The organism is Rothia sp. HMSC071F11 (genome assembly GCF_001809115.1).
Classification (GTDB): domain Bacteria; phylum Actinomycetota; class Actinomycetes; order Actinomycetales; family Micrococcaceae; genus Rothia; species Rothia dentocariosa.
In genome coordinates, this window is sequence record NZ_KV795760.1 from 58,835 (window position 1) to 111,235 (window position 52,401).

A 52,401-nucleotide genomic window follows, 5' to 3' on the forward strand; every position below is an offset into this window, starting at 1 on the left:
GCTTCACAATATCAGGACGAGCCGTCTTCAACTCAGGATCAATAATCTTCAAAGGCTCTGTCTCTCCCGTAAGCAACAAATAATTCAGGGCAGACACCCAAAAACCTAAAGCACTCCAGACATTAGAAACGATATATTCGTTACTTGACTGATACGGGCGAGGAATTGGAACACCCCACGCACGATGCTCCCGAGTCCCAGGAATAAACTTACCAACCGCCTGAAACTCCCAATACTTTGTAACGCCTGATTGGTCTTCCTCATCCCAAAATGGCTCCTCCGTAGACGAAGGAGAAGATGAAAAAACCTCAGTTCTAGAAGGAGCTGACCTAGAAACAGCGCATGAACTCAACACCGAGCCAGCAACAACACCCAAACCACCAGTAAATATTAATCGGCGAGATAATCTGCCCATCATACTCCCCTTCATCGCAGCAAAATCAGCCAGGCAACAACCCAAACCCTATACAATAGAGTAATACACTGACCAAATGCCCAGAGAGCCAAACACCCATGAATTCCACACACCTGCCCACGCGCAGAACCATTCTCGCCCTCGGACTCAGTATTTCTGGGACGTTCACGTTAAGTTCGTGTGCCCGGCCAGAAGGTAGGACTTCTCAGTACGAGTATAGTGAGGTATATCCGACCCCTTCACAGACCTTTGAACAAAACCGTGGAGCAGACTACAGCGGCACCATACAGCTAGGAACATATGAAAAGCACGGGAAATACGTTCCTGGAACCCAAGAACACAAGGCGCAAAACGTTCCTAAACCTCTCCAACCCCATTACATCAATGAATACAGCAGCGACGGAATGTATGCTTTCCTCGCCTATTGGGTTGAGTCCGTCAACTATGCATATCTTACTGGTGATATTAAACCACTAAGCCAAGTCACCGATGCAACCGCGACTATTCCTTCAGCGGTTCTTGATCTATATCAGAAAAATACAGGATGGGTTATAGGACCACAACATATTTTTACCATCGAACTTTCAACACCAGGATCGCATGACGTTACCCTAAAATCACCCGACCGTATATGGCAAAGTGTTATCAATATTTCCTCAGAGGCTCAAGTATACGACTCCACCAATAATTCCACGCAGTCTTTCCTGAAAGTTATTGACAGGGTAGAGAAGGAGGAAGTTAACGCCAGACTCAGGTATCTTGATGGTCACTGGAACCTCGTTAAAGAAGACGGGTCAATCAACCAGAGAAAACCACTTTAATATTTTTTTAGGACACGGTATAAATGCTGTGATATGCAGTATCTGACCGCCATTTACCCTCCACATACGCAATCTGCAACTGCACCTCACCCGGTTGCAACCTTAGAACATCAGCCAAAGGACGACTCTCCTTCGTGTCCGCATAAAACACCAGGGCATCAGCATCTACATTTAAACGAGCAGACCACGTAAACACCTTCGAATCCTCCAACGTTTCTGCAGGATGCGGTTCCAACAACTCACCTTTTAACGGTGACTTATCCTGACTCATCACCCACCCAGTCTCATCCTCATACAGCTTCACAATATCAGGACGAGCCGTCTTCAACTCGGGATCAATAATCTTCAAAGGCTCTACCTCCCCTGTGAGCAACAGATAATTCAGAGCAGAAACCCAGAGACCAACTGCACTGTAAATATTTGACACATAATAGTCCTGAAAAGTTTGATGAGGGCGCGGTATAGGTGTACTGACGGCAGGGTGCTCTACAGTTCCTGCTTCGAACTTTCCCACAGTTTGATAATCACCAAACTTCACTACTCCAGAGTAGTCTTTACTATTCCAAAAAGGCTCAGGAGTACGAGACTGCGTATAAGGAGAGTTTTTATCATGTCCACGCGGAGGAGAGCATGAACTCAACAACCCACTAAAAGCTACCCCCATGCACAGCTTACATAACGAGCGTCGAGGGTAAATGGCCATAACATACCTCCATGGTTGTATGTTTCCTATTATCTCAACATTCCTTTCCGAGCTTCTGTCGCACCCCTACTAATGGAATTTTCATTCACCGTATTTGTGCCAGTATAGAGATAAGTTTCAGATTTATCATACTTTCCAGAATCTACAGCCACTTCAGGAGAGTCACTATGTTTACCAATATATTTCTGCGCACCTTCCTCATATTCGCTCATCTCATGATGAGCCATAGGGTTCAAGCTAGAAGAATCAGAATTGACTATAACCTGATTACCTATTGGATGAAAAAATGGATTTGACACCGAATATGGAGTAAGCGCAGGAACTGGATCACCCACATGGCTTACTTGAGTTAGATCGAATTGGTGCGGAAGACTTTTATCTTGGGATTCTAGATTATTAAGAGGAGCACCGTAGGTTACCACATTGCTTATATGGTATTTTTTATTAAATTCTTCATTATTCGCCAGATTGTATGCAACAGCTCCGCCTTGAGAATGCCCCACCATGACGACTTGTGCATCAGCTGGAACTTCCGCATCCTTTAGAGCTTTATCTACCATACGCGCATAAGGAGACATATTATCGATTGATACAGATGTACCGTCTCCGGGAGTACCCAGGTTAGAGCCTATACTACCTAACTCTCCCTTTTTACCTCCAAAATCTGTACCAGATATGTAAACATAAACAACTTTCTTCTGAGTAGCTTGATCTGTATATATATCCAATTGAACCCCTGAGTATCCTCGATCTTCTTTCTCTTCTAGCGCCTTCACGTAATCGGCTGACTCTACTTCACGCATACGAGAAGCAATCTCCTTAATATCTTTAGGGGGAGATTTTGGAGCTTCAGATATATGTGGAATTCCTTCTTGATTCTCTGCCTTGGTCACATTCAAATCTTCAATATCAGGGTGTTCCCGCCTATGGTACATGTTATTGGCATTCCTAATACCAGCACCAAAAGCAACCATATAATCGCTTAAAGAGGGTACAGAATTTTTATCTCTGAAAATTAAAGAAATAATATATCCATTCATAAAATCTTGACTATACTCGCTACCTTTATTATAAAGATAAATAAAAGCAATGACAGGCAAAAACTCAACTTTCAGGGCAGTTAAAGCATTTGTAAGATTCCAAGCTAGAATACGATAAGCAGCATTAGTAAAACCTTCCCACATATTTTCAAAGGATAGTTTGAATATTTTATCAGCTGATCTTATATCTATACCATATAGCTTAGACATTACATACGGCATAACAGGTGCATGCTCCTTCAGCTTCTTCAGTTCTTCAACTGAGACAGGTGAGAGTCCCCATGGGTCGATGAACCCTACGGGGTTGTTGCCGACCAGAGAATATTCGTTCCCTACCCAGCCAGTGCCGGGAATTGCCGGAAGTGGGTCACGCGAGAGGAACGAAGCCGTCGACCCATCCACCATCCGGTGTCCCAGAACGTTTACCCCTGCAATCCTGATACCACCAGCACGCGGCACAGAAATCAGAGACAGCGCATCCGGCATCATAGATGTCTGAGCTGGTGAAGGCGCGCTACTCTGAGGGCTATAGACGCTAAACGGATCGAGTGAGCCCGTTCCCGGTGCCAGCATGGGAATCGAGAACTCACGGTCTTGGGGCAACGAAACGCCCAGAGCGCTATCGGCAATACCTTCGGGAAGCTTAGCAGCGGGCGCAGACCCCACGCCCATAAGCGCGGGCACACCCAAAAGATCATCCCACACCACCGGAACCGATACACCATCTGCGCCTGTCACCCGGTAAATCTCGCCTTCATAGGAAGCTGCCACAGAAACAGTACTCTCAGCAGCCGCAGCATTCGCACGCGACACAGCTGCCAGATACCCGGAAGGGTTGAAATCTACGTCTATCTGAGAGCCATCAGAGGTACGCTCACCTGTGCGGTGACCGTTAGCATCGTAGGTAAACACACGAACCTGGGACAGTGAAAGCTCGATAGGTTCTGTTGGCGTATTGTCTAATGACAAAGCGCCCAAGGTGAAAGCCTGAGGATGTTCTGGACCGTGCTGCTTTAGGAACTCATCAGCATGCGCGATCTCATCGGAAGAAGCGTCGAGAGTATACGTACAAACGTTGTGAAGCTGAGCCGCAGCGTCATAGGTGAAAAGGCGCACACGGGCAGCGACAACCTGTAGAAGCCCAGGATTTTCTGCATTTTCTGGTTCGACGAGCGCGTATACTTCACGTTCCAGCGTGCCTGCACTCCCCCAGTTCCAGGTCATGTATTCGTTTCCACGGCGGGCACTCACCAGCTGCCCAGAACCATCATAGGAGTACATGACTAACCCAGCAGGAGAATCGACACCAATAATGCGCCCTTCACTATCCCGCATAATCTGAGCATGGCTGTAAACATCGCCTGAAGATGCAGACTCTTCGGAATGCTCCGTGATCAGACCGTCCGTGTAGTTCCAGCGGCGAACAATATCTCCCACCCGAGCACGTACTAGGTTGTTAACGGCATCATAGGCAAAGGACGCGGTTTCTCCCTGAAGGTAGTCACCCGTCGATACCAGGTTTCCGGCATTATCGTAGGTGTAACTCTGCATGCCATAGGGACTAATCAAACCCGTGCGGTAGCCATCGGCATCATAGATATACACTAGCTCGTATGTTCCTTCCGAGAGGAAGGTCTGAGAAATATCAGCAACCGAGGTTTCGGAGGACAGCACCGATTCACCGACTCCGTGACGAACGCTGACCACGCGATCCAGGCGGTCACGGTGAGTACGGGTCACCCAAGGTTTTTGACCCGAGTTTTTACCGCCAACTGCGGTCCAGTCCCGCACGGTGATGCTTCGGCCGCGTAGGTTTCGGGCAATCTGCGCCATCAACTCACCGTCAATGCGGTATGCCGTCACCTCGCCGTTTGCATCGTGCTCCCACGCATGAACCCTGCGGTCAGGGTTAGTCTTTGAAACTAGGCGCGAAGCACCGTCGTAGGAATACTCTGTCACGGCACCTACGGGATCAACTCGGCGTACCATATTGCCCAGAACATCATATTCGTAGCTGGTAATGGCACCTGCCGGGTCCATCATCGATACTACATTCCCAGCTTCGTCATAGGTGTAATGGGTACGTCCGCCTACGCCGTTAATCATGGTGATAACCTGACCTGCGGCGTCATAAACGAAGGAGCGGGTACCGTACTTACCATCACGGATACTTGTTACGCGCCCGGCGGCATCATAGGTATAGTGCGTCGGAAGCTGCGAACCACCCACCACACTGATAATACGGCTGGCACGGTCGTACGTCATGCGTTCCACAGTTCCATCCGCAAATTTACGTGCTACCGGGCGCGAATCGGCATCATACTCCAGCTCGGTGGTATTCCCGTTTCCATCGGTCATAGACGCAAGCCGCCCCGCTCGATCGTAGGCGTAGGTTTTGACTCGCCCTGCGGGAGATACTTCACGCACAAGCTGATGCGCGCGGTTATATTCGTACCGCGTCAGGCCGCCTTCGGCATCAAGGATTTCAACCGGGTTACCCACGGCATCATAGACGATGCGCTCTTCACCAGATGCCGCACGCTCTTGAACGGTTTCCGTGGGTGAGGGGATTTCCTCGCGTGCTACCGGGCGTCCCAGCTGATCCAGCTTCACCCGTATTGCTGTACCTGAACCGTCATGCTGCGTCACCGTGCGGTGGGTACGATTGGCGATATTTTTCACCTGCACACCGGTCGGGTCGATCGTGCTGGTAAGCGTACTTGCCGCGTCGTAAGTACGTTTCCAGGAACCGCCAGCGGGGTCGACGGTTTCCACCAGACGTGCCAACCCGTCATAGATATAGGTAAAGGTTCTATCGCCGGGCAGGGTTTCCGAACTCATATTTCCGTAGAGGTCGAAAGTACGTGTGGTAATGCGCTCAAGCGCATCGCGAAGCTGAACCACATCGCCGCTGGCACCGTATGTGTACTCTTGACGCGCGCCCAGGGGGTCAACGGCAGCAGTCAGGCGAGCGCCTTCAGCGTACTCAAATTTCCAGAGAGCACCCGTGGGGTCTTCATAGCAGATCAGGTTACCTGCGTTATCGTAGGTTAGAGTCGTGCGATAACCGAGTGGTGTTGTTACTGCCGTTAGCTGGCCTGAAGGAGTGTATTCCAGGCGTGTGGTCTCGCCCAGATCATTACTCATAGTAACCGGCTGCCCAAACTTGTCGTAGGTGAAGTTCACCCCTACGCCCTCAGGATTTTCGGTTCGGATCAGCATTCCCTGATTCCAGGTGAATGTGGTGGTGTTGCCCTGGGCATCAGTCACGGCAGACGGATAGCGATCCTCAGGACTGGCATAGGTGAAGGTCTGGGTTGCAAGGACCTGCGGTGCACTATCTTCCGTTCCCTCCCCGTTCAGGTGGGCGATGTACGTTTCGTAGCGTTTCCGCTGGTCCACCTCAAAAGTAGAGATGATTTGAGAGGTCACCCGGTCAAATTCATCGTAAGTAGTGAGCGTTTCTGCGCCTTCGGCGGTGATCTCGCGAATCTGCCGACCACGCTCATCGTAGTACCTGTGTATGCGGCTCCCATCGCGTTCCGTTACGAGACGGCGGTTACCGAAGGTGTCGTAGGAGAAGGTAGTACGGCCGCCTTCAGCATCATGCAGGGCAACCAGGCGACCGTATTCATCGCTAACCCACACGTTTGCATCGGTGCCGTCAGTATTGGCAATATCGGTGATGCCGTGGTTCAGATAGGAGTACCGCACGGTACGCCCGTAGTGGGTGAGCTGTTGAACTACACGGGCTCGTTCATCATAGGAGTTAGTAACCTCGACGGTACCATCTGCTGCGATAACACGGTAAATCAGATTATTCTTATCATGCTCGTATGTACGGGTACCTCGCGCAGTATTTACACCCGTGAGATGTCCAGCAGTTCGTTCTGCAAGACCTCCGTACATATATTCAGCATGCTCACCAGTAGAAGTGGTTACGTAAGAAACGCGCCCATCACGGTATTGAATCTCAATATGTCGTCCAAGTTCGTGTATAAGCTGAACTATTTGACCTTCGCTGTTACGCAAAGCAGCAATTGTAGTTCCTGGACCAGTAGTTGCACCAAGCCAGGTACCGCTCGGAGAGAAATAGGTTCGGGTTCCCTGATTATCTTGGGCACAGTAGAGCACACCGACATGTTGCTCTGTGGTATTCAGAATGAATTCAAGTGTGGAGTCAATGTCATGATGTTCTTCAAGACTTATACGCTCAAGCCATTGCGCTTCTCGCTGAGCTCGGGCAAACCCTTCACCCTGCCGTGCATAGAAGATATGCCGCCCATCAGGAAGAATACGGGTTGCGCCTTCGTCCTCAAAAAATAGTTTTACGTCCAGATTCGATGACCAACCAGGACCAAAAACACCAGTATCCATAGAGTCATCGAGCAAGGCGACGCTGTTGTACATGCGGGTTAGAGCACAGGATGATGCAAGACCGGAATACTCAAGGTCAATCTCCGGTTCGATAAAGTTACCCGTCGCCACATTAACAGGGTCGTTTGCGAAACCACTTGAAGGCGTTTTACCCGTCACCATAGGTGCTGGAATCGTTAGGTCGGCGCGGTTACTACGTATACCTTTAAGATCTAAGCTGTTTTGCAACGCCGCGTCCGAGAGGGTAATAAACTCGCCAGCAGCTCCAGCCTTTTTAAATTCGTTCGCAATAGTATTTGCCCACCGATGATCTTGGCGATTCTCTTCATTCCATGTCTCAAATGCTTTTATAAAGTCTTCGCAGTCAACGCTCCCCCACTGGCTTCCAGCAGAAAATTCCGCAGCTTTATTACGGATTTCACTAGGAAAATGACTAAGCCCAGCGACAAGGCTCTCAGTTTGCATAGCGCTTATCATCAATCTGGAAGGTCGGAGCGAAGATACCGACATACCCTGTTCTGTATTCTCTCCTATACGAGGAAACTCACGTGAAGGCTGTCTTACGACCTCAATATGAACATTGGGAGGAATAATTTCATCTACTGGCGGGGCAAATCCCCAAAACTCATCCCAGCTTTTATGAAGCCCCCACCAGTCATCCTCATACTCGCGTGCCTTCTGGCGGTTTCTTCGTTCATCATAAGCAGATCTATCAATTTGTTTAATAGACCGTTCTAGCTGCTCCAGGTAGCTGATAATAGCGTTTCCACCCTCAACAGCTATCTCCATATTCCGCCGGTAAACTTCAGCGAAATACCCTCTGAAATCTTTAAGTGCTTCATCAGCAGTTCTACGCAGATCAGGTAGCAGAAATTTAAGCTCTCGCAAGGCTCTCTGACATATATCTGCGAATGAGGAAGCTGCAGAATGATCAAATATAAGGGGATTATGGTTCGCGTATCCGATTTCGGTTCTCTGTGGTTGTTCATCGCTCATGGCATGCATCCTCAATTTTATTAAGTCACGGAAGCTCAACGGTGTTCATGTAATTGACACCTATAAGAATACCTTGAAGAACGTAAATTATCGTGAATTTCTTCAATACTCCTTGAGAAATTTTTACACTGCATATTGCTGGACTCCTCATGTCATACCCTAGACTCTTAGTACAGAATGCTACTCACAGAAAGTACGCCGCGCACAATGAAAGGGGATGGGAACCATATTAGGTTCCCATCCCCTTTCTATTGCGTCAGCGGTGCTCTAGGCTCAACCGCATAGTCCGTTTACCGCATTTGCCGAACCGGCTATTTGCCTTCGAGAATCACCACATCCAGGATGCGCGGCCCGTGCACACCCTCCACGCGAATCAGCTCAATATCACTGGTCGCAGACGGCCCGGAAATCATGGTCACCGGGCGCTCATAGGTGATGCGTTCAATCGCCTCCGGCACCAGCTCCACAACCGTGGATTCCGGCACCACGCATACATGGTGGTCGGGTACCAGGGAAATCGCGCGGCGGCCTTCCTGCGGGGTGGAGTTCAAGAAAATGGTGCCGGTCTCAGCGCACGATACGGTCGAGGAGGTGACCACCGCATCCACGGCGTCAAGCTCGTGCACCGAAAGCGCACCCGGTTCGAGAGTGCTCCCCGAATCGGTGACATGCACGCGGGTTGCAGTATCCTCAGGCAGCCATTCGGGGTTCAGCCCGGTGGGAACCACATAGCGCGAGTTCTCTCCCAGACGCTCGGCAATAACCTCGGCGATATTCGATTCGGTCGCGTTAAAGACGTTCGCCTTATAGTCGATCAGACGATCCACCAGCATCTCAATAGTCTGCTCGCGGTTCAGCTCGCTCACGCGGCGGTAGTTACGCACGGGGGTTGGTGCCTCGGGGGCGTCCGACAGGGACTCACGAATACGTGTGAGAATATCTTCCTTCGCAGAGGACATTATGCGTTCTCCTTACCTTCACGAGCCGCCTGAGCTTCGGCCGCAGCCTGTGCGTTCGCTGCGGCTTCTGCAACCTTACCCTTATTCGCTTCGATGAGAGCGGCAATATCCACGCGCTCGGCGCTGTCGCGAGCGGGAGCGCCAGATTTTTCCTTCTTCCACCAGTTGCGGAACGATTCTTTAGGAGGCTCAGGAATATCGCGGTAGTCCGTCCAACCGCCGACAATTCCGGGCACCTTCGTAATCTTATGTTTCTTGCCGCTAATCAGACGGGACATCGGCAGACCGCGTTCGGCGACCGCCATCATCTTGCCCGAGGAGAACAGCTTCTTGGCGCCGTACATCATGGCGTCCATCTGGGTGGGCGCGTGTTTCTTCGCGTGCTTCGCTTCAACATCCTTACCGCGCAGATGCACCAGCACCTCGGGGAAGTTGATCTTCACGGGACATACTTCGTAGCAGGCACCGCATAGCGAAGATGCGTATGGCAGCGAGTTATTGTGCGCCGCTTCAATACCGGAAAGCTGGGGCGAAAGGATTGCACCAATCGGACCGGGGTAGGTGGAACCGTAGGCGTGGCCACCGGCGCGCTCGTATACGGGGCACACGTTCATGCAGGCGGAGCAGCGGATGCAGCGCAGCGCCTGGCGACCCAGTTCATCGGCCAGCACGGCGGTACGGCCATTATCGATGAGGATCACGTGCAGGTTCTGCGGACCGTCACCGGGGGTTACGCCCGTCCACATGGAGGTGTAAGGGTTCATGCGCTCACCGGTGGAGGAACGCGGCAAAAGCTGCAGGAATGCCTCGTAGTCCTGGAAGGTGGGCAGCAGCTTCTCAATACCCATGAACGAGATGAGGGTATCGGGCAGGGTCAGGCACATACGACCGTTGCCTTCGGATTCCACGATGGTCATAGTGCCGGTCTCAGCGATACCGAAGTTCACGCCCGAAACGGCGACCTTGGTCGAGAGGAATTTCTCGCGCAGACGGTTACGCGAAGCCTCCGCAAGCTCTGCGGGTTCATCGGTAATATCCGGGTTAATGCCTTCAATCTTTTTAAGGAAGATATCGCGGATTTCGCGGCGGTTACGGTGAATTGCCGGAACCAGGATGTGCGAGGGGCGGTCTTCGCCGAGCTGCACAATTTCTTCCGCAAGGTCGGTCTCAATGGCGTTAATACCGTTCTCTTCCAAGAACTCGTTCAGACCGGTCTCGGCAGTTGCCATGGACTTGATCTTGATGATCTCGTCCACACCCTGTTCGCGAATCAGATCGAGGGCGATCTGGTTTGCCTCGTGAGCATCTCGTGCCCAGTGCACGTGACCGCCGCGCGCAGTAAAGTTGCGCTCGAACTGTTCCAGCATTTGAGGCAGGTTGAAGAGCACATAGTTCTTCACCATTTCGCCGGTGTTGCGCAGCTCCTGCCAGTCGGGCAGCTCACTGGTAACGCGGGCACGCTTATTGCGAATAGCGTGGGTCACGAAACGCAGGTTATTACGCAGCTGGTCATTCTTCAGCTCGCGCTTGGCGTATTCGGGGAACGGTTCGTTCTCAAAGATATTGCCTTCGCCGTAGTGCACGACCTTCGGCATACCCAGGGGGATTGCGGTGGAAGTCATCATCAACCTACTTTCTATGCGAAGGCGAGTTCTACGTTGCCGTCAATCTTCAGCGGATTCTCCTTGGTGGAGGCGAGGATTTCGGCAAAATGGACGGTCTTAACAGAGGATCCACGACGTGAGAGCGCACCGCCGATATTCATCAGGCAGGAGCAGTCGCCGCCGGTGCATACGGATGCGCCGGTCTTCTCAACGTTGGTTGCTTTGTCTTCAACCATCGCCCCGGAAACATCGGCATTCTTGAACGAGAAGGTTCCGCCGAAGCCGCAGCACTGGTCGAGGCCCTCAATTTCGGTGTACTTAATGCCTTCAACGGTGCGCACAAGATCTGACTGACGGGAGCCAAGATGCAGCAGGCGCATACCGTGGCATGAGCTGTGGTAGGTCACGTGCTCGGGGAAGTAAGAACCAAGCTGCTCGGCGGCGTTGGTGATACCCAGAACGTCAATGAGAAGCTGGGAAAGTTCAAAGGTACGTGCGGCAATCTGTTCTGCCCGCACGGCAAGATCTTCGTCACCCTGATGACGAGCGATCATGGGCTGCTGGTGCCCCAGGGATGCCACGCAGGAACCTGAGGGTGCCACGGCAACATCCCAGTCCCACGCTTCAAAAGACTCAACGTGGTTTTTTACGACGGGGTAAGCATCATCAAAGTACCCGGAATTGACATGCATTTGGGAACAGCAGGTCTGCCCGGGAGGATAAACAACCTCATGCCCCAAGCGTTCTAGAATCTCGACGGTCGCGCGTGCTACGCGGGGATACATGCCATCAACAATGCACGTGGAGAAAAGCGCAATACGCATGTTATCCGTCCTTTCTGGTTTCGAGTCTCTACAGAACCGCTGATGTGGGATGCGGTATGCGCTCCGGGACGCAAATTCCTGTGCCGAATTTACGTAACGCGGGTTTTCAACGCGCCAGGATCATGACTGACCAGGTTCTCTCAGGAACCCGCCGGTTTTTACGGGGACCGGTCATATCGGTGTAGAAACGTATTCGTAGACTTTCTTCGTTGATCTTCATTTAACACCAGGTCCGGAGCATTCCTTTAATTGAAATAACGAACATTTTTCTCACCAAATTGAGTTTTAAGGACTCCCTTAGTTTCAGGTAGTAAAGCATACTTTAGGTCATAGCAACCCCAATGTTTCGAGATACCTTAAACAGACATTCCGGCGGGTGTATATGCAGCATCCGCGAGCTGATGCGGAACTGCCCAATTTTTCTGCATAATTTCCCGCAAATATGCATATCTTACCTATGCAATCCCTTGCAATATCGGGTGGCACAACCCAGGAGCATCTCGAAAAAATACAGTGCGCAAAATCTCTATGCGCAGAGCTGAAATTTAATGCCAGAAGTTGGAACAACCCGTTTTTTGGCACCCAGAACGCAAATATCACCCTTCTCCCCCGCCATCGTGCGGGAAAAACATCTGCACTCTATAAGTTGTATCTCAAAGCACCCTTCGGGTAGGCTTCACATGAAGCTAATGGTCTGACCACATCCCAGAAGGATGCCATAGTCGCCACGAATCCGTGGAATTTTGATTGGTCTGACCACATCACATTGAACCGAACCAAAGGAGTTCCAGTGAATACATTCTTCGCTGAACCCAACGCAGTCGGCGGAAGCCTTGGGCTAAGCGCGCTCGTGGCAACCATACCGCTGCTGACCTTCTTCATCATGCTACTCGTCGTCAAGGCACGCGCACACTGGTCGGCGTTAGTGGCACTTGCCGCATCCATACTGGTGGCAAGCCTTGGCTATCATATGCCCTTCGACTTGGCAGGGCTCAGCGCGGTGCGCGGCGCTATCTACGGTTTGGTCATCTGCTGGGTGATCCTCGGCGCTATCTGGTTCTACCAGGTCACCGTGCTTGCCGGACGCTTTGAAGACTTGCGCCGCACCTTCGACCGTCTGGGCGGCGGCGATTTGCGCATCCAGGCGATTCTGATTGCCTTCTGCTTCGGTGGTCTGCTTGAAGCCCTCGCAGGGTTCGGTGCTCCCGTAGCAATTACCGCGACCATGATTCTTGCCCTCGGCGTGAAGCCGCTCAAAGCAGCTATTACCGTGCTTCTTGCTAACACCGCTCCTGTGGCCTTCGGCGCCGTCGCCGTCCCGATTGTGACCGCAGGCGATGTTGGCGGCAAAGACCCGCACGTTATTGCAACCATCGTTGGTCACCAGGCACCGTTCCTGGCAATGTTCGTGCCCGTCATTCTGCTCTTCATCCTCGACGGTATGAAGGGTGTTAAAGATGCATGGCTCCCTGCCTTCGTCATTGGTATTTCCTTCGGTGTTGCGCAGTGGATCACCGCTGCAACCCCCGCATACAACCTCACCGACGTGGTGGCATGTATCGTCTCGATGGGTGCAGCAGTGCTCTTCCTGCGCTTCTGGAAGCCGCGCGGCGTAGAAGGCGTGCGTGAGCGTTACGGCCTGCCTTCACAGGTCGAAGAGAAAGAAGCACTGCCCGCCGTGCGCGTGTGGATGGCTCTTCTGCCCTACCTGATCGTGGTTGTTATCTTCGGTCTCGTGAACCTCAGCGCAGAGTTGAAGGCATGGCTGAAAACCGTGGCTATCAAAATCGATATTCCCGCGCTTAGCTCCCGCTTGGTCACCAAAGACGGCACAAAAGTTAAGGATGCCGTTTACTCCTTCACCTGGCTTTCGAACCCCGGAACCCTGCTGATTATTTCGGGTCTGATCATGGGTGTTATCTACTTCCTCTTCAACGAGAAGGGTCGCTACGGGTTCAAGTTCCCTGCACTGTTCACCGAATTCGGTTCGGTCGTCTACCGTATGCGCTGGTCAATTCTGACCATTGCATCGGTGCTGGCACTGGCATACGTCATGAACTTCTCGGGTCAGACCGTTGCCATGGGTACCTTCCTGGCAGGGCTCGGCCCCGTATACGCTATCCTGGCGCCAGCACTGGGCTGGATCGGTACCGCCGTGACAGGCTCGGACACCAGCGCCAACGCGCTGTTCTCGAAGCTGCAGGTCTCTGCCGCCGAGAACCTGCACCAGGCCGGTATTTCTGGGGCAACCCCCGAACTGCTGCTGGCTGCTAATACCACCGGTGGCGTGGTTGGTAAGATGATCTCCCCGCAGTCCTTGGCTATTGCGGCAACCTCCGTGGATATGGAAGGTAAGGAATCCGACATTCTCAAGGCCGTGGTTCCCTGGTCGTTCGCCATGCTCGTGGTGGTTTGTATTCTGGTCTTCCTGCAGACCAACGTGCTCTCGTTCCTGATTCCCTAACCGGTACGCTGCACATACAAACGCATAAACCACGATGGGGCGGTGTACTTCACGGTACGCCGCCCCGCGCGTTTCTCTCACTATTCCATTCCTCACAGGCTCAGGCACTCTCCCACCCCACCTGAGCCGCCTCAAACGCACACACGGCGGGTTATTCTCACCCGCATCTTGAGACTTATTAGGATGGGAACACCTCATGACTCACCTGACAGACTCGACATCCCGCATACAGGAACGCAGCTACAGCATCATTCTTGAAACCTTCGAGCGGCGGCTGCGCCTGGGCGAACTGCGTGTCGGTGATAAGCTGCCTTCTGAGCGTGCACTGGCCGAAAAACACGGAATTTCCCGGCCCTCGGTACGCGAGGCCCTGCGTATTCTCAACGCGCTGGGACTGATTCGCTCCAGTAGCGGATCGGGGCCTAAATCAGGCGCGATCGTCATCTCGGAGCCCTCCGACACCCTCAGCTGGGCACTGCGCATGCACATCGCAACCCGCAACCTGCCGGTCAAAGATGTGGTTTCTACACGTTTGCTTCTGGAAGGACCGGCTGCACGTGCCGCCGCAAATGCCCCCGACTCCCCCGAACGCGATCTGGCGCTGGAAAATGCCCGCGAGCATCTGCGTGAGATGGATCTGCCGCAGGTCTCGAACGAGCGTTTCCATTTCTGCGATACCCGCTTTCACTACGAACTTTCAAAGCTGGGCGGAAACATTGTGCTCGATACCGTGATCGATTCACTGCACATGGCAACTATCAGCTACGTGCAAGAGGCGGTGCCGCTGCTGCGTGATTGGGATTCCGTCAAGCAGACGCTTCAAGACCAGCACCGGGGCATTTACGAGGCGATCTCCACCCGCGACGAGGACGCCGCCTATGAGCGGGTGTGCGAGCACATCAAATGGTTCTATTCGCTCTCAGACCGCGCCCGCGACCAACAGCGAGAACGGCAGGCCCAGGTGATGGATGCGGATGCGCTGCCGCATCAGGTGGTGCTGCACGAGGAGCATCTGGCGTAGAAAATCGCCCGCGAGCAGATAATATTTTGACGAGCAGATAGCAACCCGTTATCTGCTCGTCAAAATATTATCTGCTCGCGCATTTAGTCTATCTAGAACTTCGTGCCGGTCAGCCTCTCGTACGCTTCAACATAGCGGGCGCGGGTCTTCTCAACCACATCCTCGGGCAGATGAGGCACATTATCCGAACCGTCCCAGCCCGATTCCGGCGAGCGCAGCCAGTCGCGCACAAACTGCTTATCAAAGCTCGGTTGGGATTTTCCGGGTTCATACTCACTCGCATCCCAGAATCGTGAGGAGTCGGGGGTGAGCAATTCGTCGCCAAGGGTGATTTCGCCGCGGTAAGAGTCGGTTCCGAATTCGACTTTGGTGTCAGCCAAGATAATGCCCTGCTCGCGGGCGATTTTTTCGGCGGTGCTGTAGAGTTCGAGTGAGAGTTCTTCTAGGCGGTTACCGATTGCGTGCCCTACTTCGGCGTAGAGTTCTTCGCGGGTTACCGGTTCATCGTGCTGGCCTACTTCGGCTTTGCCAGTCGGCGTGAAAATTGGGGTTTCGAGGCGTGACCCGTCCACAAGCCCCGCAGGGAGTTCGATGCCTGCTATGCTTCCGGTGTCGCGGTAACTTGCAAGCCCTGAACCCGTCAGATAGCCGCGCACAATGCACTCGACCGGGAACATATTGAGCGATTTGCATATCATGGCGCGCCCTGCGACTGATTCGGGCACATCGGTTGAAATCACATGGTTTGGGATATGCGAAAGTTGTTGAAACCACCACAGCGACATTTGGGTGAGGATTTTGCCTTTATCGGGGATTTCGGTGGGAAGAATTTTATCGAAGGCACTAATGCGGTCAGAGGCGACGACCATGACGGAGCCTGCGCGGATTTCAGCATCATCACTGACTGTTAGCCCGGCGGCGTCGTAGCGGCTTTCTTCGGGAACGTATAGGTCGCGTACTTTACCTGAGTAGACGTGCGTCCACCCCGGAATCATGGGTGGGTTGTTGCGGGAATTCATGGGGAGTTCTCCTGTGGGGCGAATGTGCGCGGCGTGTTTACCTATTCTTTACCTTACCGGACAATGCCCGCATCCCGCGATATGTGAATCCGAATGCGGCCGCAACGCCGTGTTCTCAGGGTTCGGCTGTTAAGTTCTGTTACTTGGCGCCCAGCTGGAATACACCGCGAGCAGGTTGCTTTTGGTCGAGCCGGTAAGAAAATCCTACCTGTTCGACCAAAAACGACCTGCTCACGCGAATAGAGAATAGCGGTTAGTTGCGGAGTTCGGGCACGGTAATCGCCCCCTGCGCCGCTTTGAGAGCGATATCGGTGCGGTATTGTGCGCCTTCCCAAGTAATAGCATGTACCCCTTCGTAGGCGGCATCGCGAGCCTGGGCGAGGGTATCACCAAGTGCGACGACGGCGAGCACGCGACCGCCCGCCGTCACAATCTCTTCGCCCGCGACGGCGGTTCCGGCGTGCACCACATGCACATCGGGCATAACGGATGCGCTCTCAAGCCCCGCAATCGCATCGCCCTTACGCGGGGTTCCCGGGTAGTTTTCTGCCGCCATGACCACATCTACGGCAGTGCGGGGGTCCCATTCCAGGTGGGTGCCTTCGGCGATCTCGCCGCGGGATGCCGCAAGGAGCAGCTGCCCGAGCGGGGTGCGCAGGCGTGCCAGCACCGCCTGGGTTTCGGGGTCGCCGAAGCGAGCGTTGAATTCGATGACGCGCACGCCGCGGCTGGTAACGGCGAGCCCGCAGAAGAGTACACCTACGAACGGGGTGCCGCGTTCTGCCATGCGCGTGATGGTGGGGCGGGCGATCTTTTCGATCACTTCGTCCACAAATCCTTCGGGCAGCCAGTCAAGTGGGGTGTAGGCGCCCATCCCGCCGGTGTTTGGGCCTTCATCGTTGTCAAAGATGCGCTTGAAATCCTGCGCCGGAGACAGCGGGAGCACGTTCTTTCCGTCGCTGATGACGAAGAGCGATACTTCGGGACCGTCCAAGAATTCTTCGATCACCACGGAACCGCCAGCGGCAAAGCAGGCGTTCGCATGCTCTAAGGCAGCGTCCCGGTTCTCGGTGACAACCACGCCCTTACCCGCGGCGAGCCCGTCGTCTTTCACCACATAGGGGGCGCCGAATTCATCAAGGGCTTGCGCCGCTTCGGCCTCGGTCGTGGCGACGAAGGCGCGGGCGGTCGGTACATTCGCCTCCTCCATCACCTGCTTGGCGAATGCCTTGGAGCCCTCAAGCTGTGCCGCAGCCGCAGAGGGCCCGAAGACCGCGAAGCCCGCCTCGCGCAGGGCATCGGAAACACCGGCGACTAGAGGTGCCTCAGGGCCAATAACCACCAGGTCTGCGGCGAGCTCGCGGGCGAGCGTAACAGCCTGCTCGGGGTTATTGGCATCGATGGCGTGTACCGGAACGTCCTGAGCGATGCCCGCGTTGCCGGGTGCGCTGTGAACTTCGGTTACCTGTGGATCGCGCGCAAGCGCACGGATAATTGCGTGTTCGCGGCCGCCGGGGCCCAGTACCAAAACCTTCATGTACATAAGGGTACCGTGTCGAATGCTACCCGGGGTGGGTTTGTAACACCTCACGGCTGCTTTATCTAGTGCCCTCTGCCCCCATAACGTTTTTACCGTGTAACGTTGTGCCCGCCGAATAGTGTCTTGAACCGTTCAGCTGTTTTCCACGTTTTGTGGTTTTTCCCGCGTTCGTAGGTTAGCTGCCCCAAGAGGCGCGGTAGCGGGCCTCACCCACAAATGCCTCATATGCTTTCTGTTCTGCGGGAGGGAAAATGAAAATATAGGTTTTCTCGCGGCCTTTAACGCGTGCCTGGATTTTCAGTGCTGGTCCGCGCCGCAGATTACCAAATATCAAACCGGTACCGGGTGCCAAACGCAGCCCGATACCTACAGTTTCATGCACCACATCGTATTCGGGGAGTACTTGAATATCTGTAACCTCGCCCCAAGCAATACGCCGCCGAAACAGTGGCATGTACAGCAGAATAAAGCCTTCATGAATGACAAGTAATCGTTGGTATGCATTCGCTAGCGAAGCTGTGATAGCGGTAATCAGCAAGGCGATCATGATGAGGTCATACCGCCCAGGGTTCAGCCACGCAACCATGACCACAGGTATCAGAGCGATACCGGTGATCAGAAGCCGAAACCTTGCCGGCAAGTATATTTTGGGATATTTACCCACGGTGACGGATCGTTGAGAGTGAGGGTTATCCCCAAGGGCTGCAGGGTCTTCGGACATAGTGCCTCCGCCGCGATTTACTGTTCTACCAGTGTACCGGGAGCGTCCTTTCAGGCAGCTCACAAACGCCGTGTATTTTGCGTTATTTCAGGGAATGGAAGTAGGCTAAATTGTCTTGTGAATACGGTCTGTTCTACTGGCCGGGCGCATTTACAGGGCGTATTACACAGACGAAAGGACCCTCATGAGCGCGCAAAATTCCAGCACTCAGGCCACCGCCCAAGATACGCACAGCGAATCCGATATTCACGCCAGACTTTTTCCGGTTTTGGCGCGCGTAGCATCCGTAACCGCGGTACTCATGTACGTCTTCTACTTCCCGCAAATTATCGGCAATATCAACGGCCATAAGGGCGACTGGATCCAGCCACTCGTTGCAGGCATTAACTGCACGCTGTGGGTGGCATACGGTTTGTGGCGCGAGAAGAAAGACTGGCCCATCGTGATTGCGAATGCGCCCGGCATTATTTTTGGCGGTACGGCAGCCATCACCGCGCTCATGTGATTTTATCCGCTAGAATTTCTATTTTTAGCACTATTATTGTGGGTATATGACTTCTCCTCAGCTTTCCCTCACAGACGCCGAACTCGTATTTCAGACTCGTAACGATCTGATCGAGACGACCCACCACGGTATTGTGGTGGTGCTCTCCCCCGAAGGCACCACCGATCTTGCCCTCGGAGACATGAGCCAGCCATTCTTTGCCCGCTCGGCGCTCAAACCTCTGCAGGCTATCGGCACGCTCAAGTCGGGGGCGCCGCTGCGTGGCGCGCAGGTAGCGATCGCGTGCGGGTCGCATCAGGGAACGTTCGAGCAGATGCGCGCGGTTCAAGACGTGCTTCAGGGCGCCGGTGTTGATGCGACCGCCCTGCTCTGCCCTACCGCCTACCCCGCTGATGCGCACGCGCACGAACAGATGGTACGCGCGGATTTGGCGAAGACTCCGCTTGCGCATCCATGTTCGGGTAAGCATGCCGGGTTTCTGTGGGCGTGTGCCGCGCAGCTGGACCGCTCGGTTGTAGACCCGGATTCGCGCCAGTGGACGATGAAGGATTACTGCGACCCTGAGCATCCGCTGCAGCGCATGATTGCTGAGGAGATCGCGAGTTTTACGGGCGAGCCTGTGGGCACATCGGGCATTGACGGATGCGGTGCCCCCGTCGCAGCGGTCTCAGCTCTGGGTCTGGCGCGTGCCTATTCGACGCTCGGCACAGCGATTCGCAATATGGATGCGGATGCGCGAGCCTCGACCGTAGCGACTGCGATGGTGGATTACCCCGAGCTGATCCAGGCCCCCGGTATGCCCGATACGGTACTGAGTGAGCAGCTGGATGCGGTCGTCAAAAGCGGCGCCGCCGGGGTATTGTGTGTGGGCCTGCGTTCTGGCGCGTCTGTGGTCGTGAAGATTTCTGACGGCGCAACCCGTGCTGCTTACCCGGTTGCGCTGTGGGCGCTGGAAGCTACGGGGCATCTGCCTTCCGAGCAGGTGCAGCAGCTTCTTCCGCAGGTGACTCGCCCCGTGATTGGCGGCGTGCAGGATAATGCACCCCGCGAGGTTGGAGGCTGGGTTCCCGGCGCGGATCTGGAACCGCTGGTGGGTGAGAGCGCGTGAGTGTGCGCCGTCGAGTTTCGGAGGCTGACGGCGCGGCCGCCTTTGCGCAGGTTAGACAGGTTTTTGATACTGTGCTTTCCGGAGAAAAACCGCTTATTAGTGCGGAAAATCGAGACGATATAGAACAATCGTTCGCTCGCCTGCCGCGCGGTGTGCGCGCTACCGCTGTGCGGTACGCCCTTGAAGAGCTCGCCACGCTCGCCCCCGGCAACAGCGTGGAGGTTCGGGTTCCACCCTACGGGGTTACCCAGTGTATTGCCGGGCCCCGTCATACCCGCGGCACTCCGCCGAGTGTAGTCGAAACGAGCGGGTTCATCTGGTGCGCGCTGGCTGCCGGTGCCCTGGCTTGGGACGATGCGAGCGCATCCGGACTACTTACCGCCAGCGGCGAACGCAGCAACCTTGCCCGCTACTTCCCGTTGTTCTAGGCGCCGAGCTGCCTGACAATGGCACCTCAAGTTTTATCGCGCACGCTCTAGAGCAGGTAACACTCCTTCAGCCGCGTTTTCCATCCTCCCGCCGTCGCCAAGAATCATTAGGCAGGATTCACCCCAAAAGATAGACTTGAAGACATGAGTAGCGCACACACACCTTCTAATTCCCACTCTGATTCTTCGGAACCGGAATCCCCCACGCCCGAAGCTGAAGCATCCCCTGAAACCGAGGTTGAATACTCACAGGTGCGGGTTCGCCGTGCCCCGTCGGTGGTAGCTTTCATGATGCTGGGGCTCGTCATCGGGCTTATTGCGGCGTTTATTTCGGTGATCGTGGGTCCAGGCGACCCGTCATATTCTGAAACATCAGTGTTCGGTGTTATCGCGGTTATTTACGGTGCCGTTGGTGTGGCGTTGGGCGCCCTCGTGGCCCTGTGGCTTGACCGCCGGTCCCTCAAAAAGTCCGTAACGGCGCGGGTTGAGCCAGAATCCAAAGAAGAGGATGAGTAGGAGCGAGCGGCGCATCCTAAAACGCTTGGCGCAGCCACACGTGACATATTCATCACCCCTGCGGGCGTTAAATTTCGTAGCGTGCACCACAGGGTAGCGTGAAAGAGGGTAGACTAGAAATGTCTGTGTACTCCCCTCTGAGGGTACGGCTGCTCAGCGGCTCACACACCCGCGCGCAGACAAGACTTTCCCGCAGTCCCAACGTCGAAAAGATGTGAATTGATTCGTCCTGACGGAAAACTCACTCACGATCTCGATCCGATAGACCACGGACCCAAGGACGCCTGCGGCGTATTTGGTGTCTGGGCTCCCGGTGAGGACGTGGCAAAACTAACCTACTACGGCCTGTATGCACTGCAGCATCGCGGGCAGGAATCCGCCGGTATCGCAACGAGCAACGGCAAGCGCATCCACGTGTATAAAGACATGGGGCTGGTGTCCCAGGTTTTTGATGAGGCCACGCTCAGCTCTATGCCGGGCGAACACGCTATCGGGCATGCGCGCTACTCCACGACCGGCGCATCCCATTGGGCGAACGCTCAGCCGACTCTGGGCACCACCCCGCACGGCACGCTCTGCCTGGCGCATAACGGCAACCTGACGAACTCGGCAGATCTCTACGATAAGCTGCTGCAAAAGAACGGCGGCAAGCCCCCGGCGTTTGGTGAGCTGGCACAGGGCAATACGACCGATACCGCACTGGTAACCGCGCTTTTAGCCGAGCACGATTTTGATTCTCTAGAAGAAGCCGTTCTCGATCTGCTGCCCACCCTGCGAGGCGCATTCTGCCTCACGTTCATGGACGAGCAGACTCTCTATGCGGCGCGTGACCCGCAGGGCGTTCGCCCGCTGGTGCTGGGGCGTTTGGAGCGGGGCTGGGTGGTTGCCTCCGAGACTGCGGCACTCGATATTGTGGGTGCATCTTTTGTGCGCGAGGTTGAACCCGGCGAACTTATTACGATCGACGAAAATGGCTTGCGTTCACACCGTTTTGCTGAGGCAAAACCCGCCGGATGCGTCTTCGAATACGTCTACCTGGCTCGCCCGGATACCACGATTGCGGGGCGCTCTGTCTACGAATCTCGCGTGGAGATGGGGCGCCAGCTCGCCCGTGAACACCAGGTCGAAGCCGATTTGGTGATGCCCACGCCAGAATCCGGCGTCCCTGCGGCCATCGGCTACGCCGAGCAGTCCGGCATTCCCTACGGTAACGGTCTAGTCAAGAACGCCTATGTGGGGCGTACCTTCATTCAGCCTTCGCAGACTATTCGCCAGTTGGGTATTCGACTCAAGCTGAACCCGCTCAAATCTGTAGTTGCGGGCAAGCGTCTGATTGTCATTGACGATTCGATCGTGCGCGGCAACACTCAACGAGCCCTAGTACGCATGCTTCGTGAAGCCGGGGCGAAAGAGGTTCACGTGCGCATTTCTTCCCCGCCCGTGAAATGGCCCTGTTTCTACGGTATCGACTTCGCCTCACGCGCAGAGCTGATCGCGAACGGTCTTTCGGTGGACGAAATTTGCGCTTCTCTCGGTGCCGATTCGCTCGGTTTTATATCGGAAGACGGCATGATGGCGGCAACCGAACAGCCCGCGAAAAGCATGTGCACGGCGTGCTTCACCGGCAAATACCCGATTGAGCTCCCCTCGGAGGAGCGCCGCGGCAAGTCGCTCTTCAATGCCGAAGAAGGCAAGGGTGGACCGCTCGCCGGCAAGGCGGCGGAGGTGACCGTTGAGCGCCCGGTACCAAACAAGCCCGAGCATGCGGAGGCTGTCTCCATTGAAACCCGCACGGGTACCGATACCTTGGAGAACAAGTTCGATACCGCAGCGCTTCCGGTGGTTCAGGCGCAGGCTGGCTCTGGGGCATCCGCACCCGTTGAGTCTGCTCAGGAAGCTCAACAACCGGCACCGGGCATGTGCAACCCCGGTCCCGACGCCGATCTTGAAGCGCTTTTGACCGAGGAAGACTTGGTTCCCGCACACGTTAATTCACGCCCTATAACCCCGAAGGACTAATAAACCCATGAGCGAAAACAGCACCTCTGTAACCTATGCAAGCGCTGGCGTTGATGTTGAGGCGGGCGACCGCGCCGTCGAGCTGATGAAGGATGCGGTGAAGGCGACTCACAACGCTTCGGTGGTCGGCGGTGTGGGCGGTTTTGCCGGGCTGTATGACCTCTCGGCCTTGTCCTCATATCGCAAGCCCTATTTGGCGACTTCTACGGATGGTGTGGGCACGAAGGTCGCTATCGCGCAGGCGCTCGATATTCATGACACGATTGGCTACGACCTGGTGGGTATGGTCGTGGACGATATTGTGGTGTGCGGCGCGAAGCCTCTTTTCATGACCGATTATATTGCTACGGGCAAGGTCGTTCCCGAGCGTATCGCCGATATTGTGCGGGGTATTGCCGGGGCTTGCAAGGTTGCCGGTACTGCGTTGGTGGGCGGCGAGACGGCGGAGCATCCGGGGCTTTTGGCTGAACATGAGTACGATGTTGCCGGTGCCGCAACCGGTCTGGTGGAGGCCGATGAACTGCTCGGCCCCGATCGCGTGCGCGAGGGCGATGTGCTGATTGGTATGGCTTCTTCGGGTATTCACTCGAACGGGTACTCGCTGGTGCGTAAGGTGATCGATGTGGCAGGCTGGGGCTTGGATCGTCAGGTGGACGAGCTCGGCCGTACTTTGGGCGAAGAGCTTTTAGAGCCTACTCGCGTGTATGCGGCGGATTGTCTGGATTTGGCGGCTGCGTTCCCGGTCAATGGTGCCGAAGGGCAGACCGGTCACGGTATTCGTGGGTTCTCGCATGTGACCGGAGGCGGTCTCGCCGCTAATCTGGCGCGTGTTTTGCCGCAGGGTTTGGAGGGTCGCGTGGACCGTTCGACCTGGCAGATTCCGGCGATTTTTTCACTTGTCGGTTCGCTCGGTAAGGTTCCGCTTGCCGACCTGGAGCGCACCCTGAACCTGGGCGTGGGCATGATTGCGATTGTTGATCCTGCGGTGGCAGATGCTGCGGTGAGTCGTCTGAATGAGCGCGGTATTTCAGCCTGGATTATGGGGGATGTGGTGAAGGCTGGCACCCCCGATCTAAATAACCCTGACTATGTGCAGGGTGCCAAGGGCGTTGATGGAGGCGCAGTGCGGCTTTACGGCAGTTACGCGGTCTAGCCTGCGCTCTGACAGGGTTTTACGCTGTAGCTCCCCTGCCCTATATCTATAAAACGCGAGCGGATGATTTTTAACGAATCATCTGCTCGCGTTTTGTGTGCTGTTGCGGCGATCTTATTAGGCAATAGTGCTAATTTTGCGCAAGCTTTAAATCTTTACTCAATACTTGGCTACCTATCATCTTGCACTTTCGGAAAACTTTAAAGTATTCCAAGACCCTAAATCTCGTATACCAGATAGTGTGATGTATATTAAATACATTATTATTTCCCCTGGGAGAATAAATTAGACCTTGGTTCTGCCTTGCAAAATCAAGGATTTCACCAATATTTTAATAGTAAAACTTTATGTGTAAATATATTTTAGTGCGAAATATATAAAAATATTTTGAGTTGAAATACTTTCAAGATGCACTTTTTCAAAACGCCCTATATTCTATTTTTTGATGACGAGTTCAATCACAAATTCGCCATCACATATATTCACTCACACATAACTGAACATAGGACATTTCATGTCACTCATCGAACACCCTACGGTGAAGCGGACCCGCATAGCGGCGCTGAGCGTAGCGGGTATCGCATCCCTGATGGTAGGGCTCTGCGCACCGTCCGCTCACGCCGCACCCGCATCACCGGTATCAACGAAGACCGGAATTCCCGCATCCTCACAGACTGAGGATATTCTGACTGCAACCTCGGTGCAGCAGCAGGAACAGGGCTATGACCGCTTTATCATCAACTATGCCGACCAGGCCAAGAACAACCTTGATATCGCGGGACTGGAATCTGGCGAATACTCCGAGTTTGTTCCCGAACTCTACCAAGGCATCGAGAAGAGCGTAAATTCGCTTGACGAGCTCCTCGGCATTAAAACCACCTATGTGCGTGATACCGCGCAGAATGATTCGGTGGTCTCTCTGTCAAAGCCTCTGAATGCGCAGCAGGCAAAGCAGTATATGCAGACGCTCGCCGAGAACCCGCAGGTGGACTCGGTCGAGCCGGATCTCAAACGCCAGCCCACCGGTAGCCTCCCCGGCTCGGACAAGGTCGATTTCAACGATCCTAAGATGTCACGCCTGTGGGGTTTCACCACTATCAAAGCCGATTATGCACTGAAGCACGCGGGGGATCACCAGGTGACCGTTGCCGTGATCGATACCGGCGTTACCAAGCATTCAGACCTAAACGAGAATGTGCTGCCCGGCTACGATTTCGTGTCGGATGCCTCCGCTGCACGCGATGGCAACGGACGCGATAACAACCCGCAGGATGAAGGCGACTGGACCACTGAAGGGCAGTGCGGTTCTGGGGCAAAAGCCACCAATTCAACCTGGCACGGCACCCATGTTGCGGGGACTATAGCGGCCGTCGGCAACAACAACATCGGTATTGCCGGGGTAGCCCCGAAAGCCAAGATCGTGCCGGTGCGCGTCCTGGGTGCCTGCGGCGGCTACGATTCAGACATTATCGATGGGCTGATCTGGGCATCCGGTGGGTCCGTGAGGGGTGTACCCGCAAACCAGCACCCCGCGCAGGTTATCAACATGTCTTTGGGCGGTGCCGGGAAATGCTCGCGCACCTACAACCGTGCCATCGAGTCCGTGAACAAGCGCGGCAGCATCATCGTAACCTCCGCCGGAAACTCAAATCAGAATGCTTCGGCTCAAATTCCCGGCAGCTGTAACGGCGTGATTAACGTGGGTGCAAGCAACCCTGGAAATTCACGTGCACTCTACTCTAACTACGGCTCGACCGTTGCCGTCAGCGCCCCCGGCGGCGATTTTAGGCAGTCGGGTGTGGGCGTTCTTTCGCTGGTGAATAAAGGCAAGACTGTTCCCGAGAAGGAAGATTACGCCGAATATGAGGGTACCTCGATGGCGGCTCCTCACGTTGCGGGCACGATTGCCATCATGCGGTCAAAATACCCGAACCTGAGCTACGAGAAGGCTCTGGATATTCTGAAATCCACCGCTAACCCGATCACCTGCGATCGTGACTATTGCGGCGCCGGCATTATAGATGCGGCTAAGGCAATGGATAAGGTCGATGAGCTCGTAGAATCGGAGAAACAGCCGAACCCTACACCGACTCAGCCTGCTCCGTCCGAACCTTCTAAGCCTGAGCCTGCTCCGTCCGACAGCTCTACTCCGGCACCGGCTGAAACCTCAAATCCTGAGCCTGCGCCCACACCTACCCCAACGCCTGCGCCGAGCAAGCCTGTACGCCCGATTGCGCCCCCTCCGTCGAAGCCGCTGCCCACGCTGCCTCCATATGAGGAACAGCTGCCGGTTCTGCCGATCAAGCCCAAACCTTCACCGAAGCCTACCAAGCCCGCACCGGTTGAGACTCCTAAGCCGAGCCCGGCTCCTGTGGAAACCAAGAAACCCACGCCCGCGCCTTCGGAGTCTTATAAGCCAGCGCCTCCTTCATGGTGGTACTGGTACGATTACCCGGGTCAAGGCTACTACTCCCCCAGCCCCTGGTACGATCCCTGGTCGGGATACGGTGCATGGAACCGCTGGGATTACGGATACGGTTCTTGGGGCGGTTGGGGATACCACCGCGGACACCGTGGAAGCTGGCACAACACCCCGTGGATGCACCGTTCAGGGCATCCGTGGTGGGCATCGTACCCCTACGGCTGGGGTAACAGCTACCGCGGCTACGGCTACTATAACGTAGGCTACCGCTACTAAAAGCCCCTGACGGATAACACATAAAAAGGCTCTTGATATACATCAAGAGCCTTTTTAGTAAGAAGTGAAATAGAGAAAATATGTGCAATTTTAAGTCTACATAAAATTTTACTTTATGTGTGATGCATGTCTATGATATAGGACATCATACAAATCTCATCCATGCTCAACACACGGGGTTTTTATTTGAGTAATTGATGAGGGCAATAACCGCATCGCGCCTGTCTGCTCTGCACAATATGTAGCGGCTATGAGGCATGATGCGGTGTTGCGCTGCTATGAGGCATAGTAGCCTCACAACCTTGAATATCTGGAGAACCCCATGAGTAAACACAGCCTTTTGCGGGCAAATATCCCTTTGAGACGCACAGTATTCGCGATAGGTGCGAACCAGCTGTCAGACGCTATGTCTTATATAAGTGTTCCCCTAATCATGCTGTTCCTCACCGGCTCCCCCGAAAACGCGAGTCTTGCCCTCTTTGCTACAGGTGTAACACGCATACTGGCGAGCTTCCTGACTGGAGTTATTGTCGACAGATATAAGCCCACATACACTCTTACGCTTTCATGCATGGGGCAGTGCATCACCTGGATAGTCCTAACCCTGTGTGTTCTCGCAAACGTCGGTTCTGTTCCAATTCTGATAGGCATCCTGTGCGTGATGGCACTGGCATCATCGTTCGATTACCCCAGCGAGCAGGCTATTATCGCACGGGTGGTGCCTACCAAACAGCTCGGCTACGCCTCTGGATTAGGAGAAACACGAGAATCTGCCGCGAACCTAATTGGCAGCCCGTTAGCGGGTCTACTCGCCTCCACTTCTTTGATTCTGACCGCTTGCGTGCACGCGTTTGTCAATTTCACAGCTTTTCTGGCGGCACCTAGTTCATCTACTGTTGTGCATGCCGAGCGTAAGCACCGGCAGGCAGGCAGTGAAACTACGGTGTCCGATACTGTCATCGATACACAATCTACCGGATTTTTTGCCGACCTCGCCCAAGGGCTCATGTATGTTGTGAAGAACCGTGTTCTTGTAGCGATCGCATCTGTAGCCTGCTGCGCGAACTTTGCCGCAACAGGACTGCCACTCGTCTTCATCTATTATTACGCGGAACAGGGTATTGCGGCCTACAGTATCGGTATTTTTGCCTGTGTTTTTGGTGCCGGAGTGCTCTTAGGGTCCCTAACAGTCGGGTGGATGACGGAGCGTTTCGCCTTAGGAACATTGGGTGTGCTGGCGGTCGGGATGATGGTCATATGCTACATGACAGCGGCGTTCACCCACGACTATTTTTGGATAACCTGTGCGCTGATGCTTATTTCGGGAGTGCCGCTTCCTGCCTTCAATTCCAGTATCGTCGCGTATATCAATGCTTCGACTCCGGTAGACATGATAGGACGTGTACATTCGGCGCAGGGCATCCCGAATATGCTTCTAGCTCCTGTGGCGGCATTGCTTGCTGGCATCATGTATGTGCAGTGGGGGATTTCCAGAACGGTTCTCTTTTACGGATCGTTTATGGTTTTGGCTTTGATCCTGATGCTCTCACAAAGAAGTCTTCGCACACTGCCTAAACTTTCGGAAATGGCCCCGGCTTCTGACTAAGTAATCTATGTTCCCCCTCCCTATAAAAGGCTCATTATTTGAATAATGAGCCTTTTATAGGAAGAGACCTACGCCGCAGGATGTTCTACAAAGAATGCGTGGCAAGCTCGCGTGAGCGCTCGTTTTGCTCCGTAGTCTGCGGAGGCGGTGCTGGCAGGAAAACCCACCGACGCTGTACCGCGAAACTGAGGGGAATCAAGGTCAGCTCGGTCAGGATCTTCGCCACGATGAGCACGACCCCGAAAGCGGTGAGAACCTCCATCAGCGCAGCATTTGCAAGCAAAATCCCCACCGCTAAAATCGCATAGCGCCCCAGGGACACCGCCCGCGAGGGGCGATCGGCACCGTCGTTCATGAGAATACGGTTAATACTGAAATTCGTCAGCGCCGAGATAATGCGCGCCAGCACAATCGCCGGGAGCAGAGCAAAACCCACGCCTACGAGGGCAAAGAGGGCGAGCGCATCCACGATAAACCCGGTGCAGGAAGATACTAAGAATCCCAACAGCGGCGCGTAGATTCGTGCGGAATCGCGGATCGGGCGGAAATGACTGCTCGGGTTCCCCAGCTCATATACTTTCACGATGGGCAGCTCAATAAGCTCCACCCCGGCCCGGCTAGCACGAAGCAGCATTGAAAACTCGTATTCGTATTTATCGCCGCGCAGGCTGAGAGCCCAATCAATCATCTGTGTGGTAAACCCGCGAAGCCCCGTCTGGGTGTCGGCAATGCGAGTGCCCGTCGCCAGCGTGAAGAACCCGACGGTAAGCGCATTACCCAACCGGGAACGCAGAGGAACGGTGGGCTCAGTGAACTCGGCGCGAGTATCCGGCAGGGTGCGTACCCCCAGCACGAGGGCACGCGTACCGATGCTCGCCATTCGCTCGGTTTTAGCGCCCACGCGCAGAATATCGCGGGGTAAATGCTGCCCGTCAGCATCCGCCGTTACCACAATGTGATCGGGCCGATGCGTCCGTGCCCACGCCAGCCCGGTACGCAGGGCCGCGCCTTTTCCGCGGTTTGCAGGTTGGGTAATAATCGTGATGCCCCGAATCGCCAGCTCGGTAAAGATCGGCACGTAGGTGCTTCCTGAGCCGTCATCGACCACCAGGATTTCGGCGTGCGCATCCAATTCTGTAATCTGCTCCGCTAACTGCACGAGAGATTCATCCGGTTTATAGGCGGGTATCAGGACTATCATGATGCGCTCCCGGCGATGTACAGAATATCGCTGGTTCCGCGTTCTTTGGTGCCGCCCATCGGTTTATTGACTAGCTGGTTGTTGAAGACCATCACCGAGGATCCGCCGCCGTCTAGGTTATAGGCGCTCACGCACCCGAGTTCCTTGAACATATAGGCAAATTCGGGCATGGTAACTCCGCGCGAATACCCGTCGGAACGCCCATCGACCACGATAAATACGAGGTGGTTCTGCCCGAGCACGCCCACACCGGTACGCGGCTGGTTGCCTTGAATGGAGTGGTTGCCGAAGTTGGTATCGACCTCAACCTGATCAATGCCGCTGACAACCTCTGAGTCCCGCACGAGTGCCGGCCCGAAGGAAAGCGTATTCCAGACGCCTTCGTTGAGGAGCTGCTGCGCGTTCGTGCCGGTTTCGTCGTAGAGTTTGACGGAGCCGTCTTGGTAGAACGCGAGCCCTTCACGGGCGCCGGAATCGCGGTATGCCACACCGTTGCGAATGACGATGCCGGTGTCACGGAACCCGTAGTAGTCGCCGTTAATCGCCCAGATGCCGTTGTGCTGCGCGGCGATATTGGAGGGCGTATCGATAATGTTTTGCCCGAATTTGTTGTTGGCGAAGGCTCCGCGCAGCAGGGTCATGGCGTTGAGTTTGATCTCTGCGGTAAAGGAAACGACCGCGTTGTTGCCGCTTCCTTCGGTGGATTTGGTAATGGTGATAGAGCCTTCACTGGCGCTCAAGCCGTCAGAGGTGACCTTAACGTTGGTGAGTTCGCTGGGACTTGAGGCACCGTCAGATGATGAATTATTATTCTTTGCTTGTTGTGATTTTTCATAGGATACGGTGTCATCAATCTGCGTATGCTCGGCAAGATAACGATTATATGCCCAACCAGCACCAACACCTGCGACGGCAAGGGTGCCGAGGCCACCTCCTAAGAGAACGCGCCTAGTTACTTTCTTTTTCTTAGGTTTCTGGGATATTTCAGAAGTCTCTTCGACCTGTTCGACTGGCAGTGTTGCGGTAGTATTTCCGTTCTTCATGATTCTAGAATGCGTGGCATTTCTCGTTTTAAAACATGAAGAAGCTATGTTTTAGCTATGTATGAGTATTCATTTCCGGGGATCGCCTCACCATTCGCATATACTTCACACAGCTTGATGCATTAGACGCAAGACTGTCTTAGTCCGATTTCTATTTCGCGGGTTATCGTGCATCGGGCGACTTAAATAACCGCAAAATGCACAATAACTCGCAATAAGCCTGCCGCCTCTGCGTGATACGCGCTTACGCACCGGTGAGGTTATCGAGGTGCCGCTTTGTGACGGAGTCGAAAAGATCAAGGCTCTGTGCGGAGCGTGCTATCAGCTGCGCGCCCTGCACCGTGCAAAATAAGGACTCCGCCTCTGCCTGCGAGTGCTCGGGATCGTACCCGGCATGCTCAAAACGCTCGGCGAGCCAGCGAATATTCTTAGCCTGAAAGTCTGCGGTGTTGATCTCGGCAGGCTCACGGTTTTCAGCTTGGGCGCGCAGGGGCACGAACGTTGCGTTGATATGCGTTCCCCGTTTCACCGTCTTCTTTTCCTCTTCAGCATCATAAGCGGATGCGCTCTGCCCCAGGGATTCCAGCGCCAACATTGAGCAAAGGCAGAGTTTATAGCCCTGTTCCAGGTTCGCACGGTAGGGCCTCATATAGGCTTCGAGTTCTTCGCGGAGGCTGCGTGCCGCATCCACACCCTGGTGCAGCGTCTCAAAAAAGTCTGCGCTGTACTTTTCGAAGGCTGCACGCACGAGATCGGATTTCACAGGGAAATAGTAGTGAATGCTGGGTTTTTTGATGTTCATTTTGCGCGCTATATCTGCGTAGCTAAAAGCGTTGACACCGTTCCTTTGGATATAGTCGGTTGCTATGCGCACAATATCATCTTTAGTTCCCATCATTCTCTCCTTATGTGATCGTTAAAATCCCCTCGACCGTTGGAGCGGGGGCTGCGATGCGAATTCGCCTTGTCATCACTGCGGTAACTGAGGACAATTCCCGCGAGTGCGATTTCATTGGCGGGAATATCCAGGTGGGCACGGACCTTATTCGGGTATTGTACATTTTCGTAGGTGACACTATCGTATCCATACCGCAGGATGCCCGCCAGCATCAGCAGATGCGCAAACAAGCCAACATGAAAACCCGTAGGCCGCTCAAGCACGCCCGCAGAGTATATAAAAAACCGGCCCAAGCCACCTTGCAGGGTGCTTAAGCCGGTTCACGTATGAGCGTAACGCTAGGGCTCTACCGCTACACCTCATCATCATATTTGGCATATTTCTCCGCGTATGCCGAGTAATCATCCTCATCATCATAGCGACGAGAAGATGATTCGGAGGATTTAGTGTTCTTAGCGTTGAGCTCGCGCTCAAGTGCACTGTAGTCGGTCTCGGGGCTGAAATACTTCATCTCCCGAGCCTGCCGTGTTGCCTTAGCCTTCTGACGGCCGCGCCCCATGGCGTGACCCCCTCTTTCCTCATGTCCGCAGCCACCACACCCAAGGCGCGCATAACCCACGGATCGCTCTCTAGTCTTTCCTATGTTCTAGGGTACCTTGTTTTACCCCTCAATGTCTTGTTGATTGACAGATTCATGCTCAGAAAATCTATCGAATCTTCAGTTTCTTCGCCCAAAACCCGGCGAATTATGCATAAGGTTTGGGCTCCACCTCGCGCATTATACGCTGATGTGGAGCCCAAACCTTTGTAGGAGCCTTCTATAAGAGCCGCGCGTAGCAACCCATCTCTACAAGCCCGAGACTCAAAGATTTTATCCCCAAGTCCCTGGGAACAACCCGCACTAGCTGGCTGTAAAGCTACCTAGCTCGGTCGCACCGGATGCCAACGACGCTGCGTTGGAGTCCACAGCCGATGTTGTAGTGTACACCGTGTAACTCTGACCCTTGACGATCGATGAGCTAGAGACGAGAACCAACTGCACATTCGACTTGGTGACTTTATAGTTAGCCACCACCTTACCAGATGAATCCGCTACTTGAACCGTGGATCCTTGCTCAAATCCGGAACTATTGGTCAGTTTCAGGTAGCCGCTCGTCGAGTTGGTGGAGGGAGCCTCGAACATATCTGCCGTGCTGCCGCTGAGAACCGTGGCACCGTTGAGGAGCAAGTCGCCGTTGGTATCCAGCGCAGCGTTACCGCCTTGGCTGGGACCGTTCACTATCAGCGTTCCTCCAGAAAGAGTTGTGACACCGTTCGAATCAATGCCATCGCCCTCAGCATTGACGGTAACATGACCGCCGCTCACGTTGATTGCGGCATCGACAACCTCAAAGGTTCCGCCGCCACCACCGGGCATACCACCCTGCGGGGGCTGGCCCATCCCCTGCTGGCCGGTACCTGTAGTTCCGTTCTGAGACGTGCCGTCCTGGGCGTTACCACCGGGCATTGCCGGAGGCTGTCCCATGTTCTGGTTGCCTTGGTTCTGGGTGTTGTTCTGCTGCTGACCGGTACCTGTGGTTCCATTCTGCGACGTGCCGTCCTGCGAGGTTCCAGACATCGCAGGAGGCTGAGGCTGTCCCATCCCCTGCTGTTGTTGATTGGAGGTTCCGTTCTGCTGCCCACCCGGCAGGCTGCCCTGCTGCTGATTGGCAGTATCAGAGGTGTTCTCGGATGAATCCGTGCTCTCAGAATTGCTTGTCTTCAGCGAGGCATTCATGCCGTCATCCGCACTCGTGACGTTTACATCGCCGCCAGAGACGTTGATGTACTGTGCTTCAATGCCTTCATCGGACTGTTCAACCGTCAGGGAGCCCCCGGAAATTTCGACGACCCGAGAGGCTTTGAAACCGTCATCGCCCGCATTCACAGTCACGGTACCGTTGCTCAGGCGGGTCCAGCCCTGCCCCTCGTCGGTGTCGTTAGTGGATTTGATACCGTCCTGCTGCGCGGTCACGTTAATAGTGCCGCCTAGGATATCCACATAATCCTTGCCCTTGATGCCGGTGTTCGCCGCATTGACCTCAAGAGTGCCGCTGGCAATCACAAGGCCGTCACTCGTGTGAATGCCGTCTTCGTGGTTGCCGTTCACCTTCAGGGTGCCTTCACCCGCGATCGTCAGGTCGGCTTTGGAATAGACCACGGCATCCGGATCATCTTCCCCCGTTGCGGTGTAGTCTGCACCGTCGCTTATCGTATTGGTGGTGCCGGATGCGCTGTAAAGAATAACCTCGTCAGCGTTTACCACGTTCAGCGCGGCACCGCTGGAGTTCGTGATGTTTGCGTTATCGAGAACGAGCCGAACCGCGTCGCTGTCAGCGGTTTCGACCTTGATCTGCCCCTGGTATTCGCCGGAGAGTTTGTACGTGCCAGCCTTCGTGATGGTCAAGGTGCCGTCTTCAACGGTAACGCCGTCCGTTGCGGTGGGGTTTGACAGGTCAATCGCGGTTTCAGAGGAAGTGTCCCAGCTGAGATCCTGTTCCGAATAGTGAGTATCGACGTCGAGTTTTTCGCCGCTTTTCACGTTGGTCGAGAATGACGAGCTGCTGGCGGCAGTGTCGGTGGCGGTTGCCGAGGATGTTGTCGCAGTCGTACCGACTGAGCTGTCCGCAGCCGTCGTGCCAGAGGCGAGGGCGTTGCTCGTAGTTGAGCATCCGGTGAGTGCAAGCGCTGCGAGCAAAGTTACCGAAGTTGCCGAAGTCAGTATTTTTTTATTCATGGGGAAAGAATCACTTTCTATCTACACTGTTTGAGCAGTTTGTGAGTATTTTCAGGGTTTACATCCGAATTCTACGGGGTAACGGGTACCTGCCGCATCAAATTCGCGGGTTCCTGCAGGCTCCTGATGTATGTGTTGTGTGATAGAAGTTGGATTTTCTGATGCATATTTGTGGCGTGCACCGCCACCCGCGCCGGAGTTTTGTGTGATGGTTTTATCCTGCGCAGGCTAAAGGTTGGAATAGGATTCTCTCCTCTCGTTATGTTTTACAGATCGGGGGTTGATGCCGTGAAAGTTCCACGTTCAACGGCACCAGGTGCAAGGGTGGTGGTCTTCGGATCCACCAGCGTGGGTGCTAGGTAAAGAGTGTATTCTTGACCCTTCACGATAGAGGGATTCGAGAAAAATACTTGTTTAACACCCGGAGTAATCACCCGGTAGTTTGCAACGACTTGTCCGGCAGAATCTACTGCCTGAACAGACTGCCCTTGTGGGAAAGTATCGTTATCTGCAATTCGCAGATACCCATTCGTGGAGTCGTCGATCGGGCGCTTGAAAAGCTCTACACCACCGCCGCCAAATGAGATCCTGGCGTCGTTACTTACAGTAATGTCACCATTTGGATCAATAGGATCATTGGCATCGTCCTGAGGGCCGTTGATTAGCAACTCACCTCCTGTATAGAACTCGTGTCCGTTAGAGTCCATGCCGTCAGCACCCACGTTGAGGGTTACATTTCCACCGGTCATGTTGATCACGGTATCAATAACCTCTGTGGTATCGCGGGCACCACCCAAGGGTACGGGGCTGGCATCCGGCTGGTCGCTGTCTTCCTTCTGATCTTCATACTCTTGATCGTTAGGCAGCTGGTCCTTGAGCGAGGCATTCACGCCGTCGTTATTGCTGTTGATGAGCGTATTGCCGCCATGAATATTGACGTATTGCCCTTCAAGCCCTTCTTCAGACCCTTCGATGGTGAGCTTCCCATCCAGAATCTCAAGGGTGCGCAGCGCCTTGATGCCGTCGTCGCCAGCGCGGAGAACAGTGTCACCGCCAGCCACGCGCGCCCATCCAAGACCTTGTTTTTCGGTGTTGGTGGCTTTAATCGCGTCCTTTGCGGCTTCAATACGCAGGGTCCCACCCTGAATATCCACGTAGTCCTTGCCTTTAAGTCCAGTCTTCGAGGAATTAATGTTAAGGGCACCGCCGGCAACAACCAGTCCTTTGGTGGTGTGCACCGTCTCGTCAAATTTGCCAGCGATATTCAGCGTTCCATCGCCCGCAAGGGTTAGGTTAGCGGTTGAATAGATCGTAGAATCTGCCTCTTTTTTGCCCTGAACTGCGTATTCTGGGCCGTCGCTGAGGTTATTGGTGCTGCCCCGAGACGTGTAGATGACGGCTTCGTCGGCAGAGGTAATGTTGATAGCAGATCCGGTCTCATTCGTGATATTAACGCCGTCAAGAATGAGTTGAACTTTATCTGTCTTAGGGGCTTGAACCTTCACTTGCCCCGTATAGTCGCCAGACATACGGTAGGTTCCCCCCTTCGTAATCGTAATCGTGCCGTTTTGTTCGCTGACCCCATCGGTTGCGGTGGGATCTGCCAGATTGAGCGGAAGAACAGCATCCTGGTTCCAGGTCACGTCTTCTTGCGTAAAGTGAGTTTGCGCATTAATCTTTTCACCATTTTTGGTGTTCGAGGTGTATACGCCAGATTTAAGTTCCTTCCCCTGTTCCTGTGCGGTCACAGTGGCTTTGGAGTTATCAGGGTTCCCGCTAATCGCGCATCCGGCAAGTGCCAGCGATGCTGCAAAGGCGCATGTAAGAACAGATGTAAACCGGTTTTTGAACATCTCGAACGGGGTTCCTTATCTGTAGGGATTAAGTATCTCGGTAAAGATTGCCTCAACCATCCTACGCGAGAGGGTGGGGTTTCCAGAATGCCCTAACACGGTGAGCCTCTGGAAAACCCCACCCTATTCTTGTGCCGCGTTCTCAGACGTTACCCGCTCAGGTCTAGATCTAAGCGGCAGGTTCAAGCTGCATCCAACGTTGAATCGTGCGCTTCCACTTGTTCGCCGGTAGCTGAGGATTCAGTGCAGCCATACCCGTAGCGAACTTAGAGATTTTGACGGGTCGGATACCCGCACGCCACAGATACTTATCAGCGACTGAAGGTGCGCTGCCGGATTTCGTTTCGATAATCACCGTACCGGGTGCAGTATATTCGGTACCGACCTGATACTTGGTTGGTCCTTCACCGCCGTCTGCGGTGTACATGAGCGCGTTTTCTGAAAGCGGAGTCCAGGTGAGCGAAGTATCAATCGTGAGGCGAGAATCCACCGGATTCTGCTCGGACTGGGGCAAATATACAGTCGTACGACGGTACCCGGTGCGGATAACCGGCTCCAGGTCATCGACAGACGCATCCGTCAGCTGCTCAAGCGCGGTAGCTACATATTCCTTGCCTTCTGCAGTGAGCATGTCACGGTTTTCGATAGAGTACGGAATACGTTCCTTGACCGTGAATTCACGAGCCCCTTCAGTCTTGACTTCCAAGAAGCTCAGGTCAGAATCCAGATAGCTGCGAGTACGTACCTTGAACCGGTTACGGCTGCCGATGGCGGAAGCCTTATAGCTCACCAGGTCAGGAGTGTCGAAGTATACAGAGTCATAGGCGAATTCACGCTGACCGTCGATTTCTAGGACGGCCGCCTCGTCGGCGGGAAGTTCAGCTAGGATAGATGCCGCATAATCTGCGTCCACAATGTATTTGCGGTCCACACGGGTCTGCATAGCGGCCTTTTCGTTGAGTTCATCGAGGCTGATGCTCTGCCAATAGGTTGGCACGATAGACATGGTACTTTCCTCTCGGTGCCCGCTTCGGTGAGAAGACGGAGTATTATCTACCGCAGGGGTGTGCGTAGATTCCAAAGTCTGTGCGGCGCCACCCTGAAACGGGGTGTACGGCTGAGGTGCTTGGGGACTCATGGTAGGTCCTTTCAACATGTGAGTTTTTAGGTGTAGGTTTAGGGGATATCCGCGAGATAAAGCCTAGGAAGCGTAGTATTCGTAGTTCGCGTTAAGGTGTTCTTGGAGTTGGGGAAGCTCTTTATAGGTGATAGTCACCTGTGTAGTGTCGTTGAGCAGGTCAAGCTCCAGGATCTTAGCGGAGACGACCTCGTACCCGAGACGTGATTCCAGATAGGCTTTCAAGGTTCCTTCGTCGCTGATAGCGCGATCCACCGTGACGGTTTGGGTGCGTGGCTGGTTTTTCGCTTCAAAGATCGGTGAATCCAGTAGTGCGATAATTCCGACCAGTACCACCATGAGGATGAAGGCGATATATGGCGGGTCAAGCCGCACGCCGGAGATCAAACCGAGGGCGAGAGATACGAAGTAGTACCCGACCTCGCGCTGGCTTAGGGAGGTAGACCGCAGGCGGATAATGGAAAGAACGCCGAAGAGTCCTAGACCCATAGCGCCCGCAGTGCTTCCGGCATGTGCCAGGGCGACCGTTACGGTGAAGACACCGGCGTTGATAACCGCGTATGAAATCATGAGTTCACGGGTCTTATGACGAATCATGTACAGGGTGCAGAGTGTGCCAATTGCTACTAGGTCTGCCAGTCCCATCATCAAGATATCCATTGGACTCTCCGTTCCGTTTTGTGTGCCGTTGTGTTCTTGTATTTCTAGGTTCGCGCCCGTTCCTGTGTTCTTCCTGTGTCTGTCTTAACTTGTAGTTATGTATTTCGTGCATATCTAAAAGTTCCCCGCGATTGCAGGGAATAAAGGATGAAGAACGAGACTCAGTACTACAAAAATGTGGTGGTATGCTCATAAAAATTCAGAATTTGCATATACGGAGCGTTAGCGCCTATCTAGAGGTCTTAAGGATGCGCAACAGGCACATTCTGACTTAGATAATGTCTCCTATGCAAATCCTGATTGGTACGCTTTTCGAGCGTTATTACTGCCGTGAGGGGTCTTGCTGCAGAGGGCGGTATCGGCAGCTTTTTCGTGGAAACTATCTTCCTAGATTTTGAGGTTTTAACAGCAAAATCCCCCGCTCCTCTAATCATGAGGAACGGGGGATTCTTGTAGCCTCCGGCAGCTTCTAGAGCCGTCCCGAGGACTTGATCATCTAATCTTTAGGCACGCTTGCGCTTACGCAGAGCAGCTACGGTTGCACCGCCCACGCCCAGAGCAACCATACCCAGACCTGCTACGGTCAGAGCACCGTTTGCACCGGTGTTAGCCAGCTTGCCATTGCTGTTCGAGGAAGCGTTATTAGAGCCGTTATTGTTGTTATCCGAAACGTAACCTGCACCGCCGTTACCGTTGGATGCGCTACCCTGCTCGCCATTGCCGCCGTTGCTTTCGCAAGCTACGCCGTCATGATCGCTGTCGAGCTTCTCAGAGTATGCAGCGTCGCCGCGCTTAATGTCCTTGAAACCTGCTTTGTTAGCCTCTTCGCAGGTTGCAAACTGGTGGGTTTCAGAACCGTTGGTCACCTGAGCGGTCTCGGTTGCGGTAGCAGATGCGGTGCTTGTAGCCTCAGCAGTGGTGGATGCACTCGGAGTTGAAGCAGGAGTGGTTGCTTCAGGAGTCGATGATGGAGTCACAGTCGGCGTAGATGTGGGAGTGCTGCCGCCACCTACGGCACCCATACCGCCCTGGCCACCTTCGCCGGGAAGGGAACCACTCTTCTCAGAAGCTACGACCTTGACCTTTACAGTCTCGCTGCGCCGCACATCGCCAGCCTTTTTGCCGGTCAGAACGGTAATTTCAACATAGTCACGTTCTGCATAGGCAGCATTCCACTTGATGTTGCCGGAGACATTGCCCTGCGCGTCTGCATCATAGGTACCCACGATGGAACCTTCATGGTCCTTAAGTACCAGAGTGGAACCAGCAGAACCATCTTCGGTTGTATAGCCGGAACCTTGGAAGGTCAACTCCTGACCTTCTTTCCATTCATTGGGGAAAGAAATCTTAGCTTCATCGCTGTGGGAGTGTTCCGAATTTCCCGGAACAGAAGTAGATACAGAATTACCGGGAAGGGAATTAGTGGCAAATGCTGCCGGAATGGTAGTAAAACCGCCTACCAATCCACAGCTCAGAGCTGCAACGGCACCGAAAGTAGCAATTTTTTTAGTTCTCATGCTTTATATATTACTCTCTCAAAACCCTGCCTTCGCCTCTATAACGCGGTTTGAGCGGATTTTTTAAAGAGAAATTATTAACACAGGTATTTTTGATAGATGTACTATTCCCATAAACTTTAAATATCATCTTGAGGTTTTAACTTTAATGTTATTGCAGGCACCTTAAGTTCTTTCAAAAAAAGACCCTTAATAGTGAAAATCGGTATTTCCAACGCCTTTTTTCTTTTGAGCAGCCTGCGGATTAGCAGATTAGATATCGAGGCGATCCAGCATTTCTTCCAGTGCCTCCCCCACGCCCGTGCGCCACAAATAGGTGACGCGCGCATCCGCACGCCCGGGGCCACCATTCATAACCGCCACGGGTTTATTCGCGCGCAGGGCATCAAGCACAATCTTGTAGCTGCTCATAACCGCGACTGAGGAACCCGCCACCAGCACACCCGAAGAATCCGCGAGCATCTGCTGCTGGCGAGCCTTCCGGTCGGCGGGCACGGATTCACCAAAATAGACAACATCCGGTTTGAGTTTCGTCGATCCGCAAACCGTACACCCCACCATCTGGAAGCTGCGAATATAGTCGTTATCGAGCTCAACGTCGCCGTCAGGATTGACCTGCAGTTCAGTACTTTCGAGGCGTTCCAGATACCCCGGATTTGCCGCATCCAGGCGGATATCCAGGCTCTCACGCGACTCACGCATTCCGCAGTCCAGGCACAGAATTGAGGATAAATCGCCGTGCAGTGCCAGCACGTTCTTGCTTCCGGCACTCACGTGCAGACCATCAACATTTTGGGTAATCAGGCCGTTCACCGCACCCGCATGCTCAAGTTCGGCGAGCGCATAGTGGGCTCGATTCGGGGATGCGCGGCGCATGCGCCTCCACCCTACGTAAGATCGAGCCCAGTAGCGTTGTCGGGCGGCATCGTCGTAACGGAATTCTTGGTAGGTCATGGGCCGGTGGTCTAAGAGTGACCCGGAGGGTCCACGATAGTCGGGAATGCCGGATTCGGTGCTAACCCCTGCGCCAGTAAGCGCCAAAACGCCGCCGGTGCGGAGCATTTTTTCGATGCCCTCGGCGGCGTATAGAGGGTCGTGTGGGGTGACTGTTTCGGTGACGACTCGTTCAATGGAGCGAATGGCGGCGCGATGCGCGGAGGCGATGAGTGTGCTTTTCTCGCCCGCGTCTGCGAAGTTCTGCGTATCGGTCCATTTTTCCATGTGTCTAGTGTATGTCGGGGATGTTTCTCTCCCCCAGTTAGGGACGGGCAACCTACTTCCCTGTTCGGGTTCCCTTGATCACAAACTCCTATATACAAGACTAGTATTACTGATAGTATTATTAGCAACAGCAATAGTGAAAGGAAGCATCATGGCAACCCCAACTATCGACGCTATGATCCTAGGGGCTCTGCACGAGCACCCGATGAGCGCCTACGAAATGAACAAAATGATGGACCAGCGCGGAGTGCGCGGTTGGGCGCGCATCAGCTCACCCTCCGTATACCGTAACCTGGTGCAGCTCTACAAGCAGGGATATGTGGAGAGCACCACCGTCAAAGACAGCGCTATGCCTGAGCGCACGGTCTACTTCATTACTCTCGAAGGCAAGGAGCGTCTTCATGAGCTTCTCTACGATATTGCCTCCAGCCCAGCGCGCGTAGACTTCAACTTCGTCTCCGTCATCGCGAATATCCGCATGGTGGATGAGAAGATGGGGCACGAACTATTGCAGTCTATTGCCGATACCTACAGCGAATGGGCAGATCGGCTGGAACAGGCCGCCGCATCCATTGACGACCAGATAGAAGCGAAGGCAACCCTAGAGTTGTGCTCCGACACCTACCGACTTATTGCGGACTGGGCACGCAAATTCGAGAAGGATTTCTATCAGAACCGCAAGAAGTAAGAGCTGATTCCACGCGTTAAAGACTGAGTTCTGGGAGCATAAACTATGCTCCCGCCTCGGGCAAAGATAAAAACACGGCTCGGAACGAAACCTTATAAGTTATGTTTCATCTATAGGTATGACTGGGTTTCCTCGGAGTAACTAACCCTCCTTGAAAGTGCCTGTGGGGCAAGCAGTAGCATGAGTTTTATGTCAAACACTATGAAAACAATTGCTATGCTACGTTCCCTACCAATTTCTGACCCAGAAGCACTCATTGAGACTGAAATGCCCATCCCTGTTCCCGGGCCCCAGGATCTCCTGGTTCGAGTGAAAGCTGTCTCTATCAACCCCGTGGATGTCAAGGTACGCGCAGGTGCAGGAGTTCAGCAAGATCCTAAAATTCTTGGTTGGGATGCGGCAGGTATCGTCGAGTCTGTAGGAGAAAATGTGTCTGGTTTTGTCCCTGGCGATGAGGTTTATTACGCTGGTGATCTCACACGCCCAGGTTCAAACGCAGAATATCAGACGGTAGATTACCGTATTGTCGCTAAGAAACCTGCATCGCTGGGGTTCACGGAAGCGGCTGCCATTCCACTTACCGCAATCACTGCGTGGGAAACGCTCTTTGATCATATGGGTCTCACCAAAGATACTTCGGGTAACCTTTTGGTGATTGGAGGGGCAGGCGGAGTCGGTTCTATGGTGATCCAGTTTGCAAAAGCACGAACTTCTCTTCGCGTAATTGCATCAGCCTCACGCCGAGAATCCGCTGAATGGTGCAAGAAGCTGGGAGCGGATGATATTGTGGATCACAGTAAAGATTTGGGGCAGCAAGTTCAGGATCTTGGCGGTGCCGACTACGTTTTCTCTGCTTACACTGAACATCGTGAAGAGGATATTGCCTCTGCCATGAATCCGCAGAGTCAATTAGTTTTTATTGACGATCCTCAGACTTTTAACATTGGCGCTTTTAAACCTAAGTCGATCTCTGTGACGCCAGAATTTATGTTCACTCGTTCCATGTTTGCAACAGAGGATATGGCGTATCAGTCTGATCTGCTGAGGCAGGTAGCTGACATGATTGACTCGGGACAGGTTACGGGCACTCTCACCGAGACTTTAACAGGACTTAGTGTTGAGTCTTTCCGTGAGGGGCATCAGAAAGTTGAAAGCTCCCATATGATCGGAAAACTCGTCATCTCTTATTCTTAAACTCCCGTCAATGTGAGGAGGGGCTATCGTGCAGACGATAACCCCTCCTCATGTATATTCTGCCGCTATGTCGTTGTATCGTACACGTCTTGTGCGTCAAGTACTTCTTGTTTATGAGCCTCAGACCATTGGCGAAGAACCCGTAAAGGCTCAATCAAGGTTTCGCCCAAAGAGGTAAGTTTATATTCCACAGTGACAGGTACGGTAGGAAAGATAGTCCTGCTTACCAAACCGTCACGTTCTAGTGTTCGGAGGTTCTGGGTCAGAACTTTCTGCGTTATGCCGGTGATGCTACGCCTCAACTCTGAAAAACGTTGAGGTCCCTGCTGCAGACGCCCGATAATAAGTGCCGTCCATTTATCCGCGATCCTATCGAGAATATGTCGGCACGGACAGTTCTTGTTGTAAACGTCAGCGTTATTCTCACAAGTATCCATGAGGGAACTATAGCATTTTGAAATATCTAGAAGCTTATGCAAACAGGCGTCTCGGTCCTTAGCTCTGCAAGCACGAGCTCCTCCGGGAGTGGAAAGTTGCAGCGGGAGCGTAATTTACGCTCCCGCTGCAGCTTAGCATTCTATTTCGCGCTGTGAAGAGTTAGTCGTCACGCTTGGAGGTCACTGACAGACCGTCCATTGCAACATCCGGGTTCACATCCACCTCTACGGTGTCGCCATCGTGGATAGCGCCCGAGAGGATACCCTTCGCCAGACGATCGCCGATCTCGCGCTGTACCAGGCGGCGCAGCGGGCGGGCACCGAAGGCCGGATCGTACCCTGCCAAGCCCAGCCACTCCAGGGCGGCGGGGGTAACATCCAGGGTCAGGCGGCGGTCGGTCAGACGCTTGCCCATGCCCTGAATCTGCAGATTCACAATCTGTCCCAGATGCTCGGAAGAGAGCGGCTCGAACATGATGATGTCATCCAGACGGTTCAGGAACTCGGGGCGGAACGCCTGGTGAACCACCTGCATCGCCTTCTCTGTGCGCTCCTCAAACGGCATCTCCTGATCGACCAAGTACTGCGAGCCCAGGTTCGAGGTCAGAATCAGAATCACGTTGCGGAAGTCCACGGTGCGGCCCTGACCATCGGTCAGACGACCGTCATCAAGCACCTGCAGCAGAATATCGAAGACCTCGGGGTGGGCCTTCTCAACCTCGTCCAGCAGCACCACGGAGTAGGGGCGACGGCGCACAGCCTCGGTCAGCTGACCACCCTCTTCGTGACCCACGTATCCGGGAGGCGCACCCACCAAGCGGGAAACGCTGTGCTTCTCGCCGTACTCACTCATGTCGATGCGCACCAGGGCGTGCTCGTCATCAAACTGGAACTCCGCCAGAGCCTTCGCAAGCTCGGTCTTACCCACACCGGTCGGCCCCAGGAACAGGAAGGAACCAATCGGGCGGTTCGGGTCGGAAATTCCGGCGCGGGCGCGGCGAACCGCATCCGCCACAGCAACCACGGCAGCTTCCTGACCGATCAGGCGTTCACCGATGCGCTTCTCCATCTCCAGCAGCTTCTCGGATTCACCCTGAAGCATGCGCCCGGCGGGAATGCCCGTCCAGGAAGAGATAACCTCGGCAATGTCGTCAGCCGTGACCTCTTCAGAGACCATAGCCTCGCCATGAGCCTCAGTTTCGGCGCGCTGAGCTTCCTCCAGTTCCTTCTCCTTGGCGGGAATTTCGCCGTAGAGCAGGCGGGATGCATCCGCAAGGTTGCCCTCGCGCTGTGCCACCTCGGCACGCGAACGCAGCTCGTCGATTTCGCTCTTGAGATCGCCCACGCGGTTCAGACCGGCCTTTTCGGCTTCCCAGCGAACGTTGAGCGCATCCAGCTGTTCTTTCTTATCAGCCATGTCTTTACGCAACGCCGCCAAGCGTTCCTTCGACGCTGGGTCGGTCTCGTTCTTGAGGGCCAGTTCTTCCATAGTCAGACGGTCTACGGCGCGGCGCAGCTGGTCAATTTCCTCGGGAGCCGAGTCGATCTCCATGCGCAGGCGCGATGCGGCCTCATCCACCAGGTCGATCGCCTTATCGGGCAACTGACGTGAGGGAATGTACCTATTTGAAAGTGCTGCGGCGGCGACCAGGGCGGCATCCGAGATTTGCACCTTATGGTGCGCCTCGTAGCGTTCCTTGAGCCCACGCAGAATACCGATAGTGTCATCAACACTAGGCTCACCCACGTACACCTGCTGGAAACGGCGCTCCAGGGCGGGGTCTTTCTCAATGTTCTCGCGGAACTCGTCGAGCGTGGTAGCGCCAATCATGCGCAGCTCACCGCGTGCCAGCATGGGCTTGAGCATATTGCCCGCATCCATGGAACCTTCGGATGCGCCCGCACCAACCACGGTGTGCATCTCGTCGATAAAGGTGACGATCTGACCTTCGGATTTCTTGATTTCTTCGAGCACGGCCTTGAGGCGCTCCTCGAATTCTCCGCGGTATTTAGCACCCGCAACCATGGATCCAAGGTCAAGGCTGATCAGGGTTTTACCGCGCAGGGATTCGGGGACGTCGCCGGAGACCATGCGCTGCGCCAGCCCTTCGACCACGGCGGTTTTGCCGACGCCGGGTTCACCAATAAGCACGGGGTTGTTCTTGGTACGCCGGGAAAGCACCTGCACCACGCGGCGAATTTCGGAGTCTCGGCCGATCACGGGGTCGAGTTTACCTTCGCGGGCGAGCGCTGTCAGGTCGGTTCCATACTTTTCAAGGGCCTGGAAGGTGCCTTCGGGGTCCGGGGTATCCACGGTGCGGTCTCCTCGTACTTGGGGAATGGTCTCTTCAATGACTTTGGCAGTTGCGCCCAGGTTTTCAAGTGCGCGAGCGGTATCGCTATCGCCGCTTGCGATGCCCAGCAGCAGCATTTCGGTAGAGATATAGGTGTCACCGAATTTCTGGGCGTGGGTCTGCGCACTCTGAATAGCGGCGAGGGCGCTGCGGCTGAAGTTTGCGTTCTGCACGGATGCTCCAGATGCCTTCGGCAGCTTCTTAATCTCTGCGGATGCGGCTTCCGAGATGGCGTCGATATCGAGCCCTGCGGCCTTGAGAACCGCTACGGCAACGCCTTCTCGCTGATCCATCAGTGCTTTGAGGATGTGCGCAGGTTCGATGCTGGGGTTACCCGCTGTCTGCGCGTTCATATTAGCGGCGGAGAGCGCTTCTTGGCTCTTGGTTGTGAATTTTGCGTCCATAAATCTTATCCTTTCGCGTCTTGTGCGGGGCGCATCCTGCGCCTTCTTTTTATAGCTAACTTGAGTCTACTACACTCAATATTTGGATGCAAGGGGCTACCACCGGTTTTTGGAACCAAAATTCAGTGATAAAAAGGCTCTTTATGTAAATAAAGCGGCAAAAAATACGCTTTATTCGTATAAAGAGCCTTTTTAGGGCGCGGGATGAGAGGATCAGACTAGGTCTCAGTCCAAGAAGTCATACGGGCTTTGTTGTCGCGCCTGCTCCTCCAAAACCTCGTCGGTAACACCCTGCTGTATGCGCGCCGAGCGCCTATTGGCATTGAAAGCGATCACGGCGGCGGTAATAGCCATGGCAAAGGTCAAAATTCCGAAGGTATTCCCGAATCCTGCACCGTAGCCCACGTAATCGGCACCCGCGAGCGCACCAATTCCCGACACCGGTACCCCGGCACGGTAGTCGGGAATGAACATCCCAAAGAGAAAAGCGAGCGCCCAGCAGGTCCACACGGACAATACGAATCCCCAGGATGCACCAACCCGCGCGTACTCGCCGCTGGTAACGCGACGATGAGCATCACGAAGCATCCACCGCGCGCCCAGACACAGAATTACGGCGAGTGCTGGGCCAAATGAGATAGCAAAAATGGGCACGAGATCACCAGCGGCACCAAAGAGGGCACGGCCGACGGTAATCCAAGCAGCAGAGACGAATGCCATGGGGTATGCAGCGTAGAGGGTTGCAACCTGTATAAGGGCAGGTGTGCGTGCAGCTAATGAGTTTACACGCGGGTGCGATCCGGAGTGCTCTGATTTTTCGTTCACTGTGCCATCTTAAACGGTTTGTGCCCCGGACTGGTACAGCACTCACCATGTCAGCGGGCTTTCCGCGGTAAATCCCACATAAACCTAAACTTTAACCAAAAACTTTATTGTTATACTGAGCACATTGGGGGCTTGCGGGTACTCATGCCTCCTAGCGGTAAATAATAGGAGCCTACATGAAAATACTGGTTTTAGGAGCAAGCGGTCGCACCGGAAGCATTTTCACCCGCAAAGCGCTAGAGGAGGGGCACATGGTTACCGCCTATGTGCGTAACCCCGATAAGACGGTGGAGCTTTTGGGGGAACACCAGAACCTCATGATTGTCCCCGGTGCCCTGAACGATTCTGAGCGGATCGCCACAATTTCTTCCGGACAGGATGTAATGGTTAGCATCCTGGGGCAGAAAGCTACGGTACGAGAGTTTCTATCCACCACGTTCATGCAGAAGCGCCTGCCGCTCATTATGGATTCGGTAGTGGGTGCGGGTGTGAAGCACTGCGTTATTATGAGCGCCTACGGAGTGGGCGATACGCTGCGGAGCGCATCTTTTTTCATGCGTGTAGGGTGCAAGATCATGATGCGCAGCATTTTTACGGATCGCGCAAAGGCCGACGCGATGGTTGCTAAGTATCAGCCGTATATTTCGCGGGTGCATCCGGGTCTGCTGACAGATAAGCCTGGCAAGGGTGGGGTCAAGGTGTTTGATGTGGCGAGTGTTGCGCGAGTTCCGGGTATTCCAATGATTGCTCGTGAAGATGTTGCTGATGCTCTGCTCAGTATTGCGGGAAACCCACTGAACGCGGGGACAGATTTTTTGGTGACGATTGATGACGTTGTCCTACGGGCTACCTAGAAATGCCCGGTAGGCTTAAACTATGACGAATAATTCTTCTTTTCCCGCCGCGATTCTTTTCGACCATGACGGCACGCTTGTGGATACCGAGCCGGTGTGGGCTGCCGCGAAGGTTGCTCTTGCGGCCGAGTTCGGCGGCACCTGGACCGAGCAGGATACCCTGGATTGTCTGGGGCTTTCTATGAAATTTACGCTTGACCGCCTGCGCGAACGCGGGGTTGATCTGCCGGATGAGCAGATTAATGAGCGCCTAGTTGCCAAGGTTCGTGAGGCATTGGCGCATCAGCAGGTGGAGTTTCTGCCCGGTATTGAGCGTTTCCTGACCCAAGTGCGTGATGCCCAGATTCCAGCGGCAATTGTTACGAATGCGACCACGTCGATCGCTCAGCGTACAGCCGATGCCGCCCCGGAAGGAACGTTCTCGGTCATTATTGGCAACGATGAGACGACGCATCCAAAGCCTGATCCGCAACCATACCTTTTGGCGGCGCAGCGTTTGGGGGTTGAGCCTAGCCGGTGTGTGGCGGTTGAGGATTCGCCCTCCGGGGTGCGCAGCGCAACGGCGGCGGGCATGAAAGTAATTGTAGTGCCGGGTGAGCTTGAGGTTCCCGCCGAGCTGGGGAATGCCCGCATGTTACATACCGAGTTAACGTTGGATGCGGTGCGCGCCTTAGGCGAATAGCCGCCCGATTTTCGCGTTCCTCACCGTATTCACGACGATGGTTCACTGATTGCACAGGGTTGTGGCGGGGTATGCTAAGCCTTATCTGGGCTATTTTTTAGCGTTGTCAGAACCGCATCCAAAGCCACCCTTATTATGAATTACTAAAAATAAACTTGACTCCGGGGCGTAAAAATGATTTACTAAGGATAACGCTTTTGCGGGGAAATAGCGGGTGAGAATCCCCCGCCGTCTACCCCCTTGAAGCAGCATCTACGCACTAAGAAGGAGTCTCACATGACATTCGCACAATACACCGCACCCGGTCTTACTCTTGACGAAGGCAAAGAAATTTCCGAGGTTCTGCAGGCTCGTCTGCACGACCTTAACGAACTGCATCTTTCCCTGAAGCACGCACACTGGAACGTAACCGGCCCCGACTTCATCGCCGTGCACGAAATGATTGACCCGCAGGTCGATACCGTTCGCAACTTCGTGGACGACATCGCAGAACGTATGGCAACCCTGGGTGCAACCCCCAATGGTCTCGCCGGTGCGCTGGTCGCAGCACGCAACCACGAGGATTACCCCGTAGGCCGCGCTCGCGTGACCGAGCACCTGCATGCCCTCAACGACGTCTACACCCGCGTGATCGAAGACCATCGCAAGGCTATCGAGTTCGCCGGTAAAGTTGATCCCATTACCGAGGATCTGCTGATCGGTCAGACCGCTGAGCTTGAGAAGTTCCAGTGGTTCGTTCGCGCATTCCTAGAGAATAGCGCAGGCGAAATCAAGTAATCCGCACACAGGATTTTAGAACGAAAGGTGCCGTCTCCCCTACGCGGGAGGCGGCACCTTTATATCTCTTCGCTCTCAAGAACGGGGCAGCGTTTCGTGGGATGTTTTGATGCCCTGCCCAATATTTTTCGATGGACACCAAAGGAACCTGCGGCACACCATCAACAGCGCGGGCAGAAATACCAGGCGAACCACAGTTGCATCCAAAAGCACCGCAAAAGCAAGGCCAATACCAATCTGTTTCATCTCAATGAAGGAAAGTCCACCGAAGACGCAGAATACTGCGATCATAATAACAGCAGCACTCGTGATAACCCCCGCTGTACGAGTAATGCCTTCACGAATCGCATCTTGGGTAGAATACCCTGCCGCAGCGAACTCGCGAATACGGCTTACCACCAAAATATGATAATCAAGGGATAGCCCTGAAAGAATGACAAACAGCATCAGAGGAATCCAAGACACCACATGTCCAGTGGAGGTAAATCCTAGAAGGTTTTCTGCCCATGTCCCTTGGAAAATAGCCGTCACTGCGCCAAAAGCAGCCAAGGTTGAGGCAAGATTCAACACGATCGTGATTCCGGCCAATGGTATAGACCGATAAGCCCCAAACATAAAGATGAATGTTACCGCAATAACGATTCCAACCACCCACGGGATTTTTGACGATAGGTTTTGCGTGTAATCCATTCCAGACGCAATATCGCCGCCAACCGCCCAACGAGAAACCCCTGATGACGGTCCAATGTCGGAACGCAACCGGTTTACCGCTTGATGCGCTTGCGCAGAGTCTGACGTATGTTTTACCGCGATATCGACAACCGCTGTACGTTGGTCTGCCGAGGTCCATGTGTTCGATACTCCCGCATAGGTTTGAGTGTCCTCACCCGCATGTTGAGTAACTTTATCCACTGCCTGCCGCACCTGTTCCGGTTCGCCTTCCAGCACCACATTGGCGCTGCTTTTACTGCCGGGAAATGCCTCGCGTATATCATCCAAAGCCTGCATAGATGACAAAGACCTTGGATAGTCATCCACAGTCGTCATCTTAAGACTCATAGATGCTGCAGGAGCTGCAAGTGCTCCAAACAAAACCGCCATAATCGCTAATGCCACCCACGGATAACGGCTTACCGGCCCGATAATCCGATGGGCGATCTTACTTCCCCCGGTCCCTTGCGAAAGTCGCCATACGAAAGGCACTCGCGGACGATCTACCGCACCGCGCAGCAGCATTAAGAGTGCGGGAAGTACCGTTAGGGATGACATCATCGCAACCAGCACAACCAAGATTGCACCAATGGCAGCACCCGTTGATAGCACATCTTGAACTAGCAGCAGACCGGCCATTGATAAACATACTGCGATTCCAGAAACTAATACTGAATGCCCTGCCGTCTCTGCTGCAATATGCGTGGCTTCTAACCGTTGATGCCCGACGGTGCGTTCCTCTCGAAAGCGACGCACATAGAACAGAGAATAATCGACACCAACAGCCATACCGATTAGCAAGATAACGTGCGAAATTAGCCCCTGATCCGGGAATACCTGTGAAGCGACTGCCCACAGTCCAGTAGCAGAAAATACTGAGGCTAGTCCCACCAGCAGGGGTAGCCCCGCTACAATCCAGGCCCCAAACACTATGAGGAGAATAATAAGTGTAATGGGTAATGTCACCACAGTAGCGTGGTTAAGGTCCTCGCCTAGCCAGGTCTGAAAATCTGAATTAATGGTTGCGTTACCGGTGTTAACAGTCGTGTACTCTGAATGATGCGAAGAGAAATCTGATACTGCAGAGTGCACGCCCTCAACACGCTCTGAGGCGGTATCTGGATTTCCTTCGATGGAAGCAGTTATCAATACTGACTTTCCGTCTTCAGAAGGTACAGGATCTTTAACACTCTCCACGTGGGATGCAGTACCTAACTGACGATGCAGGTCTTCGATCGCGACCCCATCCTGTTCCTCGCTGATTTCCGCGCCATCAGAACGTTTGAGGAGTACATTTTCTTCAGCAGCGTTATGTTTACCAGCGTCCCGTGCCATAACAGCTGCTTCGCGGGATTGACCGTTCAACGAGTCTACTTCGCCCGCCATTCGAGTGGGGATCAGGGTACTTAGGGATACGGTTAAACCGATCAACAGTACCCAGACCAAAAGCGCCCATATAGGACGCCTTGCACTCCACAACGCAACCCCACGAATGATGCCGCCGTGCGAAGAACCAACCGCATGAAGATTTGAAGAATTTATTTCACTCGGCTCCCCACTGGGATACCTGGCTGAAGAACCTGAATTATTTTTCTTACCATACAGTCGCATGATGTCTCCTTTCATAGGGGTCTAGATATAAATTCCCTTGGAGATCTGCAGTTATCTCGCAGTTATTAATTAGAAGTCAGATTTTTCTAGAAAACATGGGTGCTGGCACCACTCTTAGACCTAGGGTGAGACTGAGAAAGTTATTGTTATACCGAGAGTGGCGAGGAATTGCAGATAGAACGGCGCCCCTTCATCCGCGACTTTTACAATGCGATCTCAACCTAGATGTTCGACGCAGCGAACATAAAAGCACTGGCACCTTTTCCTAGATTTTCGAGGACGAACCCCCTATGCTGGTGAGTTGCACACCAATCTACCCGGGATATCTATGACATCGGCCGAACCGCGTAAAACTCAGAGCGAGCATCTTCTCACCGCACAGACTGAGGGGGTTCGCACCGCATCCGAAGATTCTTCCCCGGCGGCCGGGCACATACCGGCACGGCACCACCCCGTCACCCAGCCGAGTGATGCGCAGATCCGACGGTGGCGGCGTTATCTCGCCGATGAAGAATCGGAGGCGCGCATCTACCGCTACCTGGCCCAGCGCGCCGAGGGCGAAGAGCGTGAGATTCTGATGCAGGTTGCCGAGGCCGAGAAACGCCATCAACAACACTGGCGCGATATGCTTGGCGAACATGCCGGTAAACCTTCACGTCCTTCGCTCTCTTCGGCGATTTTGCAGTTCCTTGCGCGGCATTTCGGGTCGGTTTTTATTCTGGCGATGGCTCAGCGTGCCGAATCCCGCTCCCCCTACGCCGAAGATCCGGACGCCACCGAAGAAATGGCGGCTGACGAGGCTATTCACGAAGAAATTATCCGCGCCCTGGCTACTAACGGGCGTGAAAAGCTCTCGGGCAACTTCCGCGCGGCGGTGTTCGGCGCGAACGACGGGCTGGTCTCGAATCTGGCGCTGACGATCGGTATTACGGCCTCGGGCGCATCCAGCTCTATGGTGCTGCTTTCGGGGGTTGCCGGGCTGCTCGCGGGCGCGCTTTCTATGGCGGCGGGCGAGTTCGT

General features: G+C 54.2%; 41 protein-coding genes. 18 read left to right on the forward strand and 23 right to left on the reverse strand.

The window, feature by feature from the left end:
• Window positions 1-418 (reverse strand): DUF6318 family protein (locus HMPREF2554_RS11570; RefSeq protein WP_246826031.1); only part of this gene is annotated, 418 nt, incomplete at its 3' end.
• A gap of 95 nt (window positions 419-513) precedes the next feature.
• Here HMPREF2554_RS11570 and HMPREF2554_RS07865 point away from each other — a divergent pair.
• Entirely contained in the window at window positions 514-1,236 is a 723-nt protein-coding gene (locus HMPREF2554_RS07865; RefSeq protein ID WP_013397783.1) for a DUF6318 family protein, read from the forward strand.
• 7 nt (window positions 1,237-1,243) lie between these two features.
• Here HMPREF2554_RS07865 and HMPREF2554_RS07870 read toward each other — a convergent pair whose 3' ends face one another.
• The 5 genes from HMPREF2554_RS07870 to HMPREF2554_RS07890 form a co-directional block, all read right to left on the reverse strand.
• Window positions 1,244-1,939 carry a DUF6318 family protein gene (locus HMPREF2554_RS07870; RefSeq protein ID WP_246826032.1) on the reverse strand — a complete coding sequence of 232 codons (696 nt, stop codon included), beginning with the start codon at window positions 1,937-1,939 and terminating at the stop codon, window positions 1,244-1,246.
• A 29-nt stretch (window positions 1,940-1,968) separates the two neighbouring features.
• Window positions 1,969-8,145 (reverse strand): DUF6531 domain-containing protein, encoded by a 6,177-nt coding sequence (locus HMPREF2554_RS07875; protein WP_168160876.1) that lies wholly within the window; start codon window positions 8,143-8,145, stop codon window positions 1,969-1,971.
• Window positions 8,146-8,663: 518 nt separating this feature from the next.
• Complete coding sequence (locus tag HMPREF2554_RS07880; RefSeq protein WP_013397788.1) at window positions 8,664-9,311, reverse strand: LutC/YkgG family protein; 648 nt, start codon at window positions 9,309-9,311, stop codon at window positions 8,664-8,666.
• Window positions 9,311-10,936 carry a LutB/LldF family L-lactate oxidation iron-sulfur protein gene (locus HMPREF2554_RS07885; RefSeq protein WP_070554576.1) on the reverse strand — a complete coding sequence of 542 codons (1,626 nt, stop codon included), beginning with the start codon at window positions 10,934-10,936 and terminating at the stop codon, window positions 9,311-9,313. The genes HMPREF2554_RS07880 and HMPREF2554_RS07885 overlap by 1 nt, the downstream gene beginning before the upstream one ends.
• An 11-nt stretch (window positions 10,937-10,947) precedes the next feature.
• On the reverse strand, window positions 10,948-11,739 hold the full coding sequence (locus HMPREF2554_RS07890; RefSeq protein WP_004005516.1) for a (Fe-S)-binding protein: 792 nt from the start codon (window positions 11,737-11,739) through the stop codon (window positions 10,948-10,950).
• A gap of 790 nt (window positions 11,740-12,529) precedes the next feature.
• Between HMPREF2554_RS07890 and HMPREF2554_RS07895 the strand changes: the two genes are divergently transcribed.
• Window positions 12,530-14,203, forward strand: a complete 1,674-nt coding sequence (locus tag HMPREF2554_RS07895; protein WP_070554578.1) for an L-lactate permease — start codon at window positions 12,530-12,532, stop codon at window positions 14,201-14,203.
• Window positions 14,204-14,399: 196 nt separating this feature from the next.
• A complete protein-coding gene (locus HMPREF2554_RS07900) occupies window positions 14,400-15,224 on the forward strand; it encodes a FadR/GntR family transcriptional regulator (RefSeq protein ID WP_004005518.1) in 825 nt (274 codons plus the stop codon).
• 92 nt (window positions 15,225-15,316) lie between these two features.
• On the opposite strand, the gene HMPREF2554_RS07905 is transcribed toward HMPREF2554_RS07900, so the two are convergent.
• The 3 genes from HMPREF2554_RS07905 to HMPREF2554_RS07915 all read right to left on the reverse strand — a co-directional run bounded on the left by HMPREF2554_RS07905 (window position 15,317) and on the right by HMPREF2554_RS07915 (window position 18,504).
• On the reverse strand, window positions 15,317-16,243 hold the full coding sequence (locus tag HMPREF2554_RS07905; RefSeq protein WP_070535451.1) for a phosphoribosylaminoimidazolesuccinocarboxamide synthase: 927 nt from the start codon (window positions 16,241-16,243) through the stop codon (window positions 15,317-15,319).
• Window positions 16,244-16,496: 253 nt separating this feature from the next.
• Window positions 16,497-17,780, reverse strand: a complete 1,284-nt coding sequence (purD, locus tag HMPREF2554_RS07910) for a phosphoribosylamine--glycine ligase (protein ID WP_070554628.1) — start codon at window positions 17,778-17,780, stop codon at window positions 16,497-16,499.
• Window positions 17,781-17,958: 178 nt separating this feature from the next.
• Window positions 17,959-18,504: a hypothetical protein gene (locus tag HMPREF2554_RS07915; protein WP_070554581.1), complete on the reverse strand. Its 546-nt coding sequence runs from the start codon at window positions 18,502-18,504 to the stop codon at window positions 17,959-17,961.
• 184 nt (window positions 18,505-18,688) lie between these two features.
• Here HMPREF2554_RS07915 and HMPREF2554_RS11815 point away from each other — a divergent pair, with 184 nt between their 5' ends.
• From HMPREF2554_RS11815 to HMPREF2554_RS07955, 8 genes are all read left to right on the forward strand, one after another.
• Window positions 18,689-19,009 (forward strand): PQ-loop repeat-containing protein, encoded by a 321-nt coding sequence (locus tag HMPREF2554_RS11815; protein ID WP_083297450.1) that lies wholly within the window; start codon window positions 18,689-18,691, stop codon window positions 19,007-19,009.
• Window positions 19,010-19,055: 46 nt separating this feature from the next.
• Entirely contained in the window at window positions 19,056-20,117 is a 1,062-nt protein-coding gene (locus HMPREF2554_RS07925; RefSeq protein ID WP_004005523.1) for an asparaginase, read from the forward strand.
• Window positions 20,114-20,545, forward strand: coding sequence for a sterol carrier family protein (locus tag HMPREF2554_RS07930; RefSeq protein WP_070554583.1), 432 nt, complete (start codon window positions 20,114-20,116; stop codon window positions 20,543-20,545). Before HMPREF2554_RS07925 ends, HMPREF2554_RS07930 begins: the two co-directional genes overlap by 4 nt.
• Window positions 20,546-20,689: 144 nt before the next feature.
• Complete coding sequence (locus tag HMPREF2554_RS07935) at window positions 20,690-21,061, forward strand: hypothetical protein (RefSeq protein WP_041321555.1); 372 nt, start codon at window positions 20,690-20,692, stop codon at window positions 21,059-21,061.
• 219 nt (window positions 21,062-21,280) lie between these two features.
• A complete protein-coding gene (gene purF, locus HMPREF2554_RS07940; protein ID WP_013397798.1) occupies window positions 21,281-23,080 on the forward strand; it encodes an amidophosphoribosyltransferase in 1,800 nt (599 codons plus the stop codon).
• Between the two features lie 7 nt (window positions 23,081-23,087).
• Complete coding sequence (gene purM / locus HMPREF2554_RS07945) at window positions 23,088-24,233, forward strand: phosphoribosylformylglycinamidine cyclo-ligase (protein WP_070554585.1); 1,146 nt, start codon at window positions 23,088-23,090, stop codon at window positions 24,231-24,233.
• Between the two features lie 514 nt (window positions 24,234-24,747).
• A complete protein-coding gene (locus tag HMPREF2554_RS07950; protein ID WP_013397800.1) occupies window positions 24,748-26,931 on the forward strand; it encodes a S8 family peptidase in 2,184 nt (727 codons plus the stop codon).
• 322 nt (window positions 26,932-27,253) lie between these two features.
• Entirely contained in the window at window positions 27,254-28,537 is a 1,284-nt protein-coding gene (locus HMPREF2554_RS07955; protein WP_013397801.1) for an MFS transporter, read from the forward strand.
• Between the two features lie 85 nt (window positions 28,538-28,622).
• Here HMPREF2554_RS07955 and HMPREF2554_RS07960 read toward each other — a convergent pair whose 3' ends face one another.
• The 3 genes from HMPREF2554_RS07960 to HMPREF2554_RS07970 form a co-directional block, all read right to left on the reverse strand.
• Complete coding sequence (locus tag HMPREF2554_RS07960) at window positions 28,623-29,738, reverse strand: bifunctional glycosyltransferase family 2/GtrA family protein (RefSeq protein ID WP_013397802.1); 1,116 nt, start codon at window positions 29,736-29,738, stop codon at window positions 28,623-28,625.
• Entirely contained in the window at window positions 29,735-30,781 is a 1,047-nt protein-coding gene (locus HMPREF2554_RS07965; protein ID WP_013397803.1) for a phosphodiester glycosidase family protein, read from the reverse strand. The genes HMPREF2554_RS07960 and HMPREF2554_RS07965 overlap by 4 nt, the downstream gene beginning before the upstream one ends.
• Window positions 30,782-31,025: 244 nt before the next feature.
• Window positions 31,026-31,676 (reverse strand): TetR/AcrR family transcriptional regulator, encoded by a 651-nt coding sequence (locus HMPREF2554_RS07970; RefSeq protein ID WP_115333546.1) that lies wholly within the window; start codon window positions 31,674-31,676, stop codon window positions 31,026-31,028.
• 56 nt (window positions 31,677-31,732) lie between these two features.
• Between HMPREF2554_RS07970 and HMPREF2554_RS11580 the strand changes: the two genes are divergently transcribed.
• Complete coding sequence (locus HMPREF2554_RS11580) at window positions 31,733-31,993, forward strand: hypothetical protein (protein ID WP_037231264.1); 261 nt, start codon at window positions 31,733-31,735, stop codon at window positions 31,991-31,993.
• Between the two features lie 38 nt (window positions 31,994-32,031).
• Here HMPREF2554_RS11580 and HMPREF2554_RS07980 read toward each other — a convergent pair whose 3' ends face one another.
• The 7 genes from HMPREF2554_RS07980 to HMPREF2554_RS08010 all read right to left on the reverse strand — a co-directional run bounded on the left by HMPREF2554_RS07980 (window position 32,032) and on the right by HMPREF2554_RS08010 (window position 40,844).
• Complete coding sequence (locus tag HMPREF2554_RS07980) at window positions 32,032-32,238, reverse strand: DUF3073 domain-containing protein (RefSeq protein ID WP_013397806.1); 207 nt, start codon at window positions 32,236-32,238, stop codon at window positions 32,032-32,034.
• A 342-nt stretch (window positions 32,239-32,580) separates the two neighbouring features.
• The gene (locus tag HMPREF2554_RS07985; protein ID WP_070554588.1) at window positions 32,581-34,455 is read right to left on the reverse strand and encodes a carbohydrate-binding domain-containing protein; all 1,875 of its coding nucleotides are present in this window, start codon (window positions 34,453-34,455) and stop codon (window positions 32,581-32,583) included.
• Window positions 34,456-34,721: 266 nt separating this feature from the next.
• Entirely contained in the window at window positions 34,722-36,308 is a 1,587-nt protein-coding gene (locus HMPREF2554_RS07990; RefSeq protein WP_070554589.1) for a carbohydrate-binding domain-containing protein, read from the reverse strand.
• A gap of 169 nt (window positions 36,309-36,477) precedes the next feature.
• The gene (locus tag HMPREF2554_RS07995) at window positions 36,478-37,314 is read right to left on the reverse strand and encodes a polyphosphate polymerase domain-containing protein (RefSeq protein ID WP_070554592.1); all 837 of its coding nucleotides are present in this window, start codon (window positions 37,312-37,314) and stop codon (window positions 36,478-36,480) included.
• A 195-nt stretch (window positions 37,315-37,509) separates the two neighbouring features.
• On the reverse strand, window positions 37,510-38,106 hold the full coding sequence (locus HMPREF2554_RS08000) for a DUF4956 domain-containing protein (RefSeq protein ID WP_004005538.1): 597 nt from the start codon (window positions 38,104-38,106) through the stop codon (window positions 37,510-37,512).
• A 503-nt stretch (window positions 38,107-38,609) separates the two neighbouring features.
• Window positions 38,610-39,623 (reverse strand): excalibur calcium-binding domain-containing protein, encoded by a 1,014-nt coding sequence (locus tag HMPREF2554_RS08005; protein WP_070554594.1) that lies wholly within the window; start codon window positions 39,621-39,623, stop codon window positions 38,610-38,612.
• Window positions 39,624-39,875: 252 nt separating this feature from the next.
• Complete coding sequence (locus HMPREF2554_RS08010) at window positions 39,876-40,844, reverse strand: Sir2 family NAD-dependent protein deacetylase (RefSeq protein WP_070554596.1); 969 nt, start codon at window positions 40,842-40,844, stop codon at window positions 39,876-39,878.
• A gap of 151 nt (window positions 40,845-40,995) precedes the next feature.
• On the opposite strand from HMPREF2554_RS08010, the gene HMPREF2554_RS08015 reads away from it, so the two are divergent.
• Both HMPREF2554_RS08015 and HMPREF2554_RS08020 read left to right on the forward strand, forming a co-directional pair.
• Window positions 40,996-41,532: a PadR family transcriptional regulator gene (locus HMPREF2554_RS08015; protein ID WP_070554599.1), complete on the forward strand. Its 537-nt coding sequence runs from the start codon at window positions 40,996-40,998 to the stop codon at window positions 41,530-41,532.
• A gap of 180 nt (window positions 41,533-41,712) precedes the next feature.
• Window positions 41,713-42,726: a zinc-binding alcohol dehydrogenase family protein gene (locus HMPREF2554_RS08020; RefSeq protein WP_070554601.1), complete on the forward strand. Its 1,014-nt coding sequence runs from the start codon at window positions 41,713-41,715 to the stop codon at window positions 42,724-42,726.
• Between the two features lie 65 nt (window positions 42,727-42,791).
• Here the strand turns inward: HMPREF2554_RS08020 and HMPREF2554_RS08025 are convergent, their stop codons facing one another.
• The 3 genes from HMPREF2554_RS08025 to HMPREF2554_RS08035 all read right to left on the reverse strand — a co-directional run bounded on the left by HMPREF2554_RS08025 (window position 42,792) and on the right by HMPREF2554_RS08035 (window position 46,746).
• Complete coding sequence (locus HMPREF2554_RS08025; protein WP_070554603.1) at window positions 42,792-43,163, reverse strand: winged helix-turn-helix transcriptional regulator; 372 nt, start codon at window positions 43,161-43,163, stop codon at window positions 42,792-42,794.
• A 160-nt stretch (window positions 43,164-43,323) separates the two neighbouring features.
• Entirely contained in the window at window positions 43,324-45,921 is a 2,598-nt protein-coding gene (clpB, locus tag HMPREF2554_RS08030) for an ATP-dependent chaperone ClpB (protein ID WP_070554605.1), read from the reverse strand.
• Between the two features lie 225 nt (window positions 45,922-46,146).
• On the reverse strand, window positions 46,147-46,746 hold the full coding sequence (locus HMPREF2554_RS08035) for a hypothetical protein (protein ID WP_070554608.1): 600 nt from the start codon (window positions 46,744-46,746) through the stop codon (window positions 46,147-46,149).
• A 176-nt stretch (window positions 46,747-46,922) separates the two neighbouring features.
• Here HMPREF2554_RS08035 and HMPREF2554_RS08040 point away from each other — a divergent pair, with 176 nt between their 5' ends.
• From HMPREF2554_RS08040 to HMPREF2554_RS08050, 3 genes are all read left to right on the forward strand, one after another.
• The gene (locus tag HMPREF2554_RS08040; RefSeq protein ID WP_070554610.1) at window positions 46,923-47,600 is read left to right on the forward strand and encodes an NAD(P)-dependent oxidoreductase; all 678 of its coding nucleotides are present in this window, start codon (window positions 46,923-46,925) and stop codon (window positions 47,598-47,600) included.
• A 22-nt stretch (window positions 47,601-47,622) separates the two neighbouring features.
• The gene (locus tag HMPREF2554_RS08045) at window positions 47,623-48,282 is read left to right on the forward strand and encodes an HAD family hydrolase (RefSeq protein WP_070554612.1); all 660 of its coding nucleotides are present in this window, start codon (window positions 47,623-47,625) and stop codon (window positions 48,280-48,282) included.
• A gap of 276 nt (window positions 48,283-48,558) precedes the next feature.
• On the forward strand, window positions 48,559-49,059 hold the full coding sequence (locus tag HMPREF2554_RS08050; protein WP_013397818.1) for a Dps family protein: 501 nt from the start codon (window positions 48,559-48,561) through the stop codon (window positions 49,057-49,059).
• Window positions 49,060-49,134: 75 nt separating this feature from the next.
• On the opposite strand, the gene HMPREF2554_RS08055 is transcribed toward HMPREF2554_RS08050, so the two are convergent.
• Window positions 49,135-51,381 carry an MMPL family transporter gene (locus tag HMPREF2554_RS08055; protein WP_246826033.1) on the reverse strand — a complete coding sequence of 749 codons (2,247 nt, stop codon included), beginning with the start codon at window positions 51,379-51,381 and terminating at the stop codon, window positions 49,135-49,137.
• A 328-nt stretch (window positions 51,382-51,709) separates the two neighbouring features.
• Between HMPREF2554_RS08055 and HMPREF2554_RS08060 the strand changes: the two genes are divergently transcribed.
• Window positions 51,710-52,401: VIT1/CCC1 transporter family protein (locus tag HMPREF2554_RS08060; protein WP_210396029.1), on the forward strand; the 692-nt coding region annotated here is incomplete at its 3' end.

Excerpts from the sequence above, each read along its gene's own strand:
- HMPREF2554_RS07865 (WP_013397783.1), top strand. The coding sequence starts at position 514 with ATGAATTCCACACACCTGCCCACGCGCAGAACCATTCTCGCCCTCGGA.
- HMPREF2554_RS07870 (WP_246826032.1), bottom strand. The coding sequence starts at position 1,939 with ATGGCCATTTACCCTCGACGCTCGTTATGTAAGCTGTGCATGGGGGTA.
- HMPREF2554_RS07875 (WP_168160876.1), bottom strand. The coding sequence starts at position 8,145 with ATGGAGATAGCTGTTGAGGGTGGAAACGCTATTATCAGCTACCTGGAG.
- HMPREF2554_RS07880 (WP_013397788.1), bottom strand. The coding sequence starts at position 9,311 with ATGTCCTCTGCGAAGGAAGATATTCTCACACGTATTCGTGAGTCCCTG.
- HMPREF2554_RS07885 (WP_070554576.1), bottom strand. The coding sequence starts at position 10,936 with ATGATGACTTCCACCGCAATCCCCCTGGGTATGCCGAAGGTCGTGCAC.
- HMPREF2554_RS07890 (WP_004005516.1), bottom strand. The coding sequence starts at position 11,739 with ATGCGTATTGCGCTTTTCTCCACGTGCATTGTTGATGGCATGTATCCC.
- HMPREF2554_RS07900 (WP_004005518.1), top strand. The coding sequence starts at position 14,400 with ATGACTCACCTGACAGACTCGACATCCCGCATACAGGAACGCAGCTAC.
- HMPREF2554_RS07905 (WP_070535451.1), bottom strand. The coding sequence starts at position 16,243 with ATGAATTCCCGCAACAACCCACCCATGATTCCGGGGTGGACGCACGTC.
- purD (WP_070554628.1), bottom strand. The coding sequence starts at position 17,780 with ATGAAGGTTTTGGTACTGGGCCCCGGCGGCCGCGAACACGCAATTATC.
- HMPREF2554_RS07915 (WP_070554581.1), bottom strand. The coding sequence starts at position 18,504 with ATGTCCGAAGACCCTGCAGCCCTTGGGGATAACCCTCACTCTCAACGA.
- HMPREF2554_RS11815 (WP_083297450.1), top strand. The coding sequence starts at position 18,689 with ATGAGCGCGCAAAATTCCAGCACTCAGGCCACCGCCCAAGATACGCAC.
- HMPREF2554_RS07925 (WP_004005523.1), top strand. The coding sequence starts at position 19,056 with ATGACTTCTCCTCAGCTTTCCCTCACAGACGCCGAACTCGTATTTCAG.
- HMPREF2554_RS07935 (WP_041321555.1), top strand. The coding sequence starts at position 20,690 with ATGAGTAGCGCACACACACCTTCTAATTCCCACTCTGATTCTTCGGAA.
- purM (WP_070554585.1), top strand. The coding sequence starts at position 23,088 with ATGAGCGAAAACAGCACCTCTGTAACCTATGCAAGCGCTGGCGTTGAT.
- HMPREF2554_RS07950 (WP_013397800.1), top strand. The coding sequence starts at position 24,748 with ATGTCACTCATCGAACACCCTACGGTGAAGCGGACCCGCATAGCGGCG.
- HMPREF2554_RS07955 (WP_013397801.1), top strand. The coding sequence starts at position 27,254 with ATGAGTAAACACAGCCTTTTGCGGGCAAATATCCCTTTGAGACGCACA.
- HMPREF2554_RS07960 (WP_013397802.1), bottom strand. The coding sequence starts at position 29,738 with ATGATAGTCCTGATACCCGCCTATAAACCGGATGAATCTCTCGTGCAG.
- HMPREF2554_RS07965 (WP_013397803.1), bottom strand. The coding sequence starts at position 30,781 with ATGAAGAACGGAAATACTACCGCAACACTGCCAGTCGAACAGGTCGAA.
- HMPREF2554_RS07970 (WP_115333546.1), bottom strand. The coding sequence starts at position 31,676 with ATGGGAACTAAAGATGATATTGTGCGCATAGCAACCGACTATATCCAA.
- HMPREF2554_RS11580 (WP_037231264.1), top strand. The coding sequence starts at position 31,733 with ATGCGAATTCGCCTTGTCATCACTGCGGTAACTGAGGACAATTCCCGC.
- HMPREF2554_RS07980 (WP_013397806.1), bottom strand. The coding sequence starts at position 32,238 with ATGGGGCGCGGCCGTCAGAAGGCTAAGGCAACACGGCAGGCTCGGGAG.
- HMPREF2554_RS07985 (WP_070554588.1), bottom strand. The coding sequence starts at position 34,455 with ATGAATAAAAAAATACTGACTTCGGCAACTTCGGTAACTTTGCTCGCA.
- HMPREF2554_RS07990 (WP_070554589.1), bottom strand. The coding sequence starts at position 36,308 with ATGTTCAAAAACCGGTTTACATCTGTTCTTACATGCGCCTTTGCAGCA.
- HMPREF2554_RS07995 (WP_070554592.1), bottom strand. The coding sequence starts at position 37,314 with ATGTCTATCGTGCCAACCTATTGGCAGAGCATCAGCCTCGATGAACTC.
- HMPREF2554_RS08000 (WP_004005538.1), bottom strand. The coding sequence starts at position 38,106 with ATGGATATCTTGATGATGGGACTGGCAGACCTAGTAGCAATTGGCACA.
- HMPREF2554_RS08005 (WP_070554594.1), bottom strand. The coding sequence starts at position 39,623 with ATGAGAACTAAAAAAATTGCTACTTTCGGTGCCGTTGCAGCTCTGAGC.
- HMPREF2554_RS08010 (WP_070554596.1), bottom strand. The coding sequence starts at position 40,844 with ATGGAAAAATGGACCGATACGCAGAACTTCGCAGACGCGGGCGAGAAA.
- HMPREF2554_RS08015 (WP_070554599.1), top strand. The coding sequence starts at position 40,996 with ATGGCAACCCCAACTATCGACGCTATGATCCTAGGGGCTCTGCACGAG.
- HMPREF2554_RS08020 (WP_070554601.1), top strand. The coding sequence starts at position 41,713 with ATGAGTTTTATGTCAAACACTATGAAAACAATTGCTATGCTACGTTCC.
- HMPREF2554_RS08025 (WP_070554603.1), bottom strand. The coding sequence starts at position 43,163 with ATGGATACTTGTGAGAATAACGCTGACGTTTACAACAAGAACTGTCCG.
- clpB (WP_070554605.1), bottom strand. The coding sequence starts at position 45,921 with ATGGACGCAAAATTCACAACCAAGAGCCAAGAAGCGCTCTCCGCCGCT.
- HMPREF2554_RS08040 (WP_070554610.1), top strand. The coding sequence starts at position 46,923 with ATGAAAATACTGGTTTTAGGAGCAAGCGGTCGCACCGGAAGCATTTTC.
- HMPREF2554_RS08045 (WP_070554612.1), top strand. The coding sequence starts at position 47,623 with ATGACGAATAATTCTTCTTTTCCCGCCGCGATTCTTTTCGACCATGAC.
- HMPREF2554_RS08050 (WP_013397818.1), top strand. The coding sequence starts at position 48,559 with ATGACATTCGCACAATACACCGCACCCGGTCTTACTCTTGACGAAGGC.
- HMPREF2554_RS08055 (WP_246826033.1), bottom strand. The coding sequence starts at position 51,381 with ATGCGACTGTATGGTAAGAAAAATAATTCAGGTTCTTCAGCCAGGTAT.